Consider the following 57671-nt stretch of genomic DNA (forward strand, 5'->3'; position numbering starts at 1 on the left):
GGAGCTTTTCGTCTCTTTGGTGAAAATCTATAGAATGACTATCGGTACATGAATTGGGTAGTACCAAGTCGTCGGAGAGAATAAGATTCCTGTCTAGGAAATAATTAGGTTGGCCCTAATTGGTGACTCCCTGTCTTGCTTACCTGTTTCAAATGTAAGTAAGTCCCCCGGATTTACCTTTTTACATCTCAAGTTGCCCCTAGTTTTATTTCCAAATAAAAATATTTGGATATGGGAAAAAGTGGAGTGATCAAGCTCAGCAAGATTGGTAGGCCGCTGTATCACCAATATGGTAACAAAGAGGCCATTGTAGAAGGCAAAGATCGTCATGTACTGCGTAGTGCAAATTACGAATAAGGGAAAAACCAGATGAAATTATACCAAAATGGGAAAGAAAAAGGAAATCACCCATGCCCATCAGTATTTCAATCCAAAGCGAAAACTGCAGGGAACAAAGGTCGGGATGAGGTTAAGGATCAGAAAATTGCTCCATTCATTTTCATCGGTAGAGAATCGTAATAAAGAGGGGAATAAACACTAGCCTAATGGAAGGACTCTGCCCGCCCGTGCACGCAGCAAGATGTACGTTTGTAGACAAACGAATCTTGCCATCCTTACGGCTGGGGAACCGCGGCGGGACTTGCGGTTCCAAAATCATTCATTAGCTAAAAATGGCAGGTAAGAAAAAGCAACACCGGGAAAAGCTGCTGGTCCATGTTTTAAGGATCAGGATAGACCAGCAAACTTATGACAAGCTCCAAAACTTGGTAAGCACAAGTGATTGCAGGAGCCCTTGCGCTGTAGCCCGGAAAATCATTACCGGGGCAAGGATCAATGTATTCCATTATGATGATACCATGGGGCCTGTAATGGAAGAACTCTCCAGGATCAGAAAGGAAATCCGGTCGATTGGGATCAACATTAATCAGCAGACCCATCATTTCCACCAGTCCAAAAGCAGCAGTGAGAAATGGTTCTATGCCAACCGTACACTCCAGGAGTACAAAAAAACAGATCATAAAATCGATAGGCTTTTATTTATCGTCAATCAACTGGCAAAAAAATGGTTGTCAAAATCAGAACCGGAAAAAAGATAGCTGGCGTGGTGTATTATAACGAAGATAAAGTGTCGGAAGGGAAAGCGGTTTTGCTTGCGGCCAACTGTTTTGCTGCAGATCCACAGGAGCTCACCACAAGTATGAAGATCAACCGGTTTTATCAGCTCACCAAGTTGAATGAAAGAGCCAAAACTAATGCGCTCCACATCAGCCTTAATTTCCATAAAAAGGATGAATTGGATGAGGAAAAGATGGTTGGGGTTGCCCGGAAATACATGGAAGGTATTGGATTTGGTGATCAGCCTTATCTGTTATATGGCCATAGCGATGCCCACCATCCGCATCTGCATATTGCGACAACGAACATCCAGGCTGACGGATCGCGGATCAGCCTGCATAATATCGGCAAAAAAGTATCAGAATCTACGCGCAAAGCTATTGAGCTCCAGTATGGGCTAATCGTAGCGGAAGGCCGGAGAGTCATCTCAAAAATTGATAAAGTACCGGCACCTAAACCTTTGGAATATGGTGAAAAAGCATTTAAAAAATCATTATCTGGCCTCATCAGAGCGATACGGGAACAATATGGCTATGCTAGTCTAAACGAATTTAATGCGATTTTGAAAACCTATAATGCTATTGCTGTACCGGGAACACCCGGGTCCAGAATGGAGGAGAATAAAGGTTTGCTATATGCGGTATTGGATGAGAACGGGAAAACGATTGGTGTACCACTAAAAGCTAGTTCACTTTCAGGGAATCCCATCTTGGCTAATCTGGAGCAGGATTTTATTCAGAAAGCCAGCGTAAAAGCAGAGCGAAAGCCATTAATAAAAAACAAACTTGATTGGTTACTGGCTAAAGGAGTGGGCTCTGTGGCAGATTTCCAGCATAGACTTTCTAAAATGAATATTGACCTGATTTTAAACCGGACAACTGATGGAAAAGTTTTTGGTATGAGCTATATCGACCATGATTGCAAGGCTGTCTTTAAAGGGAGTGAACTGGGGAAAGCCTATAGTGCAATGGGAATTGCCTCCAGACTCCGGCCGGGCCAAATTCTGGCTCAAAACAGTTCGGTGGCATTGGGGGATGGAGATCCGGTTATCCCACGATCAGTACAGGAGCAAATCGGTCTTGATATCAGCCCTTTATATCAGGCGGACTATGGGCAACCTGTTAGTCCGCTGCTGAAACGCAGGAAGAAAAAGAAACGTTTTATGGGAAGGGATCTACAGCGATGAACACCGGCGAAGATACCAATGGCCTGCGGAAGATTATTGATCTGACACGCTGGATCAGCCTTTTCATACTGGGACTCCATTTTTACTTGTGCTGTTACGCGTTTTTCAGGTCAATTGGACTTCATTCAGTGCTCAGCGACAGGATGCTGACAGGTATAAGCCGGAGTGTATTGTTCCAGGACCTTTATTTCGCCAAGGTGGCCAGTCTTATCTTTTTAGTGATATCGCTGCTCGGCGTGAAAGGGGGAAAGGATGAAAAGATTATGCTGCGGCCGCTGATTCTGCAGTTTAGTGCCGGTATGATTCTCTTTTTTACAAGTGTGTTTTTTTTGCACCTTGTCGATTTCCTGGCTATGAAGACAGTTTGTTATACGGGATTCACGATCATAGGATACCTTTTGATGATGGGAAGCGGTGCAAAGCTTTCCAGGATTGTCAAAGATAGTCTGACGCCTGATATTTTCAACCGGGATAATGAGACTTTTCCGCAGGAAGAGCGGTTGCTTGAGAACGAGTTTTCAGTCAACTTACCGGCGATATACAACTATAAGGGAACAAATAGAAGAAGCTGGATTAACCTGGTGAACATGTTCCGGGGCCTGCTGGTTGTGGGAACGCCGGGTGCAGGCAAGAGTTATTTTGTCATCCGGCATATTATCGCCCAGCACATCAAAAAAGGCTTTAGCATGTTTATCTACGATTTTAAGTATGATGATCTTAGCCGTATCGCCTGGAATATGTTAAACAGATATGCCGCCCATTACGCGGTCAGGCCAAAGTTTTTTGTAATCAATTTTGACTATCCCCTTCACCGCTGTAATCCGCTGGACCCAGGTGGGATGGAAGACATCACCGATGCGACCGAAGCAAGCCGGACGATTATGCTCGGGCTGAACAGGGACTGGATCAAAAAACAGGGCGACTTTTTCGTAGAAAGCCCGATCAATTTCGTGACGGCAATGATCTGGTACCTGAGGAAATATAAAGATGGGATGTATTGCACCTTACCACATGTGATCGAACTGATGCAGGCAGATTATGACCAGCTTTTCACCCTGCTGGAAAAGCAGGAAGAGATCAAGGTACTGATCAACCCCTTTATCACGGCCTGGAAAAACAACGCGGTACAGCAGCTTGAGGGACAGATCGCTTCGGCTAAAATCTGCCTGGCCAGGCTTTCCAGTCCACAGCTTTATTATGTGCTGAGCGGGAATGATTTTACCATGGACCTGAATAATCCTGAGGATCCAAAGATCATCTGTGTGGGAAACAATCCACTGAAAATCCAGATTTATGGCGCTGTGCTCTCCCTTTACGTCTCGCGAATGATCAAACTTGTCAATCAGAAAGGTAAAGTTAAAAGCAGCCTGATCTTTGATGAATTCCCCACCATTTATTTCAATAATATGGATAGCCTGATTGCCACCGCAAGGAGTAATAAAGTAGCGACAACGCTTGCCATACAGGATTTCAGCCAGCTAAAGAAAGACTATGGACAGGAGCAGGCCGATGTGATCACCGGCATTGTGGGCAATATCATCAGCGGGCAGGTGACGGGCGATACCGCAAAGAAGCTCAGTGAGCTCTTTGGCAAGATCATGCAGGACCGGCAGAGCAAGAGTATCAACAGTTCGGATGTGTCGATCAGTAAATCCACGCAGCTGGAAATGGCCATACCGGCCTCTAAAATTGCATCCCTTTCCTCGGGGGAATTTGTGGGCATGGTTGCCGACAACCCTCAGGAAAAGATATCGCTCAAAATGTTCCATTGCGAAATCCAGAATGACCATGCTAAAATCGCTGCGGAAGATGCAGCCTTTGAAGATATACCAGATGTGGCATGCGTAACGGATTCCGATATACGCATCGCTTATGAGCGTATCAAAGCCGAAGTAGCGCAGATCATTGCCGCTGAAGGTCAGCAGGAAGAGGCCGGAGAGGAAGCGGGAGATAAGAAGAAAAAAAAGAAGAGCAAGGGGAATGACAGACGCTCTACTGGGGTATCTAATACCTTATCTACCTGAATCCAATACCATTTTTTTATTTGCCGGGGCAGTTGCTGGGAATCAATTTACAGAATATGATTTTATGTCCATGCGGTTATATAGCCCGATTTACTTTTCTGCTTGCTTTACTGTTGCATTTGGAAGGAACTTTTCAATTTTACGGCCACCTAACCAGCACTTTGCGATCCGATCCGCAGAGTATAAACAGATTTATGAGCAAGAACCCGGGAATGAAATCCCTGCGCATCGAAGTGTCTTTTACCACACGTGAATTTCATTCACTTAACCTTTATTTTGCTGATCTGGCAAAGATCGATCTGCTTAGTGAAGAGGAAGAGGTTTTGCTGTGTAAGCGTATCAGGGAAGGGGATCGTTCCGCGGTAGAGCGGCTGGTAAGGGGAAACCTGAGATTCGTGGTGAGTTGTGCTAAAAAGTACGAACATATAGGACTGCCTTTAGGGGATTTGATCAATGAAGGGAACTTGGGATTGATTACCGCTGCCGGAAAGTTTGATGAAACCTTAGGTTTTAAATTCATCAGTTATGCGGTATACTGGATCAGACAGGCCATGTTGCTCGCGCTTGGTGAGTATTCCAGGATGGTGCGCCTTCCGATGAACCAGGTGCGCAATATCACTGTAGCCCAGCAGAAGATGGGCGAGCTGGAGCAGTACCTGGAACGCGCTGCAACAGTTGAAGAACTGGCAGATGCCGCTGGTGTTCCCGCGCATCAGTTGGCTGAGCAGTTGAATTTGGACCGTATACCACTCTCCATCTACCAACCCCATGGCATGGATATGGGTGAGCGGCAACTTTGTGATATTATTGAGGATGAAAGCGTAATGCCCACGGATTACCTTTCGGATATCAGTGATCGTGCAATGTTGACAGGAAGGCTGCTTGCTACCCTAAATAGCAAGGAAAGGAAGGTGATCGAAGGACTTTATGGGATCAACTGCCCGATGGAATCCAGTTACGGGGTTATCGCCGGCGACTGCGGGCTTACAACGGAAAGGATCAAGCAGATCGAGAAAGGGGCGATCAATAAATTAAGGGTGCTGGTCAGAGGAAGCAGGATCATGAATGGCTGATGTATGGGACGTGGCCCTGGACAGCGTCCTTATTCTTGCGCTGTTTTTCTGGGTTAGGTTGCTTCCCTCAGAGGCCTTTTTTTTGGGAGTATGCACCAGGCAGACATCAGACATTCGAAAAGAAATGGAACATGAAAATCACAATTCAGATTTTGGGATTGAAACTTAGCTATTTATGGTTAGCGTTTTTCACCAAATGTAAAAGCAATATAAAACAGCAATAAAATAATGACTAATGACATCATGGTCCATGGCGGGGTGATCTTCGTTCTGGCGCTATCGGCAGGGCTCATTCTGCGAAAAAAGAGATTGCCTAAAGGGAAAGTTGAACTGCAGGATGATGATGTACACTGGTTATAGGATGATATGAAAAAGACTAAGATATTATTGATCGGTGCCTGCGGGCAGATCGGATCAGAGCTTACCGGCGCATTAAGGGCGAAATATGGGCGTGACCAGGTGATGGCTGCAGATATCAGGGAGCGTACAAAGGTCGCCGGGGAAATGCACCCTTATGTGAAACTCGATGTGCTTAACAAATCCGCGTTATTGATGCTCTGCAGGGAAGAAGGCATCACCCAAATCTATTTGCTTGCAGCTATGCTTTCGGCTAGTGGCGAGAAAGAACCAGCTGTAGCCTGGCAGCTGAATATGGACGGCCTGCTAAACGTGTTAGATGTTGCAGTGAAATGTGACATGCAAAAAGTATTCTGGCCAAGCAGTATTGCGGTATTTGGCCCCAATGCGCCAAAGCAGCTCAGCCCCCAGGCCAATGCCAGCACGCCATCAACGGTATATGGGATCAGCAAGGCAGCAGGGGAATATTGGTGCCAGTATTATTTTGATAAATTTGGACTGGATGTCAGGAGCCTGCGATACCCCGGGTTGATCAGTTATAAATCGCCCCCAGGTGGCGGGACTACGGATTATGCCGTGGATATCTTTCACAAGGCGCTTAGCGAGCGGAATTACCTTTGTTTTTTGAAGCCGGGAACAGCCCTGCCAATGATGTATATGTCGGATGCAATCAGGGCAACCCTGGAGCTGATGGATGCTCCTGCAGAAGATATAAAGGTGAGGACATCCTATAATCTTTCAGCAGTGAGCTTTACGCCCGAGGCGCTGGGCGAGGAAATCGGGAAACATATCGAAGGGTTCAGGTTGGACTATCTACCGGATTTCAGGCAGCAGATTGCAGACAGTTGGCCGGATTCGATCGATGATCACAACGCAAGAGCTGATTGGGGATGGAAGGCGAGATTTGATCTGGAGGATATGGTAGAAGATATGCTGGAGAATTTGGCCAGACGGAGCTTGAATGCTACCATTTAGTCTGTTTTTCTTTTCTGGCCGGGTTTGTTCCTGGTTGAAAAGGAAATGAAGGGGTTTATTGGTATTCGATCATTCTTTCTTACAGGTTAAATCGCCAGGTTTTGCCTGGTCAAACCCGAATGTTAATTATTGGATATGGATCTTATCACCTTGGCCCTGAATTTTCCTGTGCCGTTATAAACAATGGTGTCGCCCAGTTCGTTTCGTTCAACGGCTTTAAAATCAATGTATCCATATAAACTGTCGCCAACTTTGTACCTGTTCCGGTCCAGGATAAGTTTCTGGTGTAGCACCCAATGCTGCGGCTTGTCCAGATTTCCCTGATACACTACATCTGAATACTGGTAGCCTTCTGTATAGAAGTGTTTATTGTGGTAGCAGATGTTAAAACCATGTCCACCCAATGGGCCGCGCAACCCGATGTCGATGTGCATGGTATCTGATTTAGAGAAATAGGCTGTGCAGGTATTGTAATTTGAATTTAAAGAATCCTGTCTGGTATGTTTTTTTCCGATCAGGAATGAGACCAGACTACTCCTTTTCAATGTGGAGTCCTGACTACGAAAATTCATCAGTTCCTTTTTTGTGTCCATTAGGGTGAAAGTGCTGTCTTTTGACAGCGCCGGATTAATCGTGGCAATGTCCCAACGTTTTTGCCGGGCATTTTTGCAGCTGGAAAATATAGCCGTAGATAGGAAGATGGGAAGGATTAGTTTGGCGGTTATCATTTGGCTTTTAGAATGGGATGCATGTGTGCCGCGCTTTCCATAAATGATTGCCGGGTGGATGATTAGATTTGGTCCAACGTTTCGATTTCGTGATCTGATTGTAGTTCCCGGATAAATTTGCTCGGGCTGCGCTTATTGTACATCAGGTAAACCTTGTGACGCGCCCTGGTCAGTGCTACATAAAAAAGCCTGCGCTCTTCTGCATTGTCATAGCTGCCGCTGTCTTCCAGCAATGAATCCAGTACAGGATCATCGGCGATTTCTGAAGGAAATCCAAAGATTCCAGAATCAAGCCCTAAAAGGATTGCGTAGTCGCAGGTCAGGCCCTTACTGCCGTGTGCGGTATGAAAAGAAATGCGCAGATGCGGGTGTTTTTTTCTCAGTTCAGCAAGGTCAGTAGGTATATTGTGGTTGTAGCGGCCGATCAGGAATACATTAGCTTTTTGGCCAATCCTCTTAAGCACCTGGTTGATCCTGTCAAATATGCATAGATCTATCTCCGCTTTTTTCATCTTGCCCAAAACAATCGGAACCAGTGCGAAGGCAGGAAAGCTCGCATCAAAGGGGGAGGATAGTTTCTTTCGGAGCTGGCCAGGGTTTTTCTGGATGAAGGTACTGCTTACCTGCAGGATTTCGGTGTTGAAACGGTAGGTCTGCAAAATCTGGTTATCTGCTGTGGCACCAAAATAATCGCTGAAACGGTTGATAATTGACACATCGCTACCGTTGAAGCGGTAAACTGATTGCCAGTCATCGCCTACCGCGTAGAGTTTGGCCGAAGGGTTGGCTTTTTTCAGCGCGTCCAGCAAGGCATATCTACCCTTGGACATATCCTGGAATTCATCGACCAAGATGTACTTATAGGATTTACGGTACTTTCCCTGCTGAATATAGCTGGTAGCATGGTTGACCATATCGTTGAAGTCGATGCTGCCCGTATCCTTTAGTTTTTTTTCATAAGCGTGGAAAAGCGGTGTAAACACGCCCAGGAATACCGAAAATCTTTGTTCCATACCTTCAGTCCTCAATTGAGCGGGCGTGGTCCCGCTGGACTTCATCAGGTTCAGGAAAGTATAGATTAGTCCAATGAACCCTTCAAAATTTTCTGTTTTTTTCAGCCTGGCAATAACTTCTTCCGGGTTCCTTTTCCGGAGCAATACGCCAAAGGCGCTGAGCTGCGATTTTAAGGATCGGAGCATCGACCCTTCAAGGCTCTGGTAAGAATAGGTTTTGATGAGCCTGGTGCCATACCTTTCATGGATGTGCTGTTTCCAATTCATGCCATGGTGGTAATACTCCCTTGCTGTTTTAAATGGCGGCTTTGCCGCAAACCAGTTTGGTACATCGCCATTCCTGTCAATGCCATAATGTTCATGGTAAATATCATATCCCGGAAGGTAAAAATCCGGTGCATAGGCTTTGAACTGCGGATTGCGGTCCTCGCGTTCCATAGGAAAGAGCGATTCATATTCGAAATCAACCTGGTGCAGGTATAGGAAATTCGCGATCTGGAGTTCTTCCATGCTTTTGACCTCAATGCCGTTCAGGCTGATGCAGCGCTGGGACTGCTGGTGCCTTTTGAATTCCTCGGCAGAGTTAAACTCAAATTCATCTTTTACCGGACGGTTAAAAAAAGCCAGGAAATTGATGGCTTTGGATTGGAAGTCCTCATCGCTTTTGAAAAGCAGGTCAAAATGTTGCTGCAGGAAGGCTTTTGCTTTATAGTCCTTACCCTCAAAGGCAATGTCCTTCGGGTGGGGATTACAGTACCTGACCACCTGGTTGCCGAAAGAATTGAAAGTACGGAAGGTCACCTGTTCTACGCCGGAATCCTTTCCGCAGAAGCGTAAGGTTCGCTCGAACATTTCTTCGACCGCTGCATTGGTGAAAGAGATGACCAGCAGCTCTTCGGGCCCAGCCAGCTTTTTATTCAAAAGGTATGCGATCTTGGCGCTGATTGTGGTGGTTTTTCCGGTTCCCGCGCCTGCGATGATCAGGTTATTGTCTTCCTCACTGACCACTGCGCGCATCTGTTCATCAGAGAGGGGATACTTTTCAAGGTTTGAAAAAAATGATCTGTAACGGTCTATTTCTGAGTTGATAAATGCCCGGTTATAGTTTGATCTATGTTCCGCAATTTTATTGTGAAGACTGGCAAAGCGGTCAACGGTTTTAAATTCCTGTTCTGTGAGCTTATAGCTGGGATAGTCCCTGGGTATGCGCGATAGAAGGGAAGCATGCCTGGATCTTAGCTGAAGGTAATCGTGATGGGCGAAATATTTCTTTCCTGAGAAATAGGGATTGAACTCAGTAGTCGCGCTTTCGATCTGTGGCAGCATGGCGATCAGTTCCTGTTTGTTTTTCTGCGCTTTCCTCCGGCGGTCATACAGGTACCAGATGCCCAGGCTCAGGATAACAAGGATAATCTTGACCAGAAGGCTTGGGCCGCGCTGTTTGTTCATGGATGGGATTTTGTTGCTGGAGCTGTTTATTAAACTGCAATGATAAGCAAAATTGGTAAGGTGATGGGAATATTTCTGGTCTGGAAGTGGGTGTATGGAGGTGTTTTGATGTACAGTGTTTCCTGGTCAGGTTTTAATTCTTTTGCCTGGTGAGGGCTCGGCTTCTGGTCCTAAGCAGTTGGTTTAGCTATTAAATGTTATTCCGGTGAAGGCAAAAAATAAGCCTGGCAAATGGTGGGACATGCGTTAAAAAAAGGAGCCGGGCAAAGACCGGCTCCAACTAATTATAACTACTCTTACTAAACTAAAACCTGGCTGCTTCTACCCAGCCAAAATCTTTATCCGGGCTTTATGGCTACAGCCTTATGGATTGTTCTCTGGTGCAAATCTGGGGAGTTTTGAGTAGCAAAAAATATAGATGTTGATCTTTGGTAAATCGGGCTGGGTTGTGGTGTTGTTTCAGAATAAAATTTTGTGGCTGAATTCAACTATTAAGTGAATTGAAATTAAATTTTACGTGACCTGGCTTTACCTGGCGTAATGGCCGGACAGGATTTGCAAATGAGGGATGGAATGCAATATATTTGCTGCTCATTATAACGGATGAACATGTTTATTAATTTAACTAGCCAAATCAGCTATAATGGAATCCTATTATCCAGACCAAACCGACCTTGCCATATTAAAGCTCCTGCAGAAGGAAGCAAGACTGACCTATAATGAAATCGGCAGACGCCTGCACAAAAGTAAATCGCCCATCATCGAGCGGATCAAAAGGCTCGAGCGGCTTGGCTATATCCGCGGTTATGTAGCCCTGCTGGATTATGAACTGCTGCGGGATTGTATGATGGCCTATGTCCATATCCGTTTACTTGACCATTCCGGGGTAGCTTTGGAAGAATTTCAGGCGGCGGTTGCCTCGTATCCCGAGGTATTGGAATGTTGCCATACCACAGGTGAAAATGATTTTATATTGAAGGTGGTGACCAGCAGCCTGCAGAGTTACAATACCTTTTTGAGGCAGAAGCTGGACAGGTTGCCCAATATCGGGCAGGTGAGCTCTTCGATGGTACTCGCCCAGGCCAAGCATTCCACGGCCGTGCCGTTTTGATCCTAAGATGATCATGTATATTTTTTCTTTTGCCTGGTTGGTGCCTGGATGCTGACGCATGGTTTTGACGTCAATGATGTCAAGCTCCCACAGCATAATGAAGCGTAGGACTATCGACTACTTCAACAATGGAAAAGATATCGGTAAATTTAGATTTTATAATTAACCCATGGAACTGCTAATAAACAGCTTAAAGGTGATGCCGGTCAGTTAAGCAGGTTTGCTTTATGACAAAGCGCTGGATACCAGCTGCGTTTATCGTTTTTGGATAGGTTGCTAAAAAAAAAACTGGTTTACAGTTTTGCACATTTTTATACATGTTGCTTTACAATCTGGCTTTATGGACAATAAATAAATGAATTTTTAAGAAATTTAACATAAGTAAGATTAAATCAACGGGACGATTTAGGAAAACGCATTGGCCTCTCTTCATGGGAGGCCTTTTTTGTGCATATTTTTTTACGGACATCGGTTGGGTACGTGCTGTCTCTAGTCGCCAGACAGAATTTTCAGGAAGACCCTGCGGCTTAAAATGGGCAATACCAGATTATTCATTGGTGAAATCCGGCCATAACAGCCCGATTTACTGATCTTGTTGCTTCATTAGAGAGGAATCCATCAAAAATCGGAATATTGCAATCTGATGTTTTGGCGAGCCAAAACCAGACAGCTGGTTCCGGCAAAATGTGTTTCATCGTATTTGTTTTATTCGCAGGCCGGAACCTTTGGGAACTGAACGTCCCGTCAGTGGTTTTAACGGGTACAGGTAACCCTTTATTGGGACCTGTGCCTTTTTAGCTTATTGCCGGGGCAGGGTGGATTTAATTTGATTTTTTGCTCCAGGTATCGGCCTGGCTAATATAAGAGGCTATATTTTCTTCATAGGTAGCAATTTAGTTTAGGTGGCGCGAGGCCATTTTGGTTTAAGGTACAGGGGTTTAGTGACGCCCTGTACCATTATTGGAACTGGATTGTGCCAGGTGGGAATGAAGAACTTTTCATAGAAAGAGGATTAGTTATGATCGGCAGGGCAGGCTTTGGATAAAGGTGCCCTGCTTTCTTGTCGTCGCAAGCTGTTTCATATATGATGTTTATCTTTTCTTTTCTGCCTGGCGTTTTTACCGGGGTCCTGTTTTTTGCCCCCAGTTGGTAGTTTTTTTATGTTTATGCCAGCTATTACCTACTATCCCATGCTGTTTCTCAAAGTTTAGGACAATTCTGTGAACCTATTTTACATGATATTGAAAGCTTGGTTATCGCTGAGGTATTACTTTGGAAGTTGAGAAATTATTGTTTAGTTATTAACCGATTCTTTCCAACTTTCGTTCTTATCCGCCGGGGAAACCGGGATACAGAAAAGGGAACTTTAACGGTTCCCTTTTTCGGGGCACAGTTGGAGAGGGTTTTTATGGTTCCGGAGAACCGACATCTACCGATCTATGCTCTCCAACGAATATTATCAGCACATGCTTGACAGGATGTTGCACTTTCATGCGATATCGCCCGGTTTTATTACTTTGATGAAGCCGCTATTAGGGTTTATCCATGCAGAAAAGGGGAAATTGTTATTATCTAGGGGACAGAAGCCGACCAGGGTATGGTATATTTTAAAGGGTTTTGTAAAGGAAACCAGTTATGATTGCGGGATAGGAAGGACGAGCTGGTTCTGGGGGGAAGGTGATTTTGTATATGCTTATCCGGGATTTTTCTCGCAAGGAACTGCAATTAACGATATCGAGGTAATTGATGATGCGGCGCTGTTCGAGATCAGTTATGAAAAATTTATGGAACTGAGGAACGGGTTTGAGGAAGTACCGGTGCTGGTGGAAAAGATCAGGGATTATTATGATGGATTGAGACTAGCCCATGCCTCTGATTTGCTGCGTTTGAAGGCAGCTGAGCGGTTTAGAAAGTTTTTAACAGAAAGCAAAGGTTTGTTTGGTGTTGCTAAAAGGAGGGATATTGCCAGTTTTTTAGGGATCAAGGATGATAGTCTCAGGAGGTATGGGTAGGAGGCTTCAGTAGATTTTTGACCAAGATTTTAGCTTCGCTCCCTCTCGATATACTACTTGGGGTTGTGCATAAATAAATAGTTTCTCGTTTCCAGCGAGTTAACTTGCCGGGCTTTGTAAATGTATTATAAGGTGATAGTTTTGTGTGATGAGGGTTACGGTAGTTGCTATTTTAGAGACAGAGTTTAGGCAAGAGCCGGCGCTTGCAAAAATCATGAACAATAGATTGCTAACAGTGGCAAAAGAACTTCAGGATCTTCATCTGATCAGTCTCCGTGGAATAAGATCGCCAGTACATTCGCTCACTATTTACTTAAGTTATAACCAGAAATATAAAATCCGTTACCGGATGACGGATGGGGTGCCGGCGGATGTCGCATACCTGGTGGCTGAAAGGTGTGGTCGCTTAGGGTACATGCCTGATAAGGATAGGGTAATAGCACCGGACAAGGCAATCTGGTGAGGCTTTTGGGGAATGTGAAGATTGAGACTGTTTATGCCTCAAGGATTCTATCTGTTTTGTATATGCCTTTAAATCCAATTGCAGGCCATTTTGTCTTCCTGCCCAAGACAACTGAAAGAATAGTTGTTTTAACCTGTTCGATTATCAAAATAGATTACTTTAGTTATATAGACTTGCTTTGGCAATAAAAATTTTGTTAAAAAAATTTTGACAATAAAAATTTTGTCATATATTTGACAATGAAATTTTTGTTAAGTTAGTATGTTGGAACAAACATTATATAATCCTGCAAATCAGAGCAAGGATTCGTTAATTGAGAACTTCGTCGTTAGAACTAAGGTTTTTGAGGAGGTTTTCAGTGATATCAATTCGACTAGCATGGATTTACCTGAGGTTCATTACTTGCTGCAAGGTCAACGTGGGATGGGTAAGACGACTCTTTTACTCCGGCTGAAATATGAGGTAGAAAACTCCAGTTCACTAAAGGATTGGTTGTTGCCTGTCTTTTTTAACGAAGAATCTTATGATCTCACATCTCTTTCGAGTCTTTGGGAAAAATTGCTCAAATATTTGGATGAATATTGGGATAATGGTGGAGAATATTATGGGCATACAGAAGAGTTTGTTGATCAAGAGGGATATGAGAAAAAATGTTTTGATTACTTGATGGAGGTGTTGATTTTCAGAAAGAAAAAACTGATTATATTCTTTGATAATTTTACGCAGTTATTTATCGAGAATCTTAAGGATAGGGAGAAGAGGAGGTTAGAGGAAATATTGTCAACCTGCAATATGATCCGAATAATAGCAGCATCTGCGATCGTTATAGCGGATACAAGGGATCAATGCGAACCGTTATTCCGATATTTTAAAGTCGTCCCACTACATGGATTGAGTAAAGATGAAACACTGGGGCTTTTGATGAAGTTGTCAATCAAAGGACATGTTAAGATTGATTTCGACAAGAATAAAGGAAAATTGGAAACCCTAGCGGTTTTAACTGGCGGTGTAATCCGTACTTTGATGTTGGTATATGAGGTTATTCTTGCTGATCAAGACGGTTCTGCATTGACTGATCTGCAATTGGTGTTGGATAGAGTTACCCCGTTATATAAACATCGTATAGAAGATCTTCCGGTACAACAGCGTAGGATTATTGACGTAGTAGCAAAACAATGGGATGCGATGAGTACTAAGGATATTGCCGCTCATCTTCGCGACGATGGTAAACCAATTTCCACTAAGCTGATCTCAGCACAACTTCAACAGTTAGAAAAAAATAATGTAATAGACAAAAAAGAGACTTCCACTAAGAATAATCTTTATCAGTTGAAGGAGCGCTTTTTTAATATCTGGTATCTCATGCGTCACGGTGATCGAAAGGATCGCCGAAAAGTAATCTGGCTTACTAGGTTCTTGGAGCTTTGGTATGAGGATGAAAAGGGTTTCGACGAGTTTCTAAAAAGACATCTCATACTGTTAAAGAGTGGTAAATATCATGCTAAGTCGGCGATTTTGTTGACAGAGGCGCTCGCTGGTTCAAGTCATTTGGACATTCAGCGCCTTAATAAACTTTATGCAGCTACCTCTGCAATTCTAACTGAGGAGCAGAGGAAACAATTGCCGGACCTGAGCGATAAGCAGTTGATGGGAGCAATTAAGCTCTTCACTGATAAGGATTATAAAGGTGCTATCAATTTGTTGGTCAATATGGATCATAAGGATGTTACACGTGACTTACTTATGGCTTGGAATTATTATTCTTTGGGTGAGCATGATAAAGCTTTTGCGTTGGTGGATGGACTTGATATCACAGAGGTTACTGATATTGTGATACTCAGCACATTCTATGTTATGGCAAAAGATGATGCAAGAGCTCTCGAAGGTGTAAACAGATTAGATCATACAGAAGGGGGATGGTTAGCAAAGCTAAAAGGTGATTTCTATGTTGGGTTGGGTGAGAAGGATAATGCAAAAAAAATGTATGCATTTGGTGCTGAAACAAAGGATAGTGAATCGGTAGCTGCATTGGTGGATATGTATCTTATGGAGGATGAATATGATCTTGCTGAGATGTTTTTGCTAAAAGGGATTGAATTTCAAAAAGAGTTTTACAAGCCTCTATTGGATATTTATATTATAAAGAATAATACGAACGAAAATAAGTTGAAGGCAATTAAGATTCTTGATGAACTACAAGTTGATATGCAAAAGGACCCTGAACTTTTGGTTTATAAAGGACTTTCACGGATTTTTTGTAATAATGAGGATGAGGAATATCTTGGAGCCGATTTCGATGAAATGCAGATATTCGATCAGGCCAGAAAGCTCTTTGTAAAAGAAGAGGTCAAGGATTACGAGTACTATATGATGTACTATTTTCTTCTGATGATATTCACCACGATTCGATTTAACAAAAAGAAAGCCCTCAAGTTAATCAGTGAAATCGAGGATTTGGATAGAAATACTTATTTCAAGCTAAAGCATGCCTTTGTTCTAGTGTGGAATGAAGATTACATATCAGCAGTAGATATATTTATGAGGAATGTTAAAACCTTTAAGCCCGAGGATTCCTTTGATCAAAGATTGATTAGCGAGGTGATTATGCTATTGATAGCGCGAAAGCGCTATATGGAGGTCTCCAAAATATTTGATTCATTTGAGAATCTTAAGGATATCATAAAGCCTCTTTATTTTGCATTTTTAGAGGAAATGGACGAGAAGGATTCTAATGAATACCTGAAAATGGGCAAGGAATTGGAGCAGCCTGTAAAAGATGTTATAATCGAAATAGGAAAAATGGCAAAACGGTACAAATAGAATCAAAAAATAGCGAGATTGTTGTGGATAACTCGCTAATACTAAGCAATTAGGAATGTTTAATTTTGCTTAGATAATAGGGATGGTTGATTAAAGACCTGAGTGCGACCAAACAACTCAGGCCTTTATAATATCATTCGCGCCAAAAGGGCTGGCTAGAATGGAGTTGTTGTATTAATACGTGCAAAATTATAAAAAGTTGTCTTGCACACAAATATTAATTCATTTTTCTTTTCTTCCCTTTTGGAGCCATGAGGTTTCCATTCATGCTATGCTATTGGAAAATAACTAACCCCTAACCAACTTGGGTAAGGGTATTTATTTACTAAATTTTTAAAAGATGGCAAAAAAAGCATCTAAAAAGCTAGGATACTATATTGTATCCAGGCAACAACTCTGTTATGGAATGTTAAGCCCGAGTGGCAAGGCTTGCAAATTCTGGTCAAATCAATTATGCAAAAACAAAAAAAAAGGAGGAGAGTAAAATGGCAATTTTTACTATTTCATTGAACCAGTTTATAGAAGCTGGACAAGCAACCCCAAGGGGGAAAGCTAGAATCGTTGAGCAGCAGCTTAATGTGAACAAGTTACTGACACCTTGGTACCAACTGGCAAAGAATCGAATGAAGGTTTATTTCCGGGATGTGGCTAAGACAGGGGTTTTGAGGCAGGCACTGGATGACTTGAAAAATAAAGTCCCAAAAGATGATAAGGCAAAAAATAATATCAATGTATCCGTCGAGGCAATTCATAAGGTAATTGCAATGGGATTTGAGCATATCTTGGTGAATGGGTATGAGGTCATTTTGCCAGAGCAAAAGAACATCGAAATAGAGGGAATCAATATAAACGTAAATCCAGAATTGGTCTATCGTTATGTGGAAGATGGTTTTGTGAAAATTGGAGCGCTTAAGTTTCATGTTTCTAAATCTAAACCTTTCGGGCTGCAGCAATCAAAACACATTGCGAACATCCTTCGTATTTATTTACAGGAAAAAGTAGTGCAACCTGGTGAGATCGTTGATTCTACCTTATGTTGGGCATACGACGTTTTTGGTGAACGATTGGTTCATGCTGATGACAATGTAATGGTTACAGCGGCAGAAGCCAAGGAGTTGTGCCAGGAATTAGCGAAGATTTATCATGAAATATAGGTTTTTGTTATGGGTAGAATCATTAATGCAGAAAGCCATCTAAGAGATTTGCTTTCTAATGGACAAGATTATTATATCGGTTTTGGGATTGACCAAATTACAGAAACTGGGAAGGCTCACCTTGACCTTAACGATTTGATTAACGGTAAAACAGGTAGTTTTACTGTCTCGGGTAAAAAAGGCCCCTTAAAGGAAAACGTCAAAGGAAAATTTGTGCGCAAGCAACCTGAGCGAAAGGAGAAGATAGAAAAGCACATTGAATATTATAGTAACTATCACGGAAGAATTATAGAATATGACCGTGAATTCAATATTTGGGAAAAGGAGATTGCTCATCGGTTTGAACTAAAGCTCTATCGGCATGTATCACCTCAGAAAGAGATGATAATTCATTTTCCACTATTTAAAATGGTTGACGATGATTTGCATTTTCTCCGGGCGAAAGCTGCTATGAATATCTGTGTCATATTTGGCGGCTATTATATGCTTTATGATTGTAATTTCGAACCTGTGCTAAGGATTACCCAACATTTAGGTAGGAAAGTACTTCAATCTGGAATTGGCACAATGGCTGAAAAGATGGAGGAAATAAAAGAACGTCTTACTAGGGGAGATTATGGTTCTGATAATGGAGGTAATAGCTATAGGTTTGCGGTTCTTGAGGATTATAGTGCATCTGATATCGCTGACGGCCTTGGAGGGTTCAACGAATATCTACGCTTTGAGTTTGAGCAGGATGATGTTGTTATTCTTGAAAATCTTAGGAGCGGTAATGCAACTTATATTTTTAGAATGTCAACTTTTGAAAGAGACTCAGTACTTGATAAACAGACAGCTAAAAAACATATGTCTTTTCTCGATAGGGTAGTTCACCACAATGTTAGCGAATGGGAACGGATGATTGGCGTTTATCTCAAAAGAAAAGCAGCGTAAATTCATGTAAAAAGGGCACTCCACATGTCCTTTTTGCTTTATCTATTGTAGGTCTTTTTTTGATGTTCAGTCATTGAACAAATGCAAAGATTAGACAGTTGTCTGGGCATTTCGGCAATAATGGCTAGTCGTTCCGCATTTAAGCTGTCACGCTATTCCGCTCGGGAAAATAGTCATAACCTTATGTTATTTGCGGATGTGGGTTTGATCGCGGATCAGGTTAAGTTCGTATTGATGGCCTAATTTGACGTTATTTCTCCAATACGCTTGCGGCTTATCGGCTCCGCCCGAAAGGTGATTTTTTGCTTCTACCCGAGAAAGAATGTTGTGGTTATTTTTGCACTCTACTACGAGTGGTGAAAACAGTGCTAATCTGACAGCATTTTTCCATTGCTTTATCTGCTAACCAAATACTCATTTTTGCGTATCGGACTTTTTTTATTTTTCAACATCTGTCGGCAAATCCCCGCTTCCTTCTCCAAAGATTTGTATCAGGAAGAGATAGTTCGACTACCAACAAGGCAAGTTTATCCACTTTCCCTAAAGGCATGATTTAGGTATGACAAAACTAATTTGTGTGGCACTATCTTTCCTGTCAACATAGGGAAATATATAATAATATTACCCCAATTGGTTTTTTCAAGGGCAATGCCAACCTCCCATCAACCTTCAGAACGCTTGTTCGTATTCGCATATTCAATCAAATCTCATTTGGAGAACTTAACCTTTTTCCGGTATGCTTTTTTGATTTCTATTAATACCACCCCATTAGCACCTTTTGATCCATAAAGCGCCGTAGCCTTTGCATCCTTTAAAATTTCAATCTTGTCGATCCAGTCGGGGGATAACTCTCCCAGCTGCGAGGCCCTGATGGTGCAGCTTTTATTTCCTGCAATGACCAGGTAAAGTGGCGACCTGTCCAGGGAGACCGTTGAAATGCCGCCGAGCATGATCCGGTGCTGCGCGCTCAAATGTATTACCATGCCGCTGGCGGGATAGGCTTCTTTGCGAGTATAGCCAGATAGCTCAAAACTGAATTTGGATAAGCTGTCATGATCGTTGACCTCCAGTTCAAAGTGGCCAAGGGTATCAGTTACGGCCAGCACATTTCCCTCCCCTAAGCGCTTCACTTTTACATTAGCAAGTACCTTGCCGCTTTCCTGGTCAATAACAGTTCCTTTAATGGTGATAGGCGAGGCGGAAAGGGTAGTGGATGTTTCAGTGGTATCCCTGCTGGGTTTGTCTGCCCTGTCGTGTTGTACAACAGCGGGAGCGGGGATTTGCGCCTGGACGCTGGTGATAACCAGTGTGCTGAGTGCCAATGGTAGCAGCCACTGCAGGCCAGGCCCCTTGCGATGTGGTATCAGGTTGCGGTTAAGCTGGCTGTCGAGCAAGCGGCCACATACGTTTGTGTTTTTGTGTTTGAAGAAGTCCAGGAGTTGCTGGTCGGATTTGGTGGTCAGGTCTACGATGTGTTTTTCACATTTATGGCAATAGTGCATGCCATCCGGGCGCTCAATGTCTGCCCATTGCTGCGTGCAGGGGCTGGTGAGGATGAGTTGGAGTTTTTTCATGGGCTAAGGTTTGTTATAGGATGCAAAGCAGGGCGGGATTCCATTGATGAGAGGATTTTTGTTGGGTGATGGTGATTGTCGCAGTATAGGATTAGATTGATTATTCATTCTGGTGAGCGGAGATAGTTTTGTAATTAGGAGATGTCGAATTATTTTCTTTCCAATTGTTTTTATTTGGGCGTGCCCCTAAAGGGTCTGCGTCTTCCGCTGTATCTTTTGTTCCAAAAGGATGCCGCTACACCCGCTCACGCGTCGTCTACCGGGAGCATAGAATCTTTAAGGTCTGAGGGTTTATAAACAGTAGCCTGATAAATGATTGCCTCACTCTAGCAGTCGTGGCTCAAATTGTCAGGATTGACCCACCACACATTTGCAGCCCATCGGTTCTGCCCGGAAAGTGAATTTTTTGCTTCCATCTCCGGGGCCCGATTGCAGGGAGCATATTCCCGGGCGAGCTAATTTGTTTTTAGTCCTTTCCCTTTTGGGGCAAGGGTGCCGATAGGCGGATAGGGGTTAATGGTATAAACAAAAAGCCGCAGATCATAAATCTGCGGCTCTGTTGGGTTGTCATGCTGAACTTGTATGTTATCTAGTGAATTAAGATCCCCACCTGCGCGGGGGTGACGACCTTTTTTTGTAAAGCAAAAATTATCGTTTTTTGCCAATATTCACACGGATATTCACTTCGAAATCGCCGTCGGTATAGCCACTGATGGCGGAGGTTGCGGTATTGTAATAAGCCATGAAATATAAGGTCGATTTGTAGTTCATGCCGAAACCAACGGTTGCATTTTGCGTGTTGTGGTACATGGCCATGACGTACAGTTTATCGTTGGCAAAATTTGCATTTAAACCGGCATCCCATAAATTTTCGTAATTTTTGATGCCCCTGAAAACACCTTTAGGCTCGAGGCTGATGCCATTAATGCCCGATCCCAGCATGAACTTATAACTCACCGCCGAATAAAAGGTGGGTTTATCGGCAAAGTTTAAATCGTCTTTTCTGAACACCGAACGCATATTGGGAATGGCGCCTTCTACGGTTAAGCCTTTAGAGGTGTAAGAGATCCCGAAATCGCCGTCTAAATAATAACCCCGGTCGTTAAAACGGGCGATGGACGGATCGTTAATATCGCTGTTTCTTACACTACTTAAATCGAGTTTATCCTGACTGGCGCCAAAAGAAATCCCGAAGTTTAGTTTCTGGTCGTCGCTGTTTAAAGGAAGGTGGTAGGCAAAAGTTCCTACGGCTTTGGTGCGCTGTATACCGCCCGATTTCTCGTTGTAAATGTTCACGCCCCAGCCCACTTTACTCACCTGCTGATCTAAAGTTACACTTTGGTTAATGGGTGCGCCCGGAATGTTCGACCATTGTTTACGGAAACTGCCGTTGATGTTAAAACCTTCGGTAATACCTGCCATGGATGGATTAACCAGGTAACGGTTCTGGAAATACTGTGCATTGAGCGGAAGGATCTGTGCCTTCGCGGTATTTAAAAATAATGTGCCGGCCGCAACTAGAAACGTTACGCGACGCATTTGCTTTATGTTTTTGATAATTGCTTTCATGTCTGTAATTAGTCTCTAATGATGTTGATAAAACCTTTGAATGTGCCGATGCCCTTACCGAGATCGATGATGTAGTAGTAGGTGCCTTCACTTAAAGGGCTGCCGTTTATCGTTCCATCCCAATCGTTGGCATAAGTTTGTCTGGTATATAAAACCCGCCCGGCCTTATCGAATATCTTCAGGGTATTGTTTGGGTAATAATCGATGTTTTTGACGATAAACTTGTCATTATAACCATCGCCATTTGGTGTAACTACGGTACTGGCCTCTAACTTATAATCTTCGGTGACGCTTATCGAAATCGTTTGATCGCTTATACAACCACTGGCATTGGTTACCGTTACTTTATAGGTGCCGCTTTGTTTCGGCCGGACGGTTACCGCTGCCGCATTTTGTCCGCTGGTGATTTCAGGACCTGTCCAGCTGTATTGTGCGCCACCCGTTGCCGTTAAAATCAGGGCATCGCCTTTAGAGATCGTTAGCCCTTTATTACTGCTAATGGACACTACCGGTAAAGCATTTACGGTTACGGTGGCTGTTCCGGTTTGCAGCTGACTGGCATAAGCATCGGCCACGCTCACCAGCGTATAGGTAAAGGTACCCGGTGTATTGGTCGGGGCACTCACTGTAACCGTGGTTGAATTGGTGGTTACCGTACGGTTACTACCGCCATTTATCGTATACGTAAAGGTATAAGGCGTGGTACCTGCGGAGCCGGTAAAGGTAATGTTTGGCGAGCTGCCGAAGTTACATACAGAGGTTGTACCTGCAATGCTGGCTACCGGTAAAGGGCGTATCAGCACCGTTGCCGAACCCGTTTGTGCTTGGCTACAGTTTACATCGGCCACGCTGACTAAATTGTAAACAAATGTGCCTACAGTTGTTGTTGGTGCGGCCACTGTTGCCGTGTTTCCGGTTGAGCTAATCGTTTGGTTTGTGCCACCATTAATGTTGTAGGTGAAGGTGTACGGTGCCGTTCCGTTTGCACCGGTAAAGGTAATATTAGGTGCAGCAGCTAAGTTCGGTACGGCAGTTGAACCCGAAATGCTGGCTGTTGCCAGGGTCCTCACCGTGATGGTTGCCGTTCCGCTTTGTGGCTGACCACAGTTTGCATCTTTAACGCTGACTAAGTTATAGGCAAAAGTACCCGCAACGTTAGCTGGGGCCGAAACCGTTATCGAAGCGCTTGTGCCTATAGTGTTTACAGTTTGATTTGTTCCGCCGTTAATGTTATAGGTAAAGGTATAAGGGGCAGTTCCGTTTGCGCCGGTAAAGGTAATGGTTTGGGCAACGCCATTTAAACACACTGCAGCAGTACCTGTAACGGTTGCCGTAGCGGTTGAGCTAACCGTTAATTTAAAGGTTTTAGTGGTTTTATTTACCCCTCCAAAATCTGTCCCGCCGTTATCCATTACCGTAACGGTAATATTGGCTACACCACTTACATTGTTTTTTAAATGATAGGTGATGGTGCCTTTGTCAGCGCCGTTTGCGGCCACTGTTAATACATCAAACAGGTTGGCGTTATCAGCACTAACCGAAAGTGTAGTGCTTTGTGCCGTTTCAGGACCGGCAGAAATTCCGGTTAAAGCCAGGGTTTGATTGGCTGAGCTATAACAAACAGCCTGGTTGGCCACCGCATCGAGGGTAGGCGCACCATTGCCGAATAAATACCTCGTTTTAATCGGATAGTGATCGGTGGTGGTAGAGCTGTAATTGGTCACCAGGTTTTTAACGGCATCTAAAACCTCGGCTGAGGCCGGGATATAGTTAAGGTTAAGGCTTTTGGTGATGATGACGTTATCAATTACGGTATTAAATCCGGCTGTAGATTGTTTTCCTGCTAAACTTAAAGGTAAGGTTACCGGGAAATAATTAGCCACATCCTGGGTGAAATCTGAATAGGACGTTCCGGTGCCTGGCATTGGTGCAATGGTTTTATCCGCATCCAGTACGTCGTTAAAATCGCCGAGAATAATTACCTTTTTACCGGCAAGGTTAGCGTCTAACCAGTCTTTCATTTGTTTATTGCCACCTTTTCTGCGGTTATAGGCATCAATCTGATCGGCTGTGGTACCGGTGTTTGCTTTGGCATGGATCTCGACGAAATAAACCGTATCCAATTTATTGTTGATTTTCACCTGCGCCTGCATCAGGTAAGGGAAACGGCCCGACGACCAGTTTTTGTAAGGGGTGCCATCGGCACTGGTGGCCGGTACGGCAGGGTTATAGGTATCTCTTAAAATGCCCAAAGTTGAAATCGGTTTAATCAGATCCGTGCGGTACATAAAAGCCAGTTTCTGCGCCAGCGGATAATCGGCATCGGCTTTATCATCGGCATAGGATCCGAACTCGCTGAATAAAACATTGTATCCGGCCGGTAAAACGGTATTTCTAAACAAAGTGGTATCTACCACCTCTGCAAAACCATAAATATCCGCATTGAGGTTGTTCACGATGGTTTTAACATTGGCGGCCTGCTGTACATCGTTTGATGGATCCTGAGCAGGGCTGCCAAACCATTCGATGTTCCAGTTGACCACTTCTAAGGTATTGGCGATATCGAAAGTATTTCCGCTAAAGGCAACGGTTTTATTTGCCGAGCCGGCAGTGGCAATGCTTACATTTCCGGTATAACTCGTATTCACCACCGTTGGCGAAAATTTAGCATAAACGGTTGGCGAAGTATTGTTGATATCGGCTTTCGGATAAGTGATGGTACTGCTGTAGGTTCCGGTACTGGTTTTGCATAAGGTGAAGTTAGCCGGAGCGGTTAAGGTTACATCGCCCGTCAAGTTACCTGCAGAGAAACCAAAGGTACTGGCTGCTGAAGTGGTATTGGCTGCCTGGAAACCAAAACTGACGCTAGACGGCGAAGTGCTGATATCAACTGCTGGTGGCGTGCTGGAATTGGTTACGGCGAAATCATCAACGGTCCAGCGGCTGGCCGATGAGGTGTTCGAGTTATATACAATAGCCACATAAACTGGTGTTGCTTTATAGGCGGATAAATCTATATTATCCGATTTGGTCCATTTATCGGTACCCGTTTCAGGGAATTTACCATCTAAGCTGGTCCAGGTGGCCAGTGCAGGATTGCCTGAACCGGTATAATTTGTTGAGATTTTGAGTTGTAATTTATCTCCTGCGAAAGCAGATCTTGTCCAGAAAGATAAAATGGCATAGTTAAATGAAGAGATATTTAAAGCTGGTGAGATTAACCAATCTTCGTTCAAAATATTACCACCCGAATAACCATTAATCTGCAGGGCATTTCCTGCGCTTGCCACACCTGTAGGGTCGGTGGCATCATGTCCGAAAGTAGTGGTACAGCCCCAGGTTTGTGCGCCGGTTACGCTGTATTGATAAAAGCCATCGGATAAGGCTCCGCTACCCACCGTGGTACAGTTTTCGAAGTTGAAAGCCGTTTGGTTAGGATCAACCGCCGGACCGCTTAACGAAAGGGAAACCGAAGTTGCGCCTGCGCTGGCATGTAAAACAGCACCGGTTGAATTGCCCACCGCCGTTGGACTGAATTTTACATACACCGTTTGGTTGGTGGCCAAATCTGCCACACTATAACTTAATGTGGTAGAAAAGGTTACGTTATCTTTCGAGATAGCATAAGGTGCCGCTGTAGTTAAAGTAGTGGCATTGGTTAAGTTACCGGCAGATAAGACATAAGTTTTGGCTGCCGAAGTGGTGTTGATGGCCTGATTGCTGAAGGCTAAAGTTTTTGGCGTGACCACCAAATAAGGACCAGACATTGAAGCGGGTTCGGTTACCGAAGTGTTTTGCGGATTTGGAGTCCTCAATACAAAATCTAACGAATTCTCATCGCTATCGTATCCATTACCGGCAAACTCTTCTGTACCGCCAATGCCCATAGTAGTGGCATCAGAGATTGAACTCGCTTTTCTTTCTATTGATGAGGTATTGGTTGTAGCAGGAGCCGGGGCAGTACCCTCAAAACCATTTGCTGTTCCGAAACCAACTTTATCAATAATATTTGCACTAACCGGGTTAGCGCCGGTTTGAGGGGTAACCGAATTGCTTAACAATACTTTTCCGGCTGTACCCGATAAATTAAGAGTACCAATCTTATCAGGCGTTGGTAAATCCAATGTACCACCTGTACCTGCAGACTGTTGGATGAGGTAAAAACCTTTCGGCGCAATAGAACCCGATAAGGTGGTGGCTGTCCAGCTGCCAGTACCTGTAGCACTTGCATATTGCACGCTCCAGCCTGTTAAATCGACAGCACTAAGTGTTGGGTTATATAATTCAATAAAGTCGTTTTTATAGGTAGCGCCGGTATTACCACCACCGCCATAAACTTCAGAAATGACCACATGGTTGGCACCAGTTGGTTCTTTTACGGTGCTGTTTTGAGGATTTGGGGCAGTAACTACAAAATCGTTGAAGTTGTTATCGGTATCGTAACCGTTTCCATTAAACTCTTCAGCACCACCTACGGCTAAAGTAGCCGCGGTTGAAGTTGCACTGGCTTTACGTTCAATAGAAGTGGTATTGGAAATTACTGGCGTAGGTAAGCCTTCAAAACCTGTGGCCGTTGGACCAAAGCCTACTTTATCGATGACTACGGCCGTCGCCGGGTTAGCGCCGCTTAAAATTACATTTGAGCTACTCAAGATTACTTTTCCGGTGGTACCCGAAAGGGCTAAAATTCCGGTGGCATCGGGTGTAGGTAAATTAACCGTTCCGCCTGCTCCAACAGCTTCCTGAACCAGATAGAAACTTTTAGCCGGTATACTGCCGGTTAAATCTGTTTTGGCCCATGCTCCGGTTCCGGCAGCATTTAAATACTGTACAGTCCAGCCGGTTAAATCAACCGCGGTGTTACCCGGGTTATATAATTCGATAAAGTCGTTTTTGTAGGTTGCACCTGTGTTTCCGCCGCCGCCATATACTTCTGATATGACAATATGCGTTGGCGCTGCAGGTGGTGTTGTGCCTACACCTGCGGTAGTGATGTTCTGTGTGGCTGCACCAGTGCTCGAGATACTGATATTACCCGATGCTGCGGAAGCTGTTGTCGGGCTAAAACGAGCCGAAACCGTTTTGCTTGTAGCCAGCTCAGCCGCTGTGTATACTAAGGAAGTGTTATAGGTAACATTATCTTTCGAAAGATAAAAAGGCGCTGTTGTGGTAATATTTACGACGTCAGTTAAGCCTGTTGCGGATAGGGTAAAACTTTGTGCGGTAGAATTGGTACCTGTATTTTGCGAACCAAAATCGAAAGCCGTTTGGTTTACCGTTAAAATGGTTGATAAGCCGTTTCCGCTTACCGCAACATTAACAGGGGTAGCGCCAGTGCTGGTGTGGGTAACATTACCGCTGGCATTGCCGGCAGCTGTTGGACTGAAACGTACATATACCAATGGTGATGCGGCAACTTCGCCTGTAGTATAACTGATGGAACTGCTGAAGGTAGTATTGTCTTTTGAAACAAAGAAAGGTGCTGTCGCATTTACCGAAACACCTGCCGTTAAATTGGCTCCACCCAAGGTATAACTTTGTGCGGTAGAATTTGAATTGATGTTCTGATCGCCAAAAACTAATGTTGTATTTGACGCTGATATCACCGGTGTAGCGCTAACACTGCCTTTTGGCGTGATGCTAAAATCGTCGATCGTGTAAATACCATCGCTTCCTAAATCGTCAGTATCTGTCCAGCGGATATAAAGTGTGGCCCCATTTGCCCAGCTAATTGCAGTGATGCTTGCTGAAATAGCGGTTTGATTTGCCGCTAAGTTGCCGTCAATGCCAGCAGCCGCGGTAGTTGCGGTTAACTTTTCGTTAAGGTCCATGCCGCTAAGCGGTAGCCAGGTGGCTGCTGCATCGGCAATACTGGTGGCATTAAAACTGTATTCGAAATTTAGTTTTTCGTTAACGGTAGCTGTTGAACCGCTTCTCCACTGTTCCATCACACCCGATAAATCGATTGAAGTTACGGTTGCACCAGTGTTATTCTGGAATCCGGCACCAAATCTTGGTGCCAGGGCACCAGAGGCCAGGCTTCCTAATGAACGGTCCGCCACTCCGGCTGTTCCTGCGTTGTAGGCAGCGCCGGCATTCGACGAAGTGCTGTAAACAGCTAAGGTTAAGGCTGAACCAACGGCGGCAGCGCTTGTGCCACTGGCTTTAACGGCGCTCCACCCGGCAACTAATGAAGTCCCTGTTGCGGTCATGCCGTCAAAATTTTCTGATTTAGCCGTATTGATTGCCGTTAATGAAACCTGGGCAAATAAATAATTGGAGAAAACCAGAAAAAATAAAATGAGAAGTAAAGGTCTTTTCATATAATAAGTTTTGTTTACAACAAATGTATATGCAAATGCCTAATTATCAGATTAACTTAATGTTAATTCGGTGAAATGTGGAAAAATAAATATAATATAAGGTAATTTTTCGTTTATACAGACGTTGCTATGCTTTTTTGGGAAAGTTTTTTGCAGAAAAAGGAGTTGATGTGATGAATTTTAGTAGCGGGTTCGCCATTGCGAGGAGGCTTTTTCAGACGACAGCCTGTCCCGACCTTTCGGGGAAGCAATCTTATACGATTGCTATTCTTTGTGTCTCTAATTTCGGTTTTACCTCGGTTACCGATGTAAAATCGGTACAGGTCAAACAATCAAGGCTTGGATCTGATGATGTAGGATAATTCGTCAAAGCTTCTTTGGTCGCTAGCACAAGATCCGATCAAGAATCGGGGAGGTCGTGCTGTCTCGGGGGTAGAAGTCAATTATCGAACCTTTCGCGCCACTTAGACTAAAAAGTTTACCAATAAACATGCTCTTTCCATAGCCGGGATCCGCGATAATAAAGCTCAATTTCCAGTCATTGATTTCCTCGTCTGTATATTCTTTGCCCCGGTCGTGCAAAAACGGGTTGAAAAATAATTCATCATCTTTTAAAGCGGCCGCCAGGTTTGAGCTCACTGTCAGTTCGGGCGCAATGTAGATATCTTTATATGTTTTTTCCTTTGTGGCTGTTGGGTGGACATGATGCGGGCGTTTCTTCAATCAGTTAGATAATGATTGGTTTTGTTAAGAAGGAATGATAAGGCCTTATTGAAATTTTGGCTGAAAGAGGCTTAATAAGAATTATCGTCGGTTTTTATCAAGCTTTCTGTAAATTGTTTTGTTCGAAAAATAGTCCGATTGTTACTTACGAACAAATAGCGGGGTTTTGGTCTTCACCCTGATATAACGTACTTTTTCCATTGGATAAGCCGTGGTATAACCGGATTTGGTATCTGCGATAAAAAAATAACCAGAAAGCTTTCCTACGTAAAGTAGATCTGGCGATTTTGTGGTGTCAATGATCAGCCCATCCTCCAGACAAATTTCTGCTTTATCGGGCACAGTATATCTGGCGATAGCAAGCCCTGTGACTAAAGGGACGATGATGATAAATAGATAGAAGGCTGCTATTAGGTTAAACCATGCCCGTAACGTGATATCTGACAGCTCCTTAGTGCCTTTGATAAACTGATAACCTACAACAGCAATAACATAAGTAGCCAAAATGGCTAGGCCGGTACCAAGGCCAGCAAGAACAATATTAAGTGCTTTAAAGTAAAAACACACAATAAAAAGCACAGTAATTCCACTTAACAGAATAAACCACCTTATCCATTTTTTATGTGAGTCTGTTCTGTTATTGAACCCGGGAATTGATGATCTGCTGAGTTTAAGAAGTATATTAAACATAACCCAAAGGAAAAGGGTCAACACCATTACCTGCTTGGAAAATATCATGATGAGATCCTTCGCATCCAGATAGGTACTTACATCAATATTGTACCAAGTATAGTATCCGTAGGCTCCAAAATAGGAGGCCACCAGCGAGAGGGTAAAACAGAGAAGAGCATTCTCTTTGAGTTTATCGATCATGAGCATTAATTTTAGGTAAAAATAAGTTTATTTGTGTAAGTGGCAAATTGGCTTTTTATTATGATAGCGATAAAGTTATAAGGCTTGTCTGCAATGTTTTATTGGAAACTACATAGTGTCAAATAAAAAAAAACGCTTTAAAATTTGATATAAGTTCAACCTGTCCGTTATTTCGCCTTTCGCACCCTGCGGCCTGCCGGCTCCGCCCATCTTTTTTCATCTACCCGCAATGGATTTTTGCAGGATACCAGGTGACTATGTTATAAGTGGCACGGAAGGTATATCTCCAACAACCATTTTTTTTAAATCTTTGAAGTTGCTTCTTCGGATTCGCGTGGACTTCGGGAGTATGAAGCGGCTAACAGACTTAGGGAGTTTGCGGCAAATAAACACAAACTTTTCAGGCAACCATAGTGGGGGATATCGCGCGTTTTGTCTTGGCATGGGATAATTAACTGACAAAGTAATTAATTTACCACTCACAATTAAGGGTGGCGATTGGGGGCTGCACATATTATTAAAATACTATGTATCCACAATTAATATTAATACATTGCATCCAATTAAACATCAACAATTAATGTGCTCATCATCCTTCATCCTGCCTCATGGCAACGTATGTATAGTCTTTCAGCGACTCACTAATGAGGCACGCGGAATCAAACAGGTAAAATAAATTTAAAACCGGTTTTTTATTTAACAGTTCAAATCCTATACTCATGGAAAAAGAAAAGTGTATCGAAAAATTAGAGCATTTACTGCAACAAACTATACTCACACCCTCCGCTGACGGCGATAGGCTACTGGGTATGCTCGATGAATATATCAACTTGGCAAATGCATCAGGACAATGCTATGCAGATGACCAGACTGATGGCATCACGCTTGACCTCCAAAAAACATCATCTAAAAAGGAAGGAAAGAACTCGCTGATTGAAAACATAGAAACATTGATTGAAAGGATGAACACAGCGGAATAGTCTTTATCTAGTTTTGTCGGATTGTACTTAACGAATTCGTTCGCCGCCTAAGACAAACGTTTTAAAACAAAAGGAATCAAAATGATACAAATTACAGAAACAGAGGGATCCGCGGAAGTTCAAAATCAGGGGATTGACTGGAAATCCTATTCGGAGGGATTTGGGGATATCCGTTGGTTCAGATGCTTCCTTCTTTTTCTTGTATTGGCGTTTTCTTTCGATATCTGTATTAAATTGGAGAGTGGGGAAACTTGGCTATCTGCAATATTTTACTACTTTCCCAATGGTGGTGTTGCAAATTTAGGGGTACTTTGTTTTCTGACCCTATCATTTTACTATACTAGTAGGCACATCAAAAACAACCTGTTGCCGACGCCGAAATCGGTAACCTATATTGTAATGGTGCTTGTTTTTTACATTATCTTTATAAGAGCCTCAGCAGCATTTAAACTAGATTCTTTTTTGTCTTTTGGCTTTCCAAAGGTCTACTTTTTAGACCTAGTCATCATTGGTTGCTGCCTTTTCTTTTCCAGGTATCAGGGATATAGCCTGCCGTTGCATATTGACCGCCCACAGCTGATCGAGGATCATACAGGGAGCGGTACGGTTGATGAGTTCCATCGGGGCGATTATGCAAGGTCGATAGCAGATAACATAATCGGAACCTCCAACCAATCGGCGTTTAATATCGGCGTATTTGCGGAATGGGGTGCAGGGAAGACAGATTTTTTGATACGTTTGAAAGAGGTGCTGAAAGAGCACAATAAAAAACTGGATAAAAATATCATCGTAGATTTTAACCCATGGCTTTCTGGGAAAACGGATATCCTGATTGAGGATTTTTTTCAGACTTTGTCCGATGCTCTCAAGCCCTATAGTCACAGCATCGCAAGCAAGATCAACAATTATTCCAGCCAGATATTTAAACCCGCCAAGGAAATCCAGTTCCGGATGCTCGACTCGCTTATCGGCGAGCTTTCGGGTGAGGCTTCGATCAGATCGAGGTTCAATGAGATCAATCAGCTCATATTAAGGACAGGAAAAAGGATTATTGTCTTTATTGATGACATCGACCGCCTTTCTGGGTCAGAAGTTTTTCAGGTCCTTAAGATTATCCGTAACACCGCAAATTTTTCCAATACATTTTTTATCGTAGCCCTGGACGAACAGTATGTTGTCAAAGCCCTGAAAAACGATGGCTCAATTAATAACGAAAGCGAATACCTTAAAAAGATCTTCCAGCTGTCGATCACCCTTCCTGTAATTGACAAAAATATTTTCCCCAGGAAGATCATGGAGTATTTGGGGTATGATGGAATGGCATCGGAAGATAAATATCTTATTGACCTTATGCTGAACCAGCTTGAACGGTTCAAGGGGCTTTCTGAAATAGTATTCGAAAACCTTCGAGATGTCAAACGGTTCTGCAATACCTTTAAGATCAGTTTTGAACTGTTGAAAAACGAGACCGATGTAAGGGATCTGGCAGTATTGGAACTGTTAAAGCTCAATTATATGGGGATATATCATGAACTTGCTTCCAGACGACTGATGAATGGGGGATGGATGGAAACAAAAAACGAACTGGATACCAACCGTCTGCAGGCTTATTGCAAAATGCAGGATATTGATCCTGTGCGGCCTGAACGCTTGCTTAAAGAACTTTTCACTCCAGTAAACAAAAATAACAGGGCTTTTGCCCACCAAGTCAACTTTTACATCTATTTCTCCTACCAGCTATTTTCATTGATACCGTTAAAAGCATTTAATAAAATTATCACTGGGCCAGCAGAAGAGATTATTAAAGCTTTTAGGTTATGGATTTCACAAGGCAAGATTATTGATCTCGAACGCATTATGGAGCAGTATCCAATAGCTGCTGATTTAGATCATTTGGAACGTTTTACCGAAGTTTTTTTGGCAATCGGCGATGTATTTATGTTCCAGTTGGAGAAGGTGTTGGTCGGTTCAGCCAGCAATACTCAAAAATACTTTGGCAAAAGCAGCAAGGGGTATAAGGATTTCATACTTAAATTCCTTGATAGAATAACCTTGCCATGTTACAGCCGTGCAATCCTTGCCAGTGCTTTCCTAAAAAAAGCAAAATATAACCGGGGATTTAAGTTATTTTCCATCCAGGAGCTCGCAAACAAGATCGCGGCACTTTTCGAAGTGTATCTCTTAAATAATCCAGGTTATACTATTGAAGTAGAGTCTTTTTACAGACTTAATGATGATTTCGGTAATAGTCAAAACCGGGCAATTATTCACGAAAAACAGAATGAGGTTTTGCGGAATTACCTTTTGAAAGATGAAAATGCCTTTTTAGAATTCGTAAGGCTTTGTGTAAGGAGTTACACGAATCCAAATATCGATAACGAATTCATACTCAACCCATTTTTGTTCCAGATTTTCCCAGAAGTATCCATTTTTACAGAACATCTAAAAAAAATGGATCTGGTACCCGCTGACCAACGTTTTAAACGCCTGATATTGGACAATATTGGTGCAAGGGAAAAGGACAAATCTGTAAAGTTCAAACTTAGCGACAGTGACAAAATAGGAGTATTGAATCATCTCGCTAGTCTTGGCCTGTACCAATTACATGCCCAAAACGACATTGACCTTGGGTTTTAAATGCAGCCCCGGATTAGTAACGATTTGTTATTAAATGAATTTTGGGCCTTTCATCCATAGCGATAATGTTTGCTATCAGTCTGCAGGATCCGACCGTAGATTTTTTTATACACATCAGAAATTATTTCGCTCTATCTGAGACTAAGCAACCTGACCTGTTTCCTTCGTATAATATTGCCAAATAATCATTGATATCAGCTTTTTTCATTGCCGACATTTGTCAGAAAATCCCGCATTCTTCGCCGCAGATTTGTATCAGGAAGATAGGGCGACTATCAATAACGCAAGTTTATTTCCTTTCGCTAAGAGCATTCATTTAGGCGCGATAAAGCTAATTTCGACTAGTACTAGGTTTCCTGTCAACATGGGAAAGTACATAATAAATATCACCCCGATTGGTTTTTTCAAGGGCAATGCCGACTGAAATCCTCTTTTTGCCAACTTCCCATGTGCAAGATTCAGACAGCATCCCGTTTAACATTTTTTCCTGGGCAGGATAACCCCGATCTTTTTTTGGCTCCCCATAGGTGTTGGTGAAATACCCCTTGATCAGATCCATCCTTTCAAATAGCCTGTTATCAAATTTTTGGTTATCAAAAGTCGCTTTATCGATCATGTATACCTTGCTTAGCCCTCCGGTTTTATCAAAATAAGCGCTAACGATGTATTTATTGCCGTCCAGGTCAACCAGGGAATCCGGGAACAGCAGATTAAAAGCTTTTTCTGATATCCCGAACTGGGCCTTGCCGATGGCGATGTTTTCTGTCGCCTTGATCAGACTGTCTGTCAATACTTTATTTCCATGGTTATTTGATCGCAAACAAGAAGACAAACCTGCTAGCATGCAGATCAGTACCAGTATAAAAATGGGTCTGTTTTTCATTTGCCTAAAGATATGATGCAAGAATAAACATTTCACCATTCCCGCCATTCTTCGGTGATGTCCTCATCCATCGTATTATAGCCTTTGCGGCTAGCGGCCAGAATGATGATTTCCGCTATCTGTTCACGTTCGCTTGTTTCAATCAGGTTTCCCTCCGTTTTGCCGTTTAACGCATTCAGCTTGATTACTGTCGTTTTGACTATTTCCATGCCCTGTTCTTTGGTTTTGGAAACATTTATAGCTGAGAGGTAATCTTTGAGTATCTTTTCACAGCTATCGATATCATCCATCTTATATGGAGGCTCCGCGCTTTTTATATAGGAGATCATTGATTCCTTTAACCCGCTGAGCATCTTATCAACGTTCTTTTCTGCGGACTTTGCAGCAGCTTTTGGGGAGGTTTGGGTACTGTCCATGGATGTTGGTCTTTCTTGCTTCTGGGTGTTTTTTTTGTGCTGCTGCGCGCAGGCTGGTAAGGCTAAAGCTGAACCGATCAGCAGATAGAAAAAGTAATGTAGAGGGGGGGGGGTTCATATGCGAAGATAACCATTTACTAAAGATTAGAAATGCTGGATTTTTATATGTTAAATGGCATATAGTTCTATAAATTAAGATATTTTAACATGTTGAATTGCCTATAGTCTTATTGATTTATTGCCCAAGATCTTTTAGCACATTGAATCGCCGAGAGCCTTATTCGTTTATGAATGAGGAATGTTGAAGGGGTTGTTTGTTTTAATCGTTTTGGGCGTGCCCCTAAAGGGTCGCGTCTTCCACTATATCTTTTGTTCCAAAAGGATGCCGCTGCACCCGCTCACGCGATGTTGATAAGGCCTATAATTAAATCACATGATAATTTTGATATGCCCGGTATTCAGCAAGGTCTTTCCCTCCACACATTTACGCAATATCGGCTCCGCATAAGAATTAATCCGCGTTTGAATCCGTATTTTGAAAAGCAGCGAAAGTTTTTTATCCTGAATAATTACCGAGAACTAAGTTGGTACGCTTATTTTTTAGCATTTTGGAGGCCGCCGGGATGACTTGCTAGTCTGCAAGGGTAACTGTTGATAAATTTCAGTAAATAGATAGCTGTTTTGTAATCCGGTTATTTTTCGCAATTTTGATCTATTCTGAGTGCCGTTATCATTTACCCGGTAAATTTAGAGTCAACCCCTTACCAACTTTTTACCCTCATTTCCACAACTTGCAGATCATTATTTTTGAGATTTTTAATACACGGGAGCTCGCTTACCTGATTTGGGGCACTGTCGTTTTTTGTGTTTTTTTATTTGTAAAAAGTTTGAGAAAGGACTTTTTACCAGTACTTAAATCCCTGGTGGACCGGCATTTCCTCCGCGTTTATTTTTTTACCATCCTATACATTTCACTTTGCTGTTTTACCATTTCCCGTATCGGTCTGTGGGATTCTGGCATGATCAAGGATACAATAGTCTGGGGTATTTTTGCTGCACTTCCAATGATGTACAACATTATGCAGGCCAAAAATCTGAAGCGGTATTTCGGATCAACGCTCAAAGACCTTTTTCAGATTACCATTGTGCTGGAATTTGTACTTGGGCTTTATACTTTCAGCCTTTGGGCCGAACTTTTGATTGTGCCGGTCACCCTGATGCTTGGTACACTGATCGCTTTTAGCGGACAGGACGAGAAAAACCACAAAGTAACCAAACTATTCAAGTGGATCAGTGCTGCTTCGGGCCTATTTTTGATCGCCGAGGTGATCGGGCATATTATCGGGCATTTTACCGAATATTGGCGTATCAGTTATTTCAAACAGTTTCTTTTGCCGCTAACCCTCGCTGTGATGTTCGTGCCCTTTTTGTATCTGTTAGTCTGTTTTGCCCGTTTCGAGGAAACATTTGCTGTTTTGAAGATCCGGATAAAATCACCTAAACTTTTACGGTACACCAAAAGAATACTTTTTTTCGGATTTTTCAATAACATCGAAGGGCTTAACCGTTGGAGGCAGCACGTATTTCGGGGGAAATATCAGGACAGGCCCGCTATCCGGCAATCTGTCCGGGAAATCAAAGAGGCCCAGAAAAGAGAGAAGAATCCAGCCCTCGTTCCTATTGAGGATGGATGGTCACCTTACCTTGCGAAGGATTTTCTGGAGGGGGAAGGAATGGCGATGGCATTTTATTCCGACCTTGGGGGAGGGGAATGGGGAGTGATTTCTACCGCAAAGCGCATTGGTGGCTCAGGTTGGGGGACCAGTTCGACCTATAGTGTTTTTGGGACTAAACTTGTAGCTACCTCACTGAAACTGAGGTTGGAGGTTACAGATGAATCCGCTGTGGGAGATGCTGAGGTACTATTTGCGAGCTTGGCGGAAATCTTATATTTCAGAGTTTTTGGGCGGGACCTATCGGTGGATATTTATTCTAATCTTATCCTTCACGAAGCATCTGAATTTCAGGAGGGTTTTGCCAAGGTGATCATTGGCATTTCCCATTATGGCAACCATTTAAACGGGTATAGCCTGAAATTTACGATTGAACATGTTAAGCACGTGGAGTTGTATTAGGCAGAAGCGGGCCGGGCATTAATCATTGTGTAATAGTTCTTTATTTTTTGTTGCTCTGCTTTTTTCTGTTCCAGTCTGCTTCTGGATTTTTTCTTAGTCCTTACCGTTTTGCTGCCCTAGATTTCCGGAAGCGGGTGCCTGGTTATATTCAAAGTTTCCTGGAACTGCGGGCTCTTTTGGGATAATGTTTATATCGGGTTGTATTTCGTTAGCAATGATGTGACTGTCAAGTGGCGTCGGGTGTTGGTTTTATATTTTTTTCGGGACTCATCGTATTGGTTTTATGTCTTAAAGCTAAGGATTAAATAGATAGAATATTGTGGTGAGTATCAGAACGGATGTTTTTATTGAGCTTTCCAAGAATTCAGACTTCCGCTGGAAAATGGCACCCAGAAAGCTAATTAGTTGTTTTACGCATCAGATCAACATCAAAATACTTAGTCATTACCTGAGTCTTCGGCCATCGGGTTTCTGGTAGAAGACATCGTAAAACTTTGTTGTATCTGCCTTTGCTTCAATCCCAAAATAAGTTTTGTTCAATTTTTTAACCACCCTAGAGATATCTGATTTATTGTTGCCATATTTCATCAGAAATGATTGCAAATCGCTAAGGTTAATATTAGTCGATTCCATTCCAGCGGCTTTTACAATATCTGGAATCGTAATGCCCAAATCTTTCAGATCCTTTAGGTAAGCTTCCCAGCCCAAAAAAGATGCCCTCATGATATAAGAGATGTAATAATTGAATTTATCTGCGTGAAGAAAAATTTCCTGTCCATATCTAGAACTGAACACCTGGTGAAAACAATTTGTCCCTTTACCTGAGACGATAATCTCTTCAATCAGTTCAAGATGCCCAACAGGCGTTAAAGTCCTGTCCAAGTTCTTCAATAAAAAAACGTAATCATCATCGACACTTATCCCTTTTGCGTTCACGACTTCACTGAATATGCTATTCCTAGAGGACTGAAAATATTCGTACGCAAAAATGGATATATCTCGTCGAGTAAATCTACCACTATCAACTATTTCTTCAAAAGATGATTTCAATGCATCTGCAAATCTATCCGACTTGGAAAGAGTTAAAAGATTGTCAAATAAAATTTTCCGATAAGCTGTTTCAGCGTGTGAGCCACCAATGGTTACCAGACATAAATGAATACCATTTTCAATAAGTCTTCGCACCATTTTTGGGGTAATATTGCGAATGAATCTTAAATCCGCATTGGTAGGATTTTATGCGCTGTTAAAGGCTACAAGTGATACGCCTACACTGGAAAAGAAGTTCCAGGGCTTCTTAAAGGAAAATAGCTGGATATTTTCAACGCTCTTTGCCCAGCCGGTAATCCTCCATCAGGATGAAGCTTATGTAGGCGGAAAGAATTACAAAAACAAGAATGGCAAGTACAGTGATTTTTTGATCAAGAATGGCCTGAGCGATAATGTTTCATTTGTTGAGATCAAGACCCATTTGACCGAACTGGTGGATAAAAAGCCCTACAGGGGTGATGATGTGTTTGCGCTTTCCAAGGAGCTTATGGGCTGCATTTCCCAAGTGCTCAACCAGCGTGACCACTTTCAAAAGGAGTTTTATGCCCACGCTTACAAAACAAAAGATGTAGAAACATTTAATTCAAAAGCCCTGATCATTATTGGCAGGCTGTCGGCACTTTCTGATAAGCAGCTACATGCTTTTGAGATGTTCAGGAACAATTGCAAGGATGTGGAGATCATTACTTTTGATGAACTGTATAGGAAAATCGAAAGTTTGCTCAAGATCATGACGGGCAAGGTTTAGGTCGCTGCGCTGTTAGCTGCACTCAGGTAAGAGTAAGACTGCCGATTGCAGGCCACCTCCAGGCACATCCATTAAACTTTTGATTAATGTCAAAAATTAAAAAAAAAATAAGGTCAATAAGCCTTTTACGAATAATATATTTGAAAATCTAAAAATCTAAAATCCCGAAGCGCTCCACTCCAAGGATTTTCAGGAAAACTTATAATGGCCACAACGTGGCTCCTGGATATCTTTTGTAGTAGCTGCCCGGTAAATCCAAGTAGATGGGAAAAGCAGTAAAAGTAACTAAGAAAACAGATGACAACAGCGAAGAGATTGCTGTGGTGACGACAATGGCCGATCCCAGATTGGTCAAGTTAATTGTCAAGAACTTTAGGTGTATCGGATCCGAAGCTGTTCAGATTGATCTGGATGACATTGTGGTACTCGTAGGTCCAAACAATGCAGGTAAAAGTTCGCTGCTCCGTGCTTATGAACTGGTGATGTCTGAGGGGTCGAAAGCCGCCGATATCAAGTTAGAAGATTTTCCAAACAACAAGATCGATCCGGATAATCTGCCAGAAATTGAACTTCATACCATTGTATATGAAGCGGGTATTGGGGAGATGTGGGTGGACAAAAATGAGAAAGGTGAGCTCTTGGTACGGGAGCGCTGGACCTGGCGTGGTACTGGAAAGCCTGATAGAAGGGGCTGGGATGTCCATAAAAAGGAATGGCATGCTACAAAAGCCCCATTTGGACCACCCAATATTGCCAATTCGCGTAGGCCAGAACCACACAAGGTCGATGCTTTCAGTAAACCCGAGGATCAGGCAGATGCCATTAAAAAGTTATTGCTTGCCGCGATCCAGGAAAAGGTTAATCTGATGCGTACCGCAGAGGAAAAAAATCAATATCATGCTATGGTAGATAGTATTCTCAATGTTCAGCTGGACATTATTACCCAGACCAGGGGCCAAATTGATACTGCAAATAAAGAATTAACAAACCTCATTGGTATGGTGTTCCCAAATTACCATGTGAACTTCGATGCGCAGCCAGAAAGTAATCCAGCAGCGGATATTTTTAAATGGAATTCGGAACTACTGATGGGGCCGGTTGACGGTTTTATGAGCACAGTAGACCGTCAGGGAAGTGGGGCAAGGCGGACGCTTTTATGGACGGCACTTAAATATATTTCAGAAACCAATCGCATTGATAAAGGCAATGAGGTACAACTCAGGCCGCATATCCTTTTGATAGATGAACCTGAAATCTGTTTACATCCAAATGCCATAAGGGAGGCTTGTAAAGTTCTTTATGACCTTCCCTCAAGCGGACGTTGGCAAGTCATGGTCACTACACATTCCCCGATATTTATAGATTTTTCGCGCAATAACACCACTATCGTGAGGGTAGAACGGAATAATAAGGGAGATGTAGAGGGAACGACAATTTTTCGCCCTGATAAGGTTAAACTGGATGGCGATGATAAGGTTAATCTAAAATTGCTTAATATCTGTGACCCCTATGTGGCCGAATTTCTCTTCGGTGGTAAAGTGATTGTGGTAGAAGGGGATACCGAATATACCGCTTTTAACTATGTCCGTTCGGTATATCCAGAGGAATACCGGGATGTGCATATCATCAGGGCGCGGGGAAAAGCAACCATTGTATCTCTGGTCAAGATCTTGAACCATTTCGGTGCAAGTTATTCCGTGCTGCATGACAGTGATACGCCGATGACCAAAAAGGGGGATAAAAAGAATCCGGCCTGGGGAAACAATCCGAATATATTAGAATCCGTAAATGCAAGGCCTGATGGAGTTCGCGTGCGTTTACTGGCTTCACTTCCAAACTTTGAAGAGGCTTATTTTGATATGGAAGTCTCTAAGGAAAAACCATATAACGCGATTAGCACCTTGAAGGATGATCCGGCTAAGCTAGCAACGGTAAAAACACTGCTGGATGCATTGCTTGACCATAGTAATCCGTTGCCGGGTAGGTGTAGTGAGTGGAAGGATTTATCCGAACTTGAAGCTCAATTAAATACAATATTGGCATAAGATTGATGAATATATTATTTATTGGGCAAGTTGCGATTGCTTTGAATAGCAATCTTCCAAAAACATAACAAATGGCTGAAAAAACAAGACTTATTGAAATCTCAGATAATGAAAACGAATTAGGGGTGTTATTAACTGAGAATATCTCGGAGACGGCATTCGAACTTGCTATCCCTTCTTTTGAAGAATCATGGGAAATACAGTTCAGGTTTCTTGAAGATATAGAGGAGATGCCCGGCGTAACGAAGTACTCATTGATAGGCTCTAAGGGAAAGATAATTATGGAGAAAAAAATGCGGGGACAGACGAACCAGATATTGGTGTCTGAAAATCATCCTACATTGGCTTCAAGAGTTCTTTTACACACAGAAATCAGCCGAGGAAGGGGATTATCTATTTATATGCAAGCTTTGAGAGCCACCGGTGAAATTGCGATACGGATCAGCAACGGGCAGGACAGGGAAAAAATTGCCCAGTTTTATCATCCATATACTAACAGTTCTGTATATGTATCTGGCGTAAAGCATGATCAGAATGGGCCTATTATGGGGGAAGTTAACCTTTCCAATATTGGCGATATGGATAAGGATATTCTGTCCTTTAAGGTAGGTAATATAGTCTTCCGTTGCGGTGATATGTTTAATATTCACCCCATGAAGTATTGCAATTTAGTGCTGCTTCCGGCTGCAAGTAATGGTAATGTAAATTACCATATTGCAAATAGGGCAGCAGAACTTGGGATCCCTCCAGCCTCAAAGAAACCTGCCGGGATAATTTCAACATTTAAGCTTAATAATCAAACTGATATTATCGCAGGTTATGCCTATTCAGTTAAAGAGGATAATTCCTCTGTGGAGATAATTGACGCGATCTGCAACCGACTATTGGAATTGATAGATGACGATAGGAGCATTCTGGGAGTTAATATCCCATTATTTGGGACTGGGGCAGGCAAGCTTGCTCCTGTTAAAGTGGCGGTTATTTATGATGCAGTGCTAAATCAGGAGACATTGGAGATACCGATTATTGTGAGTATCGGCAGTGAGGAGTATTTCAGCTCAGTCAAAAGACACTTTTCCGGGCGATACGTGCCAGTTTCACTGGATAAAAAAGAGGAAAAACCGACGTTAATCCTTCAGCTTGAAAAGGATTTGGGCCAGTCCATAAATCCATCTGATTTTGAAATAAATACTGGTGGGCAGATAATAGGTTTAAACCTAAGCAACAATACTATTTCTGACGGTACGCTGCTTGCCCCCTTTGAACACCTGATTTCACTAAACCTGAATGGGCAGTCCGTGAAGGATTTCAGTTTCTTGGGTAAAAGAAAGGATCTTGCAGCATTGTATCTTGCAGATACAGGATTCGTCGATTTATCTTTTCTCAAGACAATGCATGCGCTGACCAGCCTTGATTTAAGTGGAAACGAACATCGAAATTTTGAAGCACTCAGCGGGCTGAAGAAATTAAGGTACCTGCACCTCGCTGGAAACAGGATAACAGGTACCGGTTTTTTGGCTCAGCTAAAAAAGCTGGAATATCTGGACCTTAGTGGAAATGAGATCTCAGATATCAGTGGGCTTTCTGGTTTGAAGAACCTCGCCACCCTAAACCTGGGTAAAAATAGGATAAGGAACATTGCCGGCCTTGGAGTAATGACGAAACTTCACAGCCTGAATTTTAGTGATAACCGGATTAGCGATGCCAGTGTGGTAGCGAAACTGAAGAACTTACGCTTCCTGCGTGCAGACAACAACCCATTTGTTAAACTCTATGACCTCAGCCTGGATGAAAGCGACAGCCATCATTTCACATTGAAAAATTATCTTTCCATGCAGGCTGAAGCTGATCTGGGGGATTTGGAGCTTCCGGCCAAAGTGATTTTGTTGGGTAACCACGCCAGCGGAAAATCTTCACTCTTGTCTTATCTGATCGATGGTGAGTTTAATGAGGAGGTTGACAGTACACACATCATCCGGATAGAAAAACTGTATAAGCAAGATCAAAGTATGCCTGAAGCGATTTTTTTCGACTTTGGGGGGCAGGATTTTTATCATGGCATTTATAAAACCTTTCTTACCGGAGGAGCGGTCTATCTTGTTTTATGGAATCCCAGATTTAACATCAATAGAAGACGGGCCGATATCAAAGGTCGAGATAATCAGGATTTCAGCCTCAGCTACTGGTTTGGTCAGAAGAATTACCTGGAGAATGAAATCTTTGACGGGGAAACCGATCCTGTATTACTTATACAGAGTCACAGGGACGAATCTAAAATCCAGAACCATAACTGCCTGTTTTCATCTGATATGGTACTAGGTGAATTTCACCTGACACTGAAGAACAATGTTGGCGAAGTAAACGATCTTGGGTTAAGATACCTGGAAAGTTCTATTCTGGAGCTGGTTTCTGAGTCGAAGGTGAAAAAGAAAGTGCCACAGTGGTATATTGATTTTATCAACTTTATCCTAGATAAGGGTAAATACAGTGACTTTAGAAGCTTTGATGTAGAAAGGGATATCCTCCCGATGTACAAAAGAGATATTGGTAATAGGCTGGAATACCTTCGTGATGATCTCCATCAACTCCATTCACAGGGGTTAGTGTTGTACTATAAAAAGGCATTGCCAGATAAGGTTTGGCTTAATCCCATGGCATTGGTAACCTATATACATGAGTTCATTTTAGATAAGGGAACGTTGGAACGCCATGGGGTTATTGCCTGGGAAAATTTGGATGATGCTGCCTATCTGGAAATTACCGATCTGCTTATCTTGCAAAAAATCGTATTTCATGATGAACATCAGGGAAGGTTCATTGTACCTAACTTTCTGCCACTTGCAGGGCAGGATGCTGATAATTTTGATCTTTTTTCTTTTGGGCTGGATAAACCCATCTTTGTCTTGAAATTCGAAGATTTCCTGCCTTTCGGAATGATAAATGACATCATACATTTCTTTGGTAAAAACCATAGGCCGAATAAATTCTGGAGGAATCAGGGACTATTTAAGTTTGAGGATAAGGCCAAGGTAATGTTTAAGCTGGATTTTGAGCAGCTTGAAATAGCAGTATATTGCGGTTTTAAAAACCGGGAGGCAGAAAAAGAACGTCAGGAGATTGTATCCTATCTCTTTTACGCGGTAGTGAGCCTATACTGGAATATGGAACCCTTTGATTACTCTCAGTTTGGCCTTTACAAACGGAAGGTACTAATGTTAGGGAATTATGTTCCAGGTGACGAGCTTTACACCAAGATTTATAACGCAGATAGGTTATATAATGTGGAGGAGTGCCGTCCCGATGATATGCTGATATCGGTTGATGGAAGAAAGTTTGCTTCATATAGAGAAATTTGCTCGCGAAATGCCGGTACAATGATCAAGGTCTGTTTGGCCGATGAGGACGGGAAACTGAATGGAGAAACGGTGATTGTTCCGATATACCCTTTCCAGCCATTTACGCCTAATGATCTGAAAAGAAAGAAAAAGGTGGTGGTTTCATATTCCAAATATGATTTAGCGTTGGTGAACAGGTTCTTGAGTCACATCACCCCGCTGGTTGACGATGAGATTATCGAAAAACCTTGGTTATGCGCGGAACTTATAGCTGCATCGGAATGGGACGAGGAAATCACCAGGCGTTTTGCGCAGGCGGATATTATATTTTTCATGATTAGCGACCATCTTATGCAGGTGGATTATGTAAAGGAATTCGAAATCAGGAATGCGATAGACCGCTATAACAAGGATGGATCACCTAAAATTATCCCCATTATTCTCTCTCCTTATCTTTGGCAGAGGAATGGACATTATAATCTTGGAAAATTTTCGGCATTGCCTTTCAAGGCTGTTGCGGTTACCAGTTTTCCCGATCAGAATGATGCATGGAAGTTCATCGTACAGGCCGTGAAGCTTATGATACTTGAAAATGTGCAGCCGACGGAAGAAGGGATGCGGATGAATGATGAAATGCGCAAGATTTGCGAACGGATTATGGAATGTAACAAGATTCATTACCAGAAAGAATAATTAAATGAAAAGTAGATAAATATGTTTAGTTTCTCGATAGGTGAAGATGGTTCTGCTTTATCGTTGGTAACTCTCTTATGTTTTGGAAGTATCTTGCAATATACCCTAGAATAGCGGTAGCCAACTAATTTATTTCTACCGATACCATAAGTTAAGTTTATTTAGAGTATTGTACATCAATTCATTACATGAATAGTTTTAAGCACATTATAGTTTAATGGAAATCATCATAAACAAAGGAAGAAATATTTCACGACACGCTGAATTAACTTTTTGGCAAAGGTTGGCAAAGTCTATATTATGGATAACCATTTAGCTGCCTTTTATTGCTGGACTAAAGCGCTTGATCCAATGAACGAATATGCCTTGTTGCATATAGATAGGCACCATGATCTGGGGGTTGGAGTGGTGAAGCCAGCTTTTCATCAATATAAAAACATTGATTTTAAGTCTCTGTGTATCGATGAAATGATAAGTTTAAAGAGTGGTGAATTCCAGGTACTGATGTGGGATAATTTTATTGAGTTATATAAAACATTTAATCCCCTAACAATCTCCGGGATGGAATTTTTTTGTGACCAACGGTTACCAAATTATTACCAGCATTGTAAAGCTGAACCACTGGAATCCTGGGTTAAACGGGAATTAGACCTAAGGGAGGAAGTTGATCTAGTTACCCCTACTGGAGAACTTAAAATACTCGATCTAGATATTGATGTTTTATTTAAAAAGATTTCTGAAAATAAATATAAAGAGCTGTTGGCTGAGGATGAACTTAAGGAATTCGCCAGAAGACTGAAAAGCTTGATTGATGGTGCAGTTGTTGTGACAATCGCATTAAGCCCGGAGTGTTGTGGTGGTTGGGATAACGCGATTTCAATGTTCAATAGACTGAATGCTTACCTTGGGATTGAGTGCGGTGTGCTTGATATTCAACCAGGGACAAGGTTAGCGAAGTAAATGTTGCACCAGTATAAATGATAAGAAAATTGAAGAATTTACCAATAAGGGACAGGAACAGTGAGCTGGAGAAGCTATCTGAAATGCATTTTACCAATTGCCTGCCGGTATCATGGGTCGTAAATGTCCTTAGGGTAGATTACGGTACAGATTTGAATTGTGAAATAACCATTGACAGGCAGGTGACCGGAAAGAATTTTTCGGTACAACTTAAAGGGAAGGAGCGGGCTAAAAATAATTTAGCGGTTGAGGTGGTTTTAAAACGTTCAACGATCAACCGCTGGTTCAATAAACTTGAACCAACAATGCTGGTAGTCTACCTTGCGGATGAAAAAGAAGCCTACTGGCGGTGGTTTGAACATGATGCTGTTGATCTGACAAGTAAGAATGAAACTTTTACGGTGAAAGTATCCAGGACAAATAAGCTGAGCGATACTGACTGGGATAGTGTATCGGATTATGTATCGGGGATTTTTAGCAGGAAACACTTATTATATGCCTTGCCGGAAACATCCGTAGAGAGTAAAACGGCCTGGGAGTTATTTTTTAAACAAGAGTATTTGCAGGCGCTCCCGGAACTTCAGGCGCTGTTAAAACAAAATTCTGATGATGCAAGTATATTGGAAGCAATAGCTGTATGTGAGTATCAGTTGCATAACTATCAGAAAGCGCTTGTGTATATCAATAAAGCACTGGCGATAACACAAAATGACAGCCTGTATAGTAATAAGGCAGCTATTATAACAGAACAAGGATTTTTGACGAATGATGATGGTAAAATCTATGAAGCGATTGAGCTCTATAACAAGGTAGTGCATTCTGCTGTGACCTATCATAACATTGGTTCAGCTTTTACTAAGCTCGGCGGCTATCGGGAAGCCATAGCCTATTTTGAAAAATCGATAGCACTTAATCCCAATAATGCTGAGGTATGGAATAACCTGGGGAATGCGTACCTGAATTTGAATATGCACAATAAAGAAATGGACTGCTATGACCGGGCGTTGGCCATTAATCCGGAACTGCCGGAAGCACTGTTCAGTAAAGGGTCGACTCTTTTCCGGTATTTTGGTAAGCTGGAAAAGGGGCTTAAGCTGATGTTAAGGGCATCTTCCCTGACCGATAGGTATGAGCTGGATAACCCGTATGTTTTCTTCTGGATAGCTGAAGCTTATCTAGCTAAGGGAGATCCTACCAAAGCGCTGGAATGGAATGGAAAGGGCCTCCTTCATTTTTCAGCAGATAACTACCTTATGGATCAAAAGCAGCGGATAGGTTAAATGTTGTTGCAATCATAATTACTGTTGAATTTATTAATTATCAAATCAGTCTCCTATGGGGAGTGACGAGCTGTTGTTGGAATACCAGTTAATTATCGGGAAGCAGGTTGCTGAACTGGCTGAAACAGTGGCTTGCCAATAACGCTCCCCTGTTAAATGAGAAAAAGGCGAGGAGCCGGCCTGCATTCTACTGGGTTCAGAGCGGTGCTTATGGCATTTTAAGGGCGTCAAGGCAATATAGACTGGCTGCACAGCACGGGATAGATCCTGTATCCGCTATTAATTTGCCTTAGCTGCGATTGCTATTTGATCGTGCTCAATTTTGTATTAGAGGGGTATTTAAACAAGTAGTTAATTACTTTCGTTGGCCTTTTGGAAATTGACATTTGCATTGTCGTAATCTCTCAGTTCGTAATACATGCTGCCAATTTTTGTGAAAGCTTCCTTTTTTCTCGTTCCACCTGCGAGTATGTAGTTTTGAAGGTCATCGATGGCGTAATCGAGTTGCTGGTTTTGGGCGAAAGACAGGCCTCTCAGACGGTAGAGTTCAGGGTATTCTCTGGTTTGGATACCTTTTTTCATCGCCTGGTTGAAGTTGTCAATGGCCAATAGATAGTTTCCCATCATGTACCTGCATTCCCCGGCATAAAAGTAATTGACAGGATTTGTTTTGTTTTTCCCAATGGCATATTTATAGAAACCTATCGCATCGTGATACTGCTTCTGCTGATAGCTACAGCGCCCAAGATAAAAGTAGGTGAGTTCATCAATGGTATCGAGCCGCTTATTTCTGGCTTTCCAAAGTTCGCTGGCAGCTTGGGTATAATCTGAAAGGTGAAAATAGGCAATACCCATTCCACGGTGGCTTTTCCATCCTGAACTGTCAGCGTCCAGAAAAGAATAAAAATTCAGGCTTGAGGTGTAGTGATCTTTTGCTTCGCTGTACTTTCGAATGTTGTTGCAGGAGTCGCCAAGTCCGGCATAATAAACGGCGAGTCTACGCTTGACTTCGAGAGGATCCAGACCAATGGTATCGCCAATCCTAGAGTCCCTGGGAATTTTTGTACTGATCGTGTCTGCCGGTTTGCTTAATGAATCAGTTGAGGATTGGGCATCGGGAGTGGCTTTGTTAAGGGATAAGAACTCAGAATAGATCGTGTACGCTGCAATACCAATGGTAATCATTAGTAAGATTTTCAGCGCCTCTGGCCATCGTGTTTTTTTGTTTATCTGTTGGTCATTTTTTTTATCTCCCTTGACCTCGGTATTTTTTTTTGCTGTGGTTTTGGGCGCTTCTTCGGCCTTACTTTCTTTGGTCTTTTTGATGATAAAACCCGGCACATTTCCTTTTGTAGGGTCGATTGGTCCATAAAAGTAGTTTTTATGGTCAATAAAACGCTCAAAGGAGGATGAAGAAGGTTTTTGCGCGGGGCTTTGGTCATTGGCATTCTTGATGTCCGGGGATGCTGGAATGTCGACTTCGCTTGGTACTGGGGGGATGGGGTCCAAAACAGGATTATTTGCAGTTTCAACTGCAGGTATCTGCTTTGCTCTTAGTTCCTTTTGGGGTGTTGGTTTTGACTTGGGTTGGGATAATTTTTCCAGTAGCTCGCAGGCTTCAGTAGTGTATGTGCCATTGGGATAATTGGAAATATAATCCTGGTATGCGCGTTCTGTAGAAAGTGCAACAGCATTTTCCCACTGTTCCTCCTCAGTGTTGCTATCATCGACAGCTTCTTCATCCAACAGGTGCTGGAGTGCTTTTTTTGCACTGGCAGCGTATTCCCCTCTGGCAAATTTCAGCAGAAAATTATGATAGCCTGATATGGTATCGATTTTTTTGGTTTTTAGCCAATATGATCTTTCCTCTATCGAAAATATCCGGTTTTGGGCTTCCTCTGCAAACTCCCCGTATGGATATTTTTCGATAAAACCTGAATAGGCGTTGATGGAATTTTGCTTTTGTGCCTGCAACCAGGCAATTTGCTCTTTGTTGGGCAAAGGGAATTGCCTGTTTTTGAAAAAATACAACTGGTCAGCCTGGTCGTAGCTGGATTGCAAGGGCAGCGGGCGTCCGGCTTTGTCCAGATCACTCTTCAATTGTGCGAAGACATCCCGGAAGCTACAGTATTCCTGGTCTAATTCGATACCGCTGTTGATGATATCCAGTAAAGCACCTGTAAAATAAGTGGGTTGATCAGATTCTTCCGGAAACCTGGAAGATTCTTTTGACGAACAGGAAGCCATTACATAAGTTCCCTCAAAATCCGTCATGTTTTTTTGTATGACACCTTCAGTGTTATCCATAATTTTAATCATGGCACCACTATGGCAGCAATCCAGGAGAACTATTTTCCTTGCTGCCTGACATCTGCGGATGTATTCCCGGAATAAGTCTATATCGATTGCATCAATAAGATCTTCACAGTTGGTTTCGATTGTACTTAAATTTAGCCGTAGGTTTTCTGAGCTAAGTATACCGTGTCCGGAGTAGTAAACGATTAATGTGTTTTTCTTATGGTTAGCCAGTTTGCAAACTTGACTCAATTTTTTTAAGGTCGTGCCCCTGGTTTCATTTGATGATTCCAAAATCTGCTCGGCAGGGATCCCGATAAGCTGCCGGTCGAGTAAACTATCCCGCATCCTGCTAATGTTTATGCGCACATTAGGTATTTCGATTAAACTTGGATCTTGGGGAAACTCACTGACACCAATCAATAGTACCCAGGTATTGTTATGGTCCATTTCAATCGGTTTTTTTTTCTCCGTTCAGTAGGCGGGCTAAAAGGCTTTCCAACTCTTCAGCGGTCATGCTCCTTCCGTGGGAGATCTCAACATTGCCATTTTTGGTTGGTATGGTGATGGATGTTCTATAGTTATCAACGTAATGCTGCAGGCATTTGACCAGTTCGACCAGAGGTTTATTGATGGAATCCAGAACGATCTTTACCCCACCCAGTAATCCCCCTGCACTCATGCTTCCTGGCTGTATTGCCTCTCGTGCGATGCTCACCTCTTTGAGTCCCTCAATTTCTGCATCGTCAATAAATTCCTTGATGTTGACAATTGTTTGTTCAACAGCATTTGCCGTTGGCCACACGATAATTTCCATAGTCTGTCGTTAAGTTAAATCAGTTTTTTGCCTTGCTGCAGTGAGAACAGGTAACTTCGATCTTTGGTAGGTATGGCTAATGAAATGCAGCGCCGTATGTGTAAATATACTTATTGTGAGCGTGGCTGTGTTTGAAAAATGAGGATTGTACGAAATCTGTGAAGTTTGTGAAGAGCCTTTGTGAAATCTTGCCGGGGATTTATCCATGTAAAATGGTAACGGGTCATTCTCTACCGCCATGTCAAAAGGCTCCTGCAGGAGAAAGAGCAGCAGTGGTCGGTTAACCTGTTAGAAATTCACCCGGCATAGCCTGTTCTGCGAAATTAATCTATTGGTACTTGGCGCTAAGGTGATTACAGCGCATTTCACCTGGAATTCCGGCAAGTTTGGCCTGATGGATGATCACTGGTAATTGATCCATATAATTTATATCTTCATTTTTAATTTATCAGAAGTTATAACATACGCCAAGGATCCGGCCAGCAGGGGACCGCGTGGAGAATATATTGCGGCCGGATATTGAGGTGGATACCGACCTGCAGCCACAGCAGTTGATTGATTCGGTACTAGGCTTGGAGTAGGACTAGCTTGCCTTTAAGCGCTGAGTGGACATGGTTTAACCAGGCGAATTTTCCCTTTGAGAAGCTTTTCTTGCTTTCGGTACCATTTATTTATCAATGCCGGATATTTCAAATGGTTTTCGTGCTGGCAGATTCGCACGCTATGGTTCACCTTTTCATTTGCCAGTCCTTTACTTTTCACCCAGCCATTTTATGGCAGCTTTTAATACCTCATCCCCGTCCCCGGAAGGCTTGATGAGCACATCGGGCTCGATCTTTCCGAAGTATTCTTTTTTGTTGCGGTCTGCGGTATAGCTGGAAGCCAGGTACAGATAAGAACCGTCCGATAACTTGAAGCCCTGGTTTGCTGTCGTGTAGCCACCTGTCGGCTCCCCGAAGAGTTTGGTGTTCGATTTGCCGATAAAGGATATGGTAGTCATCTCGCCACTGCTGGAAGTACGGGGACCAATCAATACGGCGACCTTACTGTCCTTGTTGTTGATCTGGTAAGGTTTGCTGATGGTGATGCCCATGGTTGAGGTGGGTTGGGCTGAGGAGGTGTAGGTCCATGCGGTATATTTTGCTTTTTTTCCTTCGGGGTGGACAAAATACCCGAGTTCCCCAGTACTGATCAGCGGACCAAGCCCTGCAATCATGGGGTACATGTTGCCACCTGTATTTTTTCTCAGGTCGACAATCCAGCCCTGGATCTGGCTTGCACTGTCAAGCCTTGCAATCTGTTGCTGGATATCGTTGGCAAACCCATCCATTGTATTTTTATCCAGTGAACCAAAACCGGGAACCTGGATATAGCCGATATTGTTTTCAAGTAGTTTAGAGGTAGTCTTTTCGGGGTTGGTGTTCCCCGAGGCATATTTCTGGGCATTTACCCTGGTCTGGAAGAAGGAGTGATTGTCGCCGGCTTTTCTTAATGCTGAAAGGATGTAACTGTTGATTTTGCCTACCTCAGTTATGGTTTTCAGGCCTGATGAAAAGAATTTAATGCCTTCGTCCAGATCTGTCCAGTTGAGGGAATCCTTGTAAATCGAATTTTGCTTTATTATTTTTCTGACCTCACTCGTGTAGCGAACTATTTCCTCACTGGGCGGCGAGTATGGGGCGGTAATTTTCTCTATGGTAAAATCATCTATCCAGGCTGTTCCTTTTCCCATCAGGTAGACCCCGAAATAAAGTTTTTTGGTTTCTTTCGGGAGGCTGAGCTTGAGGGAATATTGTTTCCAGTCACTGCTTCCTTTCAGTACTGGCTGTTGCGAGCTGATATTTTCGAATCCGATCATTTTATTGTCCTTATCCCAGACCTGGCACCAGAATGCCACACTTTGTTCCACTCCCTGGAGTTTTACATATCCTGAAAGCTGGACCTGTTCAAAGCCATTTGTTTCATAGTTAATGAGCTGGGAGATATTCTGAAAGGTGTTTTCTTTGATCTGGCTGGTGCCTGTCAGTCTAAAGGAAGATTTTCCGAAATGTGACAGGGAGTCATCTGTCTGTCCTGTATAGCCGGGTATAGCGGTAAAGTTCCAATCTGATGGGTAGAGGGAATGATCTTTTTTGTTTTCAAAACTTTCATTTTTTAACTGGCTGAAACCAGGGAGACTTAAAGCGATTGCCAGTAAGGCTAGGAATATTTTTTTCATGAGGCGTATCTATGGATGCTGGATATAGATCCAAATATAACAATCTTTGTTGCTTGTCAGCAATCTGCTTTTTGTGAAAACAGCCGGCATAAAAAAAAGCTGCATCCCTGCAGCTTCATTTATTTCCTTTATTATCGGTGTTCCGGTTGAAACCTGTCAAAGAGCGATCCGCCGGTTTTTTTTGGTGGAAGGCACCTGATAGGTTTTTATTGATTGTTACTGGCTTTTCCGGTTTTTTGTGCAGGAAGCATTGGCAATTCATAGCGTTCGTGGTGGGTAATAAACTGCCACCATTCCCAGAACTTTAAGGGATTGATGCGGAAAGTGCGGTATAAGGTTTTGTTTGGGTTGCGTGGATGTGCACTTTTAAAACGTTCCCATCTCCTTATCCCCACTTGAAAGTCCAGGCCTTTTCCCGGGAATTCGGTGTAGGTAAAGCTGGCGTCGGCGTTTTGATAATGGTAACTGTCAAGGGTAAAAAACTGGATAGGCGGCGTATTGCTGATGCCGATCAGGCAGAGTAGCATGATCATGATGTTGCGTATGGTGCGATGTTTCTTTTGCTGGTTTTTCATGGCTGGTCGATTGATATTATTTACAGGGTCCTTTACTTGGTGCTACTTTTCCGCCGCCCTGGTTTAAGTCCATGGCCGGGTTTTTTGATTTTTGTTCCCGCAGGGCTGCAGCCATACCTGCCGGCGTATCGGCATATCCCGCGCCTCCGGGGCCTGAAATGCCGACAGGGGTGATGGGGTTGGGAATGGGGATGCCTGCTGCCTGTCCGGCCTGGTATACGTAAGAGGCACAGTTGAAATCGGTGAAGTGATAGTCTTTCCTGGGGCCGGAAAGGTAGGTGATGAGCTTACCAAATGTTTCGCTGTTGACGTTATAGGTTGCTCCAAGATCGTAGGTCATATCGCCGTTGTCGAGTATCTGACCACGGGATTCCAGTTTAGCAAGGCCGGTTCCGGTAGGATATAGGCCCATGGTCTGGGTGATGGTCTGGCCGTTCCCGGTTTTACTGAGCTGGATGGCCACATGGCCAAAACTGTTCGGGCCGACATTGAAGCTGGTTCCGGCAAAAGGTTCCAATACCAGTACGCGGACGGTGAAAGCCGCGTTTGTGGTGCTGATGGTAGAAAAACAGTCTGTCATCTCTTTGGCGTTTACCGGTTTTGCATCCTCCATGGGCAGGTTGGAGGGTTCGGGAACGGCAGGGTCTGCAGGGCCTGTGCTGCCGGATCCTTCGGAGCCATATTCGTAATAATATTCGCTATCGCCACCCCCGCCCCCAAACTCATCGGAGATGCTCCAGATCATGTCCTGGTAAAAGGAGGAAGAACAACTGGTGTAACTGTGGATGGTAAGGCTACCTTCGCTATCCATGTACCATTCCTGGCTCCAGCCGCAGGATTCGATGATGAGCATGAGCGGGTCTTTGGGGCTGGAGCCTTTGGATAAAGTGTTTTTAGCTGAAAGCAGGTTTGGAGTGGGGGCAGGTCCAGGACGGATTTCGCCGATGGTTTTTCCTAAAGACAGGATGGAACCGCCTTTGAAATGATAAGCCAGGTCATAACGGTATAGTTTTCCACTAAAGCTTTGCTCGCTTTTGATCTTTCCGAGCTGCAGGGCGAGGGGATCAGGTAATACCTCGATGATCTCGGCGGAAACTTGTCCCGTGGCGCTGTCGCGGAAGATGCGCATTTTTCGGTAGCCGAGCTTTTGGCCGTGATAGCTTGGGGATCCTTTGAGGATGAGGTTCCAGGAACCTGTATTGGAGTTCCTTCTGTGGTAGAGTTTGGTGTAGTCGGGGTTTAGTTTTGCGAGGAAGTGTTTAGTGGTATCTGAAGGGTTTGCTTTTGCAGCGGTGATGCTGCGTTGTAAAAACTGGATAGCCTCTTCTTTGGAGAGTGTTAATTGTTCCTGTTTTTCCTGATCAGGTAATAGGCCGGGTGCTGTCTTTTTGCAGGAAGCCAGGAATATCACCTGGCATAAAAGGAACAGGCATAATGGAAATAGAAAACGGGGGATCAGTAGTTGTCCCTTGTAGAGATTAAAATTTTTCATGATGGTTTTTGATTTGGTTAGTATGAATTGTTTTTTTTTAGATGGGTTGTTTTTATGGTTTAATGATGCTCCTGCCCGGGGCTGTTTTTGTGCCTGGGATCACTTTTTAATTTTTGGACGGTTAACCTGTTGAGTGTTTCGCGGCCTATACCGAGGTAGGAGGCGATGTTGATCTGGGTGGTTTGCTGGGTAATGTCGGGGTGGGCTTTGAGCAGCTGCTCGTAGCGTTCGGAGGGCGTTTTACAGCGCAGGAATATCGCCCGTTCTTCACTTAATATATAGTAGCGTTCCATCATGGCCCTGCCAATGAGGTTGCCTTCCCGGAAGTCGGCATAATAGCTTTGGAGCTGGAGGTAACTGATGGACTGCAAGGTGCTTTCTTGAAGGACTTCAATGTATTCGTATGCCGGTCTTTGGGTGAAAAAGCTATATACCGATATCATCAGGTCATATTTTCCCATAAACCAGGTGGTACATTCGCGTCCTTCCCGGTCCAGAAAGTAAGCACGCAGAAATCCTTCTTTGATGAAGTAGATGTTCCTTGCGATCTCTCCCGGCCTGAGCAGGATGTGGCGGCGGGGAAACTTCTGAGTCAGTAACTGCTCGCAGAGCCGCTGTTGGAAGGGCTGTGAGATAGGGGTGATTCGTGAAAACACGGCAAGTAGTTCGGTGGCCTGGTCAGCGTTGTTTTCCATGTGGTTCGATTGTGCTTCAAACCAACTTTTTTCTTAACTGCAGGAAATAGATTTGTCTTGTAAGACGGGGATACAGAAAGTGAATATCGGAAAATTATTGCAAAGCTTTTGCATTCATTTTTGATTTCCTGTCTGAACGCCAGGGACGGTCTCCGGCGCTTTTTGTTCACTAAGTATTTATCCTATGATCAAAGAATTTTCAGTGCGCTCTTTGGCGCAGCTTATGGATGAACTCCAATCCATCGACTACCAGTTGAGCGACCCGCTCGAAAAAATGAAATCCTCGCTGAAGCCTATCCGGGCAGCTATAGCCAGGCTTCGCGTGTTATGCGCCGAGCAGGGTTTTAGCTCGCCCGAAGAAGAAGTGTATTTCTTTAAACACATCAAGCCTGACTTTTACGCTCAGCAGGTGTTTGTCATCGAGCGGTATACGTTGGAGCGGAACATGCCTTGCCGGGATGCAGAAGCTCAGCGGCTATATTTACTCGCGGAGCTGGCATATGTGGAGCGCTTTTTTTTGTCGCACCCTTTTGCCTATGAATATTACCGGATCGGTGCAACAGAATTGGATTCCCAGTATTTCCTGCGGTCTTCGGATGCCGAGGGGCAGCTGTTTGCAGAAGGGCCAGGCCATGACAGGAGTTTTTCGACACCTGCAGATTACCTGTTTTCCCAGTTCAGGGCTTATGGCCAGTTGAAAGAATGGATTTTTGAAAGGTTAGACTATTTGACACGAAATCCTATGGTGGCGTATGTGCCGGGGTCGGAGGCAGGGGAGCTCAGGTGGACGGGAGACTCGGTTAACTTGGCGGAACTTGGTTATGCACTGGTCTTAAGCGGGCAGTTCAATAACGGGCAGGCAGGGCTGGCGCAGGTATTCCGGTGGCTGGAGGAAAAGTTATCGGTGGCCATTGGCGTGCCTGCAAGACGGCTCGCTTCGATCCGCTCTAGGAAAAGATTGAGCAGGACAAAATTTTTGGATGAGCTTAAAGATGCTCTGGAGCGTAAAATGGACCAGGATGACGGGCGGTGAGCATAGGCTTGAAAATGCTTTGTTAGCATAGTTTAGCGGATTTATAATAAATTCTCAGAGGTTTCGTACGGTGGTTGGGGAGTGACAAGGGAACATGCCAAAGATAACTGCCTATAGTCTGTGCAATACCGGACCTTGCGGAAAAATTGGTTTGCGAAGACCTGGTGTACACCAATGTTATGAGGTGGCGGGGTGAAAATGGCTAAGTTTTATTATCTTTAGATCAATATGATACAGCTCTCAATTGCACAGATCAGGAATCTGTACGGCGCGCTTAGCGACAACTTATTTTATGTCACCGATGAAAACAAACAGGGGGAATGGTTTTATGACCCCTTGGATCTCACCAGTGAGGACAATGGAGGAACGGTGCTACTTACCCTTGATTACAAACGAATCAAAAGAATTGTAAGTGGGGCAATTAATATAAAATGGTTTTTAAATGCCGGTGACACCTATGCTACCCAGGGTATTCAAAAAGCGATAGATTTCTGCGATGGGATCCCGTTGTATTTCCCTCCGGGGGTATATGAGATCAATGATACGCTAAATTTTTCGAAAGAGACTAGGATTAGTGGGGCAGGCCGGAATGTGGTTACCCTGAAAAACCATAACCATGACGTATATGCATTCAGGTGGCAATCAGAACTTGCACCCCCGTTTCAGAGCTATGATATACTTTCATCATTTCAGTTTTCAGATTTTACACTCGAATCCAAGTTCGGTATAAAGATCAATGACGATAACCTTGATTTTGATAATTTTTGGCGTCGTCAGGCCGCAATCAAAGGAGGAACGGTTTCCCGGATGCTTTTTAAGGGAGACGGCAGCGCATTTACCGATCCTGACCTGGATACGGCGATTATGCCCGATCAATCCGCCCTGGAAGGTTATGGGATCGCAATTTGTTACTCCAAGTTGTTCGATTCAGTAATTGCGGACAACGAGCTGAGTGCCTTTGGTTGTGCAATCAAGCTGGATGGTTGTGATATTAATGTTATCACCAACAATAGGGCTAATGCTAATTCAAGGCATATCTACTGTTTAGGCCACGACAACTTTGGTAGCCAGAACAAAATCGATTACAACGACTTGCTGAATAACAGACGGGCCGGTGCGCTTAGTCTGGATAATTCAAGATGGCATACGGTTCGTGATAACTATTTTGAATGCTACCAGCAGTGTGCAACCTTTATTTATTCCGATAATGACCTGGGGACATTATATGTTGAAAACAGGTTTGATAGTCCTGGAAGAGACGACCTTTTTTTTATTTCAGTTGCCCCGCAATTGACCAGTGTGTTTTCCAAAAACCGGTTTAATAAAACCGTGACCAATCCGCAGATGGAGGTCAGGGATACCTATCAGGGAGCTATAAATAATATCCTGGCGGTTTTTAGCGACAACCTTCCCGATTTTCCGGTTCCAGATGTACCCTATATTCGCGATCGGCCCTATCAGCCGGGTATATTCAATTACAAAAACTTTTATTCCCTTTCCGGGGTGGCGGGTACAAGGCCATTCGTTAAATCTGCTGTCACCCAAAGGTGGGTGTGCAAGACCGTTGATGCAACCCTGCTGGAGAATTTTCCTTTGTCGGGATCACCGTTCCAGTTTGTAAATACCTTTAAACTTTATGTTGTAGGAAGGGCAATCAATTCCAGTGATACCGGATATATGGTTGTTAGTTACAAAGAAGCCGGCGTTACCACTGAACTGTTCCGTGGAAACCTGGGTTTCGTGGACCAATCAAAGTCGCAAAGCAGGATGTTCAATCTCTCGATGCCATCAGCGGCCACGGGAACAGGTTATTTATATTATGAAATTGTGAATACGAGCTTTGAATTTGAAGCCACCTACCTTGCCACGGTGTAGCCACATTGAACCTCTATGGACCTCCGTTGCATT

39 protein-coding genes are annotated in these 57671 nt (G+C 43.2%); 23 read left to right on the forward strand and 16 right to left on the reverse strand.

Annotated features, from left to right (window positions below; genetic code table 11):
* Positions 1–231: 231 nt before the first annotated feature.
* From AC04QZ_RS00145 to AC04QZ_RS00175, 7 genes are all read left to right on the forward strand, one after another.
* Positions 232–357: a hypothetical protein gene (locus AC04QZ_RS00145; RefSeq protein WP_478356041.1), complete on the forward strand. Its 126-nt coding sequence runs from the start codon at positions 232–234 to the stop codon at positions 355–357.
* A 12-nt stretch (positions 358–369) separates the two neighbouring features.
* Positions 370–519, forward strand: coding sequence for a hypothetical protein (locus AC04QZ_RS00150; RefSeq protein WP_478356042.1), 150 nt, complete (start codon positions 370–372; stop codon positions 517–519).
* 152 nt (positions 520–671) lie between these two features.
* Positions 672–1097, forward strand: a complete 426-nt coding sequence (locus AC04QZ_RS00155) for a mobilization protein (RefSeq protein ID WP_478356043.1) — start codon at positions 672–674, stop codon at positions 1095–1097.
* Positions 1064–2302, forward strand: a complete 1239-nt coding sequence (locus AC04QZ_RS00160) for a relaxase/mobilization nuclease domain-containing protein (RefSeq protein ID WP_478356044.1) — start codon at positions 1064–1066, stop codon at positions 2300–2302. The genes AC04QZ_RS00155 and AC04QZ_RS00160 overlap by 34 nt, the downstream gene beginning before the upstream one ends.
* Positions 2299–4326, forward strand: coding sequence for a conjugal transfer protein MobC (mobC, locus tag AC04QZ_RS00165; protein ID WP_478356045.1), 2028 nt, complete (start codon positions 2299–2301; stop codon positions 4324–4326). Before AC04QZ_RS00160 ends, mobC begins: the two co-directional genes overlap by 4 nt.
* Before the next feature lie 194 nt (positions 4327–4520).
* Positions 4521–5399, forward strand: a complete 879-nt coding sequence (locus AC04QZ_RS00170; protein ID WP_478356046.1) for a sigma-70 family RNA polymerase sigma factor — start codon at positions 4521–4523, stop codon at positions 5397–5399.
* A gap of 366 nt (positions 5400–5765) precedes the next feature.
* Entirely contained in the window at positions 5766–6731 is a 966-nt protein-coding gene (locus AC04QZ_RS00175; RefSeq protein WP_478356047.1) for an NAD-dependent epimerase/dehydratase family protein, read from the forward strand.
* Between the two features lie 122 nt (positions 6732–6853).
* On the opposite strand, the gene AC04QZ_RS00180 is transcribed toward AC04QZ_RS00175, so the two are convergent.
* Positions 6854–7459, reverse strand: a complete 606-nt coding sequence (locus tag AC04QZ_RS00180) for a hypothetical protein (protein ID WP_478356048.1) — start codon at positions 7457–7459, stop codon at positions 6854–6856.
* 62 nt (positions 7460–7521) lie between these two features.
* Entirely contained in the window at positions 7522–9921 is a 2400-nt protein-coding gene (locus AC04QZ_RS00185; protein ID WP_478356049.1) for a UvrD-helicase domain-containing protein, read from the reverse strand.
* Positions 9922–10564: 643 nt separating this feature from the next.
* On the opposite strand from AC04QZ_RS00185, the gene AC04QZ_RS00190 reads away from it, so the two are divergent.
* From AC04QZ_RS00190 to AC04QZ_RS00215, 6 genes are all read left to right on the forward strand, one after another.
* The gene (locus tag AC04QZ_RS00190; protein ID WP_478356050.1) at positions 10565–11032 is read left to right on the forward strand and encodes an Lrp/AsnC family transcriptional regulator; all 468 of its coding nucleotides are present in this window, start codon (positions 10565–10567) and stop codon (positions 11030–11032) included.
* A 1520-nt stretch (positions 11033–12552) separates the two neighbouring features.
* Positions 12553–13044 carry a Crp/Fnr family transcriptional regulator gene (locus tag AC04QZ_RS00195; RefSeq protein ID WP_478356051.1) on the forward strand — a complete coding sequence of 164 codons (492 nt, stop codon included), beginning with the start codon at positions 12553–12555 and terminating at the stop codon, positions 13042–13044.
* A 214-nt stretch (positions 13045–13258) separates the two neighbouring features.
* Positions 13259–13507, forward strand: coding sequence for a hypothetical protein (locus AC04QZ_RS00200; RefSeq protein WP_478356052.1), 249 nt, complete (start codon positions 13259–13261; stop codon positions 13505–13507).
* Positions 13508–13885: 378 nt separating this feature from the next.
* Entirely contained in the window at positions 13886–16327 is a 2442-nt protein-coding gene (locus AC04QZ_RS00205; RefSeq protein WP_478356053.1) for an ATP-binding protein, read from the forward strand.
* 419 nt (positions 16328–16746) lie between these two features.
* Positions 16747–17481: a hypothetical protein gene (locus tag AC04QZ_RS00210; protein WP_478356054.1), complete on the forward strand. Its 735-nt coding sequence runs from the start codon at positions 16747–16749 to the stop codon at positions 17479–17481.
* A gap of 9 nt (positions 17482–17490) precedes the next feature.
* A complete protein-coding gene (locus AC04QZ_RS00215; protein ID WP_478356055.1) occupies positions 17491–18414 on the forward strand; it encodes a hypothetical protein in 924 nt (307 codons plus the stop codon).
* 707 nt (positions 18415–19121) lie between these two features.
* On the opposite strand, the gene AC04QZ_RS00220 is transcribed toward AC04QZ_RS00215, so the two are convergent.
* The 5 genes from AC04QZ_RS00220 to AC04QZ_RS00240 all read right to left on the reverse strand — a co-directional run bounded on the left by AC04QZ_RS00220 (position 19122) and on the right by AC04QZ_RS00240 (position 29476).
* Positions 19122–19988, reverse strand: coding sequence for a hypothetical protein (locus AC04QZ_RS00220; RefSeq protein ID WP_478356056.1), 867 nt, complete (start codon positions 19986–19988; stop codon positions 19122–19124).
* A 648-nt stretch (positions 19989–20636) separates the two neighbouring features.
* Entirely contained in the window at positions 20637–21557 is a 921-nt protein-coding gene (locus AC04QZ_RS00225) for a PorP/SprF family type IX secretion system membrane protein (RefSeq protein WP_478356057.1), read from the reverse strand.
* 8 nt (positions 21558–21565) lie between these two features.
* Complete coding sequence (locus AC04QZ_RS00230; protein ID WP_478356058.1) at positions 21566–27880, reverse strand: lamin tail domain-containing protein; 6315 nt, start codon at positions 27878–27880, stop codon at positions 21566–21568.
* Between the two features lie 384 nt (positions 27881–28264).
* Positions 28265–28603 carry a hypothetical protein gene (locus tag AC04QZ_RS00235; protein WP_478356059.1) on the reverse strand — a complete coding sequence of 113 codons (339 nt, stop codon included), beginning with the start codon at positions 28601–28603 and terminating at the stop codon, positions 28265–28267.
* 141 nt (positions 28604–28744) lie between these two features.
* Positions 28745–29476 carry a hypothetical protein gene (locus tag AC04QZ_RS00240; protein ID WP_478356060.1) on the reverse strand — a complete coding sequence of 244 codons (732 nt, stop codon included), beginning with the start codon at positions 29474–29476 and terminating at the stop codon, positions 28745–28747.
* Positions 29477–30195: 719 nt separating this feature from the next.
* On the opposite strand from AC04QZ_RS00240, the gene AC04QZ_RS00245 reads away from it, so the two are divergent.
* On the forward strand, positions 30196–30456 hold the full coding sequence (locus AC04QZ_RS00245) for a hypothetical protein (protein WP_478356061.1): 261 nt from the start codon (positions 30196–30198) through the stop codon (positions 30454–30456).
* Between the two features lie 81 nt (positions 30457–30537).
* Positions 30538–33093 (forward strand): KAP family P-loop NTPase fold protein, encoded by a 2556-nt coding sequence (locus AC04QZ_RS00250; protein ID WP_478356062.1) that lies wholly within the window; start codon positions 30538–30540, stop codon positions 33091–33093.
* Positions 33094–33424: 331 nt separating this feature from the next.
* On the opposite strand, the gene AC04QZ_RS00255 is transcribed toward AC04QZ_RS00250, so the two are convergent.
* Positions 33425–33976: a hypothetical protein gene (locus AC04QZ_RS00255; protein ID WP_478356063.1), complete on the reverse strand. Its 552-nt coding sequence runs from the start codon at positions 33974–33976 to the stop codon at positions 33425–33427.
* Between the two features lie 32 nt (positions 33977–34008).
* Positions 34009–34392 (reverse strand): hypothetical protein, encoded by a 384-nt coding sequence (locus AC04QZ_RS00260; RefSeq protein ID WP_478356064.1) that lies wholly within the window; start codon positions 34390–34392, stop codon positions 34009–34011.
* Between the two features lie 791 nt (positions 34393–35183).
* Between AC04QZ_RS00260 and AC04QZ_RS00265 the strand changes: the two genes are divergently transcribed.
* Positions 35184–36527, forward strand: a complete 1344-nt coding sequence (locus tag AC04QZ_RS00265) for a hypothetical protein (RefSeq protein WP_478356065.1) — start codon at positions 35184–35186, stop codon at positions 36525–36527.
* A 444-nt stretch (positions 36528–36971) separates the two neighbouring features.
* On the opposite strand, the gene AC04QZ_RS00270 is transcribed toward AC04QZ_RS00265, so the two are convergent.
* Entirely contained in the window at positions 36972–37715 is a 744-nt protein-coding gene (locus AC04QZ_RS00270; RefSeq protein WP_478356066.1) for a hypothetical protein, read from the reverse strand.
* Positions 37716–37734: 19 nt separating this feature from the next.
* Here AC04QZ_RS00270 and AC04QZ_RS00275 point away from each other — a divergent pair, with 19 nt between their 5' ends.
* The 5 genes from AC04QZ_RS00275 (at position 37735) to AC04QZ_RS00295 (ending at position 46638) form a co-directional block, all read left to right on the forward strand.
* Positions 37735–38325 (forward strand): Shedu immune nuclease family protein, encoded by a 591-nt coding sequence (locus AC04QZ_RS00275; RefSeq protein ID WP_478356067.1) that lies wholly within the window; start codon positions 37735–37737, stop codon positions 38323–38325.
* 263 nt (positions 38326–38588) lie between these two features.
* Positions 38589–40370, forward strand: coding sequence for an ATP-dependent nuclease (locus AC04QZ_RS00280; protein ID WP_478356069.1), 1782 nt, complete (start codon positions 38589–38591; stop codon positions 40368–40370).
* 71 nt (positions 40371–40441) lie between these two features.
* On the forward strand, positions 40442–44398 hold the full coding sequence (locus AC04QZ_RS00285; protein ID WP_478356070.1) for a leucine-rich repeat domain-containing protein: 3957 nt from the start codon (positions 40442–40444) through the stop codon (positions 44396–44398).
* Between the two features lie 300 nt (positions 44399–44698).
* Entirely contained in the window at positions 44699–45358 is a 660-nt protein-coding gene (locus AC04QZ_RS00290) for a hypothetical protein (protein WP_478356071.1), read from the forward strand.
* A gap of 29 nt (positions 45359–45387) precedes the next feature.
* Positions 45388–46638, forward strand: a complete 1251-nt coding sequence (locus AC04QZ_RS00295) for a tetratricopeptide repeat protein (protein WP_478356072.1) — start codon at positions 45388–45390, stop codon at positions 46636–46638.
* Between the two features lie 351 nt (positions 46639–46989).
* On the opposite strand, the gene AC04QZ_RS00300 is transcribed toward AC04QZ_RS00295, so the two are convergent.
* The 6 genes from AC04QZ_RS00300 to AC04QZ_RS00325 form a co-directional block, all read right to left on the reverse strand.
* Complete coding sequence (locus AC04QZ_RS00300; protein WP_478356073.1) at positions 46990–49383, reverse strand: caspase, EACC1-associated type; 2394 nt, start codon at positions 49381–49383, stop codon at positions 46990–46992.
* A gap of 1 nt (position 49384) precedes the next feature.
* Complete coding sequence (locus AC04QZ_RS00305; RefSeq protein ID WP_478356074.1) at positions 49385–49750, reverse strand: hypothetical protein; 366 nt, start codon at positions 49748–49750, stop codon at positions 49385–49387.
* A 751-nt stretch (positions 49751–50501) separates the two neighbouring features.
* Entirely contained in the window at positions 50502–51968 is a 1467-nt protein-coding gene (locus AC04QZ_RS00310) for a S41 family peptidase (protein ID WP_478356075.1), read from the reverse strand.
* A gap of 206 nt (positions 51969–52174) precedes the next feature.
* Complete coding sequence (locus tag AC04QZ_RS00315) at positions 52175–52543, reverse strand: hypothetical protein (RefSeq protein ID WP_478356076.1); 369 nt, start codon at positions 52541–52543, stop codon at positions 52175–52177.
* 16 nt (positions 52544–52559) lie between these two features.
* Positions 52560–54035, reverse strand: a complete 1476-nt coding sequence (locus tag AC04QZ_RS00320) for a hypothetical protein (RefSeq protein WP_478356077.1) — start codon at positions 54033–54035, stop codon at positions 52560–52562.
* 59 nt (positions 54036–54094) lie between these two features.
* On the reverse strand, positions 54095–54730 hold the full coding sequence (locus AC04QZ_RS00325; protein WP_478356078.1) for a Crp/Fnr family transcriptional regulator: 636 nt from the start codon (positions 54728–54730) through the stop codon (positions 54095–54097).
* Positions 54731–54914: 184 nt separating this feature from the next.
* On the opposite strand from AC04QZ_RS00325, the gene AC04QZ_RS00330 reads away from it, so the two are divergent.
* Positions 54915–55763, forward strand: coding sequence for an RteC domain-containing protein (locus AC04QZ_RS00330; protein WP_478356079.1), 849 nt, complete (start codon positions 54915–54917; stop codon positions 55761–55763).
* Positions 55764–55991: 228 nt separating this feature from the next.
* Positions 55992–57638, forward strand: coding sequence for a right-handed parallel beta-helix repeat-containing protein (locus AC04QZ_RS00335; RefSeq protein ID WP_478356080.1), 1647 nt, complete (start codon positions 55992–55994; stop codon positions 57636–57638).
* Positions 57639–57671: the final 33 nt, after the last annotated feature.

It is taken from the genome of Pedobacter folensis (assembly GCF_056490665.1).

What these genes read in the sequence shown, in the direction of transcription:
- AC04QZ_RS00145 (WP_478356041.1), top strand. Translation starts at nt 232, where the DNA reads ATGGGAAAAAGTGGAGTGATCAAGCTCAGCAAGATTGGTAGGCCGCTG.
- AC04QZ_RS00150 (WP_478356042.1), top strand. Translation starts at nt 370, where the DNA reads ATGAAATTATACCAAAATGGGAAAGAAAAAGGAAATCACCCATGCCCA.
- AC04QZ_RS00155 (WP_478356043.1), top strand. Translation starts at nt 672, where the DNA reads ATGGCAGGTAAGAAAAAGCAACACCGGGAAAAGCTGCTGGTCCATGTT.
- AC04QZ_RS00160 (WP_478356044.1), top strand. Translation starts at nt 1,064, where the DNA reads ATGGTTGTCAAAATCAGAACCGGAAAAAAGATAGCTGGCGTGGTGTAT.
- mobC (WP_478356045.1), top strand. Translation starts at nt 2,299, where the DNA reads ATGAACACCGGCGAAGATACCAATGGCCTGCGGAAGATTATTGATCTG.
- AC04QZ_RS00170 (WP_478356046.1), top strand. Translation starts at nt 4,521, where the DNA reads ATGAGCAAGAACCCGGGAATGAAATCCCTGCGCATCGAAGTGTCTTTT.
- AC04QZ_RS00175 (WP_478356047.1), top strand. Translation starts at nt 5,766, where the DNA reads ATGAAAAAGACTAAGATATTATTGATCGGTGCCTGCGGGCAGATCGGA.
- AC04QZ_RS00180 (WP_478356048.1), bottom strand. Translation starts at nt 7,459, where the DNA reads ATGATAACCGCCAAACTAATCCTTCCCATCTTCCTATCTACGGCTATA.
- AC04QZ_RS00185 (WP_478356049.1), bottom strand. Translation starts at nt 9,921, where the DNA reads ATGAACAAACAGCGCGGCCCAAGCCTTCTGGTCAAGATTATCCTTGTT.
- AC04QZ_RS00190 (WP_478356050.1), top strand. Translation starts at nt 10,565, where the DNA reads ATGGAATCCTATTATCCAGACCAAACCGACCTTGCCATATTAAAGCTC.
- AC04QZ_RS00195 (WP_478356051.1), top strand. Translation starts at nt 12,553, where the DNA reads ATGAAGCCGCTATTAGGGTTTATCCATGCAGAAAAGGGGAAATTGTTA.
- AC04QZ_RS00200 (WP_478356052.1), top strand. Translation starts at nt 13,259, where the DNA reads ATGAACAATAGATTGCTAACAGTGGCAAAAGAACTTCAGGATCTTCAT.
- AC04QZ_RS00205 (WP_478356053.1), top strand. Translation starts at nt 13,886, where the DNA reads ATGGATTTACCTGAGGTTCATTACTTGCTGCAAGGTCAACGTGGGATG.
- AC04QZ_RS00215 (WP_478356055.1), top strand. Translation starts at nt 17,491, where the DNA reads ATGGGTAGAATCATTAATGCAGAAAGCCATCTAAGAGATTTGCTTTCT.
- AC04QZ_RS00220 (WP_478356056.1), bottom strand. Translation starts at nt 19,988, where the DNA reads ATGAAAAAACTCCAACTCATCCTCACCAGCCCCTGCACGCAGCAATGG.
- AC04QZ_RS00225 (WP_478356057.1), bottom strand. Translation starts at nt 21,557, where the DNA reads ATGAAAGCAATTATCAAAAACATAAAGCAAATGCGTCGCGTAACGTTT.
- AC04QZ_RS00230 (WP_478356058.1), bottom strand. Translation starts at nt 27,880, where the DNA reads ATGAAAAGACCTTTACTTCTCATTTTATTTTTTCTGGTTTTCTCCAAT.
- AC04QZ_RS00240 (WP_478356060.1), bottom strand. Translation starts at nt 29,476, where the DNA reads ATGATCGATAAACTCAAAGAGAATGCTCTTCTCTGTTTTACCCTCTCG.
- AC04QZ_RS00245 (WP_478356061.1), top strand. Translation starts at nt 30,196, where the DNA reads ATGGAAAAAGAAAAGTGTATCGAAAAATTAGAGCATTTACTGCAACAA.
- AC04QZ_RS00250 (WP_478356062.1), top strand. Translation starts at nt 30,538, where the DNA reads ATGATACAAATTACAGAAACAGAGGGATCCGCGGAAGTTCAAAATCAG.
- AC04QZ_RS00255 (WP_478356063.1), bottom strand. Translation starts at nt 33,976, where the DNA reads ATGAAAAACAGACCCATTTTTATACTGGTACTGATCTGCATGCTAGCA.
- AC04QZ_RS00260 (WP_478356064.1), bottom strand. Translation starts at nt 34,392, where the DNA reads ATGGACAGTACCCAAACCTCCCCAAAAGCTGCTGCAAAGTCCGCAGAA.
- AC04QZ_RS00270 (WP_478356066.1), bottom strand. Translation starts at nt 37,715, where the DNA reads ATGGTGCGAAGACTTATTGAAAATGGTATTCATTTATGTCTGGTAACC.
- AC04QZ_RS00275 (WP_478356067.1), top strand. Translation starts at nt 37,735, where the DNA reads ATGAATCTTAAATCCGCATTGGTAGGATTTTATGCGCTGTTAAAGGCT.
- AC04QZ_RS00280 (WP_478356069.1), top strand. Translation starts at nt 38,589, where the DNA reads ATGGGAAAAGCAGTAAAAGTAACTAAGAAAACAGATGACAACAGCGAA.
- AC04QZ_RS00285 (WP_478356070.1), top strand. Translation starts at nt 40,442, where the DNA reads ATGGCTGAAAAAACAAGACTTATTGAAATCTCAGATAATGAAAACGAA.
- AC04QZ_RS00290 (WP_478356071.1), top strand. Translation starts at nt 44,699, where the DNA reads ATGGATAACCATTTAGCTGCCTTTTATTGCTGGACTAAAGCGCTTGAT.
- AC04QZ_RS00300 (WP_478356073.1), bottom strand. Translation starts at nt 49,383, where the DNA reads ATGGACCATAACAATACCTGGGTACTATTGATTGGTGTCAGTGAGTTT.
- AC04QZ_RS00305 (WP_478356074.1), bottom strand. Translation starts at nt 49,750, where the DNA reads ATGGAAATTATCGTGTGGCCAACGGCAAATGCTGTTGAACAAACAATT.
- AC04QZ_RS00310 (WP_478356075.1), bottom strand. Translation starts at nt 51,968, where the DNA reads ATGAAAAAAATATTCCTAGCCTTACTGGCAATCGCTTTAAGTCTCCCT.
- AC04QZ_RS00315 (WP_478356076.1), bottom strand. Translation starts at nt 52,543, where the DNA reads ATGAAAAACCAGCAAAAGAAACATCGCACCATACGCAACATCATGATC.
- AC04QZ_RS00320 (WP_478356077.1), bottom strand. Translation starts at nt 54,035, where the DNA reads ATGAAAAATTTTAATCTCTACAAGGGACAACTACTGATCCCCCGTTTT.
- AC04QZ_RS00325 (WP_478356078.1), bottom strand. Translation starts at nt 54,730, where the DNA reads ATGGAAAACAACGCTGACCAGGCCACCGAACTACTTGCCGTGTTTTCA.
- AC04QZ_RS00330 (WP_478356079.1), top strand. Translation starts at nt 54,915, where the DNA reads ATGATCAAAGAATTTTCAGTGCGCTCTTTGGCGCAGCTTATGGATGAA.
- AC04QZ_RS00335 (WP_478356080.1), top strand. Translation starts at nt 55,992, where the DNA reads ATGATACAGCTCTCAATTGCACAGATCAGGAATCTGTACGGCGCGCTT.